General features: G+C 69.4%; 50 protein-coding genes and 1 pseudogene (1 of these 51 running past the window's edge). 17 read left to right on the plus strand and 34 right to left on the minus strand.

From position 1 onward, the window contains the following. The 13 genes and pseudogenes from AW272_RS20440 to AW272_RS44210 all read right to left on the minus strand — a co-directional run. A partial coding sequence (locus tag AW272_RS20440; RefSeq protein WP_174551839.1) for a cellulose-binding domain-containing protein occupies window positions 1-457 on the minus strand: 457 nt, incomplete at its 3' end. A 26-nt stretch (window positions 458-483) separates the two neighbouring features. Next, window positions 484-1,908, minus strand: a complete 1,425-nt coding sequence (locus AW272_RS20445; protein WP_066367480.1) for a glycoside hydrolase family 10 protein — start codon at window positions 1,906-1,908, stop codon at window positions 484-486. Between the two features lie 243 nt (window positions 1,909-2,151). Next, window positions 2,152-3,837: a glucuronoarabinoxylan endo-1,4-beta-xylanase XynC gene (gene xynC, locus AW272_RS20450; protein WP_066367481.1), complete on the minus strand. Its 1,686-nt coding sequence runs from the start codon at window positions 3,835-3,837 to the stop codon at window positions 2,152-2,154. 286 nt (window positions 3,838-4,123) lie between these two features. After that, window positions 4,124-7,366: an ATP-binding protein gene (locus AW272_RS20455; RefSeq protein WP_083958499.1), complete on the minus strand. Its 3,243-nt coding sequence runs from the start codon at window positions 7,364-7,366 to the stop codon at window positions 4,124-4,126. Window positions 7,367-7,501: 135 nt separating this feature from the next. Then, complete coding sequence (locus tag AW272_RS20460; RefSeq protein WP_083958500.1) at window positions 7,502-10,324, minus strand: ATP-binding protein; 2,823 nt, start codon at window positions 10,322-10,324, stop codon at window positions 7,502-7,504. A 53-nt stretch (window positions 10,325-10,377) separates the two neighbouring features. Continuing rightward, window positions 10,378-11,115, minus strand: coding sequence for an AAA family ATPase (locus AW272_RS20465; RefSeq protein WP_066367485.1), 738 nt, complete (start codon window positions 11,113-11,115; stop codon window positions 10,378-10,380). 175 nt (window positions 11,116-11,290) lie between these two features. Then, the gene (locus AW272_RS20470) at window positions 11,291-12,103 is read right to left on the minus strand and encodes an AAC(3) family N-acetyltransferase (RefSeq protein ID WP_066367492.1); all 813 of its coding nucleotides are present in this window, start codon (window positions 12,101-12,103) and stop codon (window positions 11,291-11,293) included. A 110-nt stretch (window positions 12,104-12,213) separates the two neighbouring features. After that, on the minus strand, window positions 12,214-12,492 hold the full coding sequence (locus tag AW272_RS20475; protein WP_066367493.1) for a hypothetical protein: 279 nt from the start codon (window positions 12,490-12,492) through the stop codon (window positions 12,214-12,216). 255 nt (window positions 12,493-12,747) lie between these two features. After that, window positions 12,748-13,485, minus strand: coding sequence for a class I SAM-dependent methyltransferase (locus tag AW272_RS20480; RefSeq protein ID WP_218010977.1), 738 nt, complete (start codon window positions 13,483-13,485; stop codon window positions 12,748-12,750). A gap of 152 nt (window positions 13,486-13,637) precedes the next feature. Then, window positions 13,638-15,089 (minus strand): hypothetical protein, encoded by a 1,452-nt coding sequence (locus tag AW272_RS20485; RefSeq protein WP_157518665.1) that lies wholly within the window; start codon window positions 15,087-15,089, stop codon window positions 13,638-13,640. A gap of 20 nt (window positions 15,090-15,109) precedes the next feature. Beyond that, window positions 15,110-15,379: a helix-turn-helix domain-containing protein gene (locus tag AW272_RS20490; protein ID WP_066367495.1), complete on the minus strand. Its 270-nt coding sequence runs from the start codon at window positions 15,377-15,379 to the stop codon at window positions 15,110-15,112. Further along, window positions 15,376-15,945 (minus strand): annotated as a pseudogene (locus AW272_RS44205) (tyrosine-type recombinase/integrase); the annotation flags it as partial. The pseudogene AW272_RS44205 and the gene AW272_RS20490, both read right to left, overlap by 4 nt. Before the next feature lie 24 nt (window positions 15,946-15,969). After that, complete coding sequence (locus tag AW272_RS44210; RefSeq protein WP_218010979.1) at window positions 15,970-16,452, minus strand: site-specific integrase; 483 nt, start codon at window positions 16,450-16,452, stop codon at window positions 15,970-15,972. Window positions 16,453-16,689: 237 nt separating this feature from the next. Between AW272_RS44210 and AW272_RS42165 the strand changes: the two genes are divergently transcribed. The 5 genes from AW272_RS42165 to AW272_RS45630 are packed head-to-tail and all read left to right on the plus strand — an operon-like array spanning window position 16,690 to window position 18,793. Then, a complete protein-coding gene (locus tag AW272_RS42165; RefSeq protein WP_157518666.1) occupies window positions 16,690-16,842 on the plus strand; it encodes a hypothetical protein in 153 nt (50 codons plus the stop codon). Then, window positions 16,823-17,680, plus strand: a complete 858-nt coding sequence (locus AW272_RS20500; RefSeq protein WP_066367498.1) for a LysR family transcriptional regulator — start codon at window positions 16,823-16,825, stop codon at window positions 17,678-17,680. Before AW272_RS42165 ends, AW272_RS20500 begins: the two co-directional genes overlap by 20 nt. 60 nt (window positions 17,681-17,740) lie before the next feature. Beyond that, the gene (locus AW272_RS20505) at window positions 17,741-18,202 is read left to right on the plus strand and encodes a nuclear transport factor 2 family protein (protein WP_083958503.1); all 462 of its coding nucleotides are present in this window, start codon (window positions 17,741-17,743) and stop codon (window positions 18,200-18,202) included. Window positions 18,203-18,215: 13 nt separating this feature from the next. Continuing rightward, on the plus strand, window positions 18,216-18,662 hold the full coding sequence (locus tag AW272_RS20510) for a TetR/AcrR family transcriptional regulator (RefSeq protein WP_066367502.1): 447 nt from the start codon (window positions 18,216-18,218) through the stop codon (window positions 18,660-18,662). Further along, window positions 18,659-18,793, plus strand: a complete 135-nt coding sequence (locus AW272_RS45630; protein WP_275527304.1) for a hypothetical protein — start codon at window positions 18,659-18,661, stop codon at window positions 18,791-18,793. Before AW272_RS20510 ends, AW272_RS45630 begins: the two co-directional genes overlap by 4 nt. A 71-nt stretch (window positions 18,794-18,864) precedes the next feature. Here the strand turns inward: AW272_RS45630 and AW272_RS20515 are convergent, their stop codons facing one another. From AW272_RS20515 to AW272_RS20535, 5 genes are all read right to left on the minus strand, one after another. Beyond that, window positions 18,865-19,368 carry a tyrosine-type recombinase/integrase gene (locus tag AW272_RS20515; RefSeq protein ID WP_218010980.1) on the minus strand — a complete coding sequence of 168 codons (504 nt, stop codon included), beginning with the start codon at window positions 19,366-19,368 and terminating at the stop codon, window positions 18,865-18,867. Further along, complete coding sequence (locus AW272_RS44215) at window positions 19,358-19,618, minus strand: hypothetical protein (RefSeq protein WP_218010981.1); 261 nt, start codon at window positions 19,616-19,618, stop codon at window positions 19,358-19,360. Before AW272_RS44215 ends, AW272_RS20515 begins: the two co-directional genes overlap by 11 nt. 666 nt (window positions 19,619-20,284) lie before the next feature. After that, window positions 20,285-21,901, minus strand: a complete 1,617-nt coding sequence (locus AW272_RS20525; RefSeq protein ID WP_066367504.1) for a thiamine pyrophosphate-dependent enzyme — start codon at window positions 21,899-21,901, stop codon at window positions 20,285-20,287. 39 nt (window positions 21,902-21,940) lie between these two features. Continuing rightward, window positions 21,941-23,209, minus strand: a complete 1,269-nt coding sequence (locus AW272_RS20530; protein ID WP_157518667.1) for an FAD-dependent oxidoreductase — start codon at window positions 23,207-23,209, stop codon at window positions 21,941-21,943. Between the two features lie 75 nt (window positions 23,210-23,284). Then, entirely contained in the window at window positions 23,285-23,479 is a 195-nt protein-coding gene (locus AW272_RS20535) for a DUF4158 domain-containing protein (protein ID WP_369408741.1), read from the minus strand. 245 nt (window positions 23,480-23,724) lie between these two features. On the opposite strand from AW272_RS20535, the gene AW272_RS20540 reads away from it, so the two are divergent. Further along, the gene (locus AW272_RS20540) at window positions 23,725-24,153 is read left to right on the plus strand and encodes a hypothetical protein (protein ID WP_157518668.1); all 429 of its coding nucleotides are present in this window, start codon (window positions 23,725-23,727) and stop codon (window positions 24,151-24,153) included. A gap of 602 nt (window positions 24,154-24,755) precedes the next feature. Here the strand turns inward: AW272_RS20540 and AW272_RS20545 are convergent. The 3 genes from AW272_RS20545 to AW272_RS20555 all read right to left on the minus strand — a co-directional run bounded on the left by AW272_RS20545 (window position 24,756) and on the right by AW272_RS20555 (window position 26,790). Continuing rightward, on the minus strand, window positions 24,756-25,478 hold the full coding sequence (locus AW272_RS20545; protein ID WP_066367518.1) for a GOLPH3/VPS74 family protein: 723 nt from the start codon (window positions 25,476-25,478) through the stop codon (window positions 24,756-24,758). An 87-nt stretch (window positions 25,479-25,565) separates the two neighbouring features. Then, on the minus strand, window positions 25,566-26,297 hold the full coding sequence (locus tag AW272_RS20550; RefSeq protein ID WP_066367520.1) for a MerR family transcriptional regulator: 732 nt from the start codon (window positions 26,295-26,297) through the stop codon (window positions 25,566-25,568). Window positions 26,298-26,409: 112 nt separating this feature from the next. Beyond that, complete coding sequence (locus AW272_RS20555; protein ID WP_066367522.1) at window positions 26,410-26,790, minus strand: winged helix-turn-helix transcriptional regulator; 381 nt, start codon at window positions 26,788-26,790, stop codon at window positions 26,410-26,412. A 119-nt stretch (window positions 26,791-26,909) separates the two neighbouring features. Between AW272_RS20555 and AW272_RS20560 the strand changes: the two genes are divergently transcribed. The 3 genes from AW272_RS20560 to AW272_RS20570 all read left to right on the plus strand — a co-directional run bounded on the left by AW272_RS20560 (window position 26,910) and on the right by AW272_RS20570 (window position 29,252). Further along, on the plus strand, window positions 26,910-27,314 hold the full coding sequence (locus AW272_RS20560; protein ID WP_066367523.1) for a RidA family protein: 405 nt from the start codon (window positions 26,910-26,912) through the stop codon (window positions 27,312-27,314). Window positions 27,315-27,621: 307 nt separating this feature from the next. After that, on the plus strand, window positions 27,622-28,554 hold the full coding sequence (locus AW272_RS20565; RefSeq protein ID WP_218010982.1) for a CPBP family intramembrane glutamic endopeptidase: 933 nt from the start codon (window positions 27,622-27,624) through the stop codon (window positions 28,552-28,554). Next, a complete protein-coding gene (locus AW272_RS20570) occupies window positions 28,551-29,252 on the plus strand; it encodes a helix-turn-helix domain-containing protein (RefSeq protein ID WP_066367524.1) in 702 nt (233 codons plus the stop codon). Before AW272_RS20565 ends, AW272_RS20570 begins: the two co-directional genes overlap by 4 nt. 5 nt (window positions 29,253-29,257) lie before the next feature. Here the strand turns inward: AW272_RS20570 and AW272_RS20575 are convergent, their stop codons facing one another. Next, window positions 29,258-29,962, minus strand: a complete 705-nt coding sequence (locus AW272_RS20575; RefSeq protein ID WP_066367527.1) for an AfsR/SARP family transcriptional regulator — start codon at window positions 29,960-29,962, stop codon at window positions 29,258-29,260. Window positions 29,963-30,102: 140 nt separating this feature from the next. Here AW272_RS20575 and AW272_RS20580 point away from each other — a divergent pair, with 140 nt between their 5' ends. After that, the gene (locus AW272_RS20580; RefSeq protein WP_066367533.1) at window positions 30,103-32,955 is read left to right on the plus strand and encodes an ATP-binding protein; all 2,853 of its coding nucleotides are present in this window, start codon (window positions 30,103-30,105) and stop codon (window positions 32,953-32,955) included. Here AW272_RS20580 and AW272_RS20585 read toward each other — a convergent pair. Next, on the minus strand, window positions 32,952-35,510 hold the full coding sequence (locus tag AW272_RS20585) for a 2Fe-2S iron-sulfur cluster-binding protein (protein ID WP_066367535.1): 2,559 nt from the start codon (window positions 35,508-35,510) through the stop codon (window positions 32,952-32,954). The two genes, AW272_RS20580 and AW272_RS20585, sit on opposite strands and share 4 nt — an antisense overlap. A gap of 113 nt (window positions 35,511-35,623) precedes the next feature. Here AW272_RS20585 and AW272_RS20590 point away from each other — a divergent pair, with 113 nt between their 5' ends. Continuing rightward, complete coding sequence (locus AW272_RS20590; RefSeq protein WP_066367538.1) at window positions 35,624-36,856, plus strand: NAD(P)/FAD-dependent oxidoreductase; 1,233 nt, start codon at window positions 35,624-35,626, stop codon at window positions 36,854-36,856. Between the two features lie 3 nt (window positions 36,857-36,859). Here AW272_RS20590 and AW272_RS20595 read toward each other — a convergent pair whose 3' ends face one another. Genes AW272_RS20595 through AW272_RS20610 form a run of 4 tightly spaced genes read right to left on the minus strand, consistent with a single transcriptional unit; the run spans window position 36,860 to window position 41,629 of the window. Then, window positions 36,860-38,551, minus strand: coding sequence for an amylo-alpha-1,6-glucosidase (locus AW272_RS20595; protein WP_066367547.1), 1,692 nt, complete (start codon window positions 38,549-38,551; stop codon window positions 36,860-36,862). A 36-nt stretch (window positions 38,552-38,587) separates the two neighbouring features. Beyond that, complete coding sequence (locus AW272_RS20600) at window positions 38,588-39,406, minus strand: carbohydrate ABC transporter permease (RefSeq protein WP_066367548.1); 819 nt, start codon at window positions 39,404-39,406, stop codon at window positions 38,588-38,590. Further along, window positions 39,403-40,359: a carbohydrate ABC transporter permease gene (locus AW272_RS20605; RefSeq protein ID WP_066367550.1), complete on the minus strand. Its 957-nt coding sequence runs from the start codon at window positions 40,357-40,359 to the stop codon at window positions 39,403-39,405. Before AW272_RS20605 ends, AW272_RS20600 begins: the two co-directional genes overlap by 4 nt. Window positions 40,360-40,369: 10 nt before the next feature. Next, on the minus strand, window positions 40,370-41,629 hold the full coding sequence (locus AW272_RS20610) for a sugar ABC transporter substrate-binding protein (RefSeq protein ID WP_066367552.1): 1,260 nt from the start codon (window positions 41,627-41,629) through the stop codon (window positions 40,370-40,372). A 211-nt stretch (window positions 41,630-41,840) separates the two neighbouring features. Here AW272_RS20610 and AW272_RS20615 point away from each other — a divergent pair, with 211 nt between their 5' ends. Beyond that, window positions 41,841-42,866: a LacI family DNA-binding transcriptional regulator gene (locus AW272_RS20615; protein WP_066367555.1), complete on the plus strand. Its 1,026-nt coding sequence runs from the start codon at window positions 41,841-41,843 to the stop codon at window positions 42,864-42,866. Between the two features lie 107 nt (window positions 42,867-42,973). Here AW272_RS20615 and AW272_RS20620 read toward each other — a convergent pair whose 3' ends face one another. Next, window positions 42,974-44,746 (minus strand): RICIN domain-containing protein, encoded by a 1,773-nt coding sequence (locus AW272_RS20620; protein ID WP_066367558.1) that lies wholly within the window; start codon window positions 44,744-44,746, stop codon window positions 42,974-42,976. Between the two features lie 888 nt (window positions 44,747-45,634). Between AW272_RS20620 and AW272_RS20625 the strand changes: the two genes are divergently transcribed. From AW272_RS20625 to AW272_RS20640, 4 genes are all read left to right on the plus strand, one after another. Further along, on the plus strand, window positions 45,635-47,125 hold the full coding sequence (locus AW272_RS20625; protein ID WP_066367561.1) for an arabinofuranosidase catalytic domain-containing protein: 1,491 nt from the start codon (window positions 45,635-45,637) through the stop codon (window positions 47,123-47,125). 562 nt (window positions 47,126-47,687) lie between these two features. Then, window positions 47,688-48,077: a hypothetical protein gene (locus AW272_RS20630; RefSeq protein WP_066367564.1), complete on the plus strand. Its 390-nt coding sequence runs from the start codon at window positions 47,688-47,690 to the stop codon at window positions 48,075-48,077. A gap of 432 nt (window positions 48,078-48,509) precedes the next feature. Continuing rightward, window positions 48,510-49,136, plus strand: a complete 627-nt coding sequence (locus AW272_RS20635) for a ClpP family protease (RefSeq protein ID WP_066367566.1) — start codon at window positions 48,510-48,512, stop codon at window positions 49,134-49,136. After that, window positions 49,133-49,729, plus strand: coding sequence for a ClpP family protease (locus AW272_RS20640; RefSeq protein WP_066367567.1), 597 nt, complete (start codon window positions 49,133-49,135; stop codon window positions 49,727-49,729). Before AW272_RS20635 ends, AW272_RS20640 begins: the two co-directional genes overlap by 4 nt. A gap of 42 nt (window positions 49,730-49,771) precedes the next feature. Here the strand turns inward: AW272_RS20640 and AW272_RS20645 are convergent, their stop codons facing one another. From AW272_RS20645 to AW272_RS20655, 3 genes are all read right to left on the minus strand, one after another. Then, window positions 49,772-50,107 (minus strand): helix-turn-helix domain-containing protein, encoded by a 336-nt coding sequence (locus AW272_RS20645; protein WP_066367574.1) that lies wholly within the window; start codon window positions 50,105-50,107, stop codon window positions 49,772-49,774. A gap of 226 nt (window positions 50,108-50,333) precedes the next feature. Beyond that, window positions 50,334-51,188 (minus strand): hypothetical protein, encoded by an 855-nt coding sequence (locus AW272_RS20650; protein ID WP_066367576.1) that lies wholly within the window; start codon window positions 51,186-51,188, stop codon window positions 50,334-50,336. 105 nt (window positions 51,189-51,293) lie between these two features. After that, on the minus strand, window positions 51,294-52,172 hold the full coding sequence (locus AW272_RS20655; protein WP_066367577.1) for a helix-turn-helix domain-containing protein: 879 nt from the start codon (window positions 52,170-52,172) through the stop codon (window positions 51,294-51,296). Between the two features lie 90 nt (window positions 52,173-52,262). On the opposite strand from AW272_RS20655, the gene AW272_RS20660 reads away from it, so the two are divergent. Next, on the plus strand, window positions 52,263-52,646 hold the full coding sequence (locus tag AW272_RS20660; RefSeq protein WP_066367579.1) for a nuclear transport factor 2 family protein: 384 nt from the start codon (window positions 52,263-52,265) through the stop codon (window positions 52,644-52,646). Window positions 52,647-52,809: 163 nt separating this feature from the next. Here the strand turns inward: AW272_RS20660 and AW272_RS20665 are convergent, their stop codons facing one another. The 3 genes from AW272_RS20665 to AW272_RS20675 form a co-directional block, all read right to left on the minus strand. Further along, window positions 52,810-54,234, minus strand: coding sequence for a glycosyl hydrolase (locus AW272_RS20665; protein ID WP_066367581.1), 1,425 nt, complete (start codon window positions 54,232-54,234; stop codon window positions 52,810-52,812). 121 nt (window positions 54,235-54,355) lie between these two features. Beyond that, entirely contained in the window at window positions 54,356-56,560 is a 2,205-nt protein-coding gene (locus AW272_RS20670; protein WP_439649152.1) for a rhamnogalacturonan lyase family protein, read from the minus strand. Between the two features lie 218 nt (window positions 56,561-56,778). Then, on the minus strand, window positions 56,779-56,997 hold the end of the coding sequence (locus AW272_RS20675) for a LacI family DNA-binding transcriptional regulator (RefSeq protein ID WP_083958506.1). 825 nt of this gene lie beyond the right edge of the window; the window shows 219 of its 1,044 coding nt (coding positions 826-1,044); its start codon lies off the right edge, out of view — the gene reads right to left on this strand; its stop codon occupies window positions 56,779-56,781.

The following is a 56,997-nucleotide window of genomic DNA, read 5'->3' on the forward strand; positions in this document are numbered from 1 at the left end:
GTGTCGGGGTGGGGGTGGGGGTGGGGGAGACGGGGCCGCCGCAGGTCACGCCGTTCAGGGCGAACGACGTGGGCACCGGGTTGCTGCCGTTCCACGAGGCGTTGAACCCGAAGTTGGTGTTGCCGCCGGACGGGATTGACCCGTTGTAGGACATGCTGGCGGCGGTCACCGACGAGCCCGACTGGGTGGGCGTGGCGTTCCACATCTGACTGATCTGCTGGCCGGCCCCGAAGGTCCAGGTCAGCTGCCAGCCGCTGACCGCGTCACCCAGGTTGTTGATGGTGACGCTGGCGCCGAAACCGCCCGGCCAGTTCGACGAGATGGCGTAGTCGACGCGGCAGGCGACGGCGGCCTGGGCGGGCTGGGTGGTCAGCAGGCCGGCTCCGGCCAGCAGGACCGAGACGGCCAGGATCACGCGGCCGCGGCGCGGTGATCGCGCTCGCCAGGGCAGACGCATCTGAATTCTCCTCATCATGCCGCTCGTCAGGAGCTGGTGCAGGTGGCGGTCGGGGTGGCTGCGGTGCCGTTGGCGGTGAAGCCGAAGCTCGTGGAGCCCTGGGCGGCGACGGAGCCGTTGTAGGGCGCGTTCACCACGGTGACGTTGGAGCCGGACACGCTCTGCTGGCCGCTCCACACGCTGCTGAAGGTCTGGCCGCCGGGCCAGGTCCACCGCACGGTCCATCCGCTGATCGCCGCGCTACCCGCCCGGACGGTCACCGCCGACTGGAATCCACCCGGCCAGGTGGTCGTCGTGGTGATCGTCGCCGTGCACCCGCCCGGAACCGGGCTGGGAGTCGGCGTCGGGGTTGGCGTCGGGGTCGGAGTCGGGGTGGGGGTCGGCGTGGGGGTGGGAGTGGGAGTCGGGGTCGGAGTTGGGGTGGGGCTCGGCGGGGCGGCGTTCAGGGCGTTGAGTACCGCGTCGTAGGCGGGCTTCTTGTTGGCGCCGCTGAACAGCAGCGGGGTGTCGCCCGACCGCCAGGAGTCCTGGTCGCGCACGCCCCACACGGTGATGCCGGCGCAACGGGCCACGGCGAGGCAGTCGTTCACCACGGCGGCGTAGGTCTGGGCGGAGGCGCCCTGGATGTCCAGCTCGGTGATCTGCACGTCGACGCCCAGCGCCGCGAAGCTGGAGATGGTGGTGCGGTAGTTGCTGTTGTACGCGCTGCCGCTGTTGAAGTGCGACTGGAGACCGACGCAGTCGATCGGCACGCCGCGCTGCTTGAAGTCGCGGACCATGTTGTAGACGGCCTGCGTCTTGGCCCACGTCCAGTTGTCGATGTTGTAGTCGTTGTAGCAGAGCTTGGCGGCCGGGTCGGCGGCCCGCGCGGTGCGGAAGGCGACTTCGATCCAGTCGTTGCCGGTCCGCTGGAAGTTGGAGTCGCGCCGGCCACCGGAGTTGCCGTCGGCGAAGGCCTCGTTGACGACGTCCCAGGCGTAGATCTTGCCTCGGTAGTGGGCCACCACGCCGTTGATGTGGTCGATCATCGCCTGGCGCAGGGTGGAACCGGAGAGTGACTGCATCCAGCTCGGCTGCTGGGCGTGCCAGGCCAGCGTGTGACCACGCACCCGCTTGCCGTTCTGCACCGCCCAGTTGTAGATCCGGTCCCCGGCGGTGAAGTTGAACTGCCCGCGGCCGGGTTCGGTGGCGTCGAGTTTCATCTCGTTCTCGGCGGTGATCATGTTGAACTCGCGGGCCGCGATCGTCGTGTATTGCGAGTCGCCGAGACGGCTCGCGCTGATGGCGGTGCCGAAGTAGCGGCCACTCTGCGCGGCGGCCGCGCCGAGCGTACTGGCGGCGGCTCCGGCCGCCGTGGTCGGCAACGTCACCGCGGTGGCCACGCCGATCACGCTGACGATGGCGGCGATGAGAACCCGTGGGTTCTTGAGAAGTAAGGCTTTTCTGCCCATGACTGAGTGCTCCAGAAAGAATCACGGAATAGCGGACAGACGGGGTCTCCCCGCACGATCGACGCCGCGTCCCGTGATCGGGGAACGCACACCAGTAGGGCGTCACGGCCGTCCTCGCCACGCACCACACATGGCGGGAAGCCGTCTCGGGGACACAGTGTGAAAATCTTGTCGAAATATGTCAAGTCCTCAGTGAAAGTTTCACCCTGTTCACGAGGACGTCGAGCGGGACGCGGTGGTGGGTCACACCACCGTGCAAGGAATGCCGTTCAGGGTGAAGGCGGCCGGTTCGGCGGTGTTGCCGGTGTGGGTGGCCTGGAAGCCGATGTCGATGGTTGCTCCCGGGGCGAGCACGGCGTTGTGGCTGACGTTGCCGGCGCTCACCTGGCCGCTGGAGGGCGAATAGGCGGCGTTCCAGCCGGAGCTGATCGACTGGCCGGAGGGCAGGGTGAAGACCAGCGTCCAGCCGTTGATCGTCGAGGTTCCGGTGTTGGTGATGCTGATGTTGGCGGTGAAGCCGTTGTTCCAGGGGTTCATCGTGTACGCGACCCGGAACTGCCCCGTGCCGCTGGGCGACGGGGAGGGCGTCGGGGTGGGGGTGGGCGTCGGGGTCGGCGAGGGCGTGGGGCCCGTGCTGGTCACGAAGGTCGTCACGCTCCGGGCGGGGAGCGAGACCGTGAGCGAGCCGCCCGACACGGCGACGGTCCCCTGGGGGGCGACGTTCCTGCTCGCGTCGGTCACCCAGTAGGCGGCGCTGGTCGCGCCGCCGCCGGACAGGGTGAACTGCTGGCTCACCGCGGAGGTGTTCTTGTTGACGGCGACGATGACGACCGTGTCCCCGTTCCGGTAGGCGGAGACGTAGACGTTCGACGCCGGGTTGGCCGTCGCGTCGATTCGCACGTAGCCGGGGCGCACGAATCTGGCGTAGTGCGCCATCATGGCGCCGCGCTTGCTGATCTGGCCGTCTTCCCGCATCGGGCCGTAGCCGCGCCGGATGTACCACCAGACGTAGGTCTGGAATTCGGCGTCCACCATGGAGCGGTGGATGTGCTCTCCCACGTCCAGCGCCTGCGGCCACAGGTCGGCCGAGTCGCTGCTGTTGGGGTAGTACACCTCGGTCATCCAGAGCTCTTTGCCCGCGCCCCGCTGCTTGAAGAGGGGGTAGGGGAAGTTGGAGTAGGACGTGCCGTAGAGGTGCGCGCCGAGGATGTCGACGTTGGCGAGCGCCGTGGAGTCGTTGAGGATGGGGTCGGAGACGCTCTTCACGTACTGGAAGGACTCGGGCGCGATGACCCGGGTGCTGATCGAGCCGGCGTTCTCCCGTAGAAATCGGAGCATCTCTGCGGAAGTCCACCAGGTCCAGTCGTGGGCGTAGTCGGGCTCGTTCTGCACCGATATGGCGTAGAGGTTCACCCCGTTGTTGCGCATGTGGGTGGTGAAGTCGTTCAGGTGCTGGGCGTAGGCGGCGTAGGCGTTGTACCTGAGTCGTTTGGCGTTGGTCTGGGTGCCGCGGGTGAAGGTCTCGATCATGGAGGCGGGCGGGTTCCAGGGCGAGGCGAAGACGATCGCCCCGAGTGCGACCGCACGCTGGGCCGTGGCCAGATCACGGCTCCAGTCGGCCTGGTTCTCCGGCACCGGGATCCTGAGCACCGAGAACCCCAGGCGCCCTTCGCCGGTTCCGAACGCCGTCTCCCGCTGGGCGGCGGTCAGGTCGCCGATCCACGCCGCGTGCGCCATGCCGCCGAAGCCCCGGATCGTCTGCCGCTGCGCCGAGGGATTGATGACCGCCGTGGCGGCGGCGGCCTCCGAGGCGCCCACGACCGAGGCCGCGACCGTGATGACAGGAAGGGCCCCCATCGTCGTCAGGACGTTTCTCCGGCTCAGCAGTCCTCGTTCGCCCTTTCCGGGCTCATTCTGATCTTGCGTCATGCCTTCTCCTCGTCGCTGCCGCAGCAGGTCACCGTCCGTCGACATGTTGGCGTTAACATTCAGGCCTCTGGAGCCGTTGCCGCGGAGGGGTGATGGTTCGGCCGAGTGTTGTCCGGCTCCCGCAGGGGGTCAACCACGAGGCGAACCTTGCGGGGGTGAACTTGGTTAAATTAAGTTGATCATTGAAAATTTCAGCACGACCTGCTGATTCAGCCCGGCCGCCGGGTGTCGCGAGTCGAACGGGGCGAGAGGCCCCCTATGCCTGGAGCCAGCCTTGAAACAGGCCCTATCCGTGATCCGCGTGCAGGCCCAGAACGCCGTTGTCACCGCTGCGGGGGAGTTCGGCGAGCAGGCCCTCGGCGCGTGCCGCGAAGAGGTGGGTTCCGCGTTCCCGCGAAAGGCCGAGCGCCCGATGGGCGGTGCGCACGGCGGAGGGGAGGTCGCCGCCCGCTCGGAACGCCTTGGCGCGGATGAGCAGGACCAGGCCCTCCGCGTATCGTTCGCCGTAGGTGTCGATGAACGTCTCGGCCTTGTCCAGCGCGGTCGTGGCTGCGGAGACGTCGCCGGCGCACAGCAGAACCTCGGCAAGAAGCGCGTACCAGGTGGCCAGGTTCGATCGGGGCGGGTCGACCAGGGTGGTCTGGATGATGCCCTCCATCTCAGCGGCCGACATCGTCGGATCACCGCCGGATATGGCGTTCGCCCAGTGCCGCGCGAGCCGCGGGTAGCTGCCGGAGAACTTGAAGGAGAAGTCCGGGTCGGCGTTGATCGTCTTTTCGGCCGCTCGCAGCGCCCAGGCGGAGTCGCCCGCGGCGGCTGCCGCGGTGACGGCGAAGGAGCCCCAGATGCTGAGGGCGTAAGGGTCCTCGCCTGCTTCGAACTCCACCACGTCGAACAACTGTCGGGCGGCGATCAGGTCGCCGTGCAGTGCGGTGTTCAGCGCGAGCATGACTGGTGTGGTCATCTGCAGCCGGTGCCGCAGCGGCTCGGCGTCCTTCTCGGCGCGGAGGAGCGCATCGGAATGGCTGAGGTTGCGGTAGGCCTCGCCGACGTTGCCCGAACTCCACTGGTGGACGCCCCACGCGTGGTGGCCGGAGGCCTGCACGACGGGATCGGCGGAGCGGCGGCCGTGGTCCAGCAGGCGGCGGGCGAGGCGTCCGGCGGCGTCGAGCCGGATGCCCTGGGAGTGGGCCAGGAACCGGGAGAACAGCAACCCGGTCGCCTCCCGTTCCCGGCCCAGAGAGCGCGCGATCTGCTCAGCGCGGTCCAGATGGTCCATGGCGGCCCCGACGAACCCGGCGTGGATGCCCGCGACGGCGGTCAGCTCGGTCAGCGCGGTCAGCTCGACCTCGGGAAGCCCCGCGCCGCGCGCGATCCGGGTCGCGGCGTCCAGGTGCTTCTCCGCGGTCTCGTAGGCGGATCGCCGGGCGGCGATGCGGGCCGCGACGATGAGGGATCGCGCCGTCTGCTCGGGTTCGGCGAGCGGACCCGCCGAGCACAGGTGGTGGGCGAGCGCCTCACCGTGACGCTCCGCCGATTCCCGGGTCTGGCCGAGCGCGGCCGCGATGCGCAGGTGGAAGTGGCTCGCGTTCGATCGGGTCATCGAGCGGGCCACCGACTCACGGACGAGATCGTGCACGAACCGCCACTCACCCGAAAAGCCGGAGGTCACCTCGACCAGACCGAGCGCCTCCAGAGATTCCAGACGCGTGAGGCACTGCGACACGTCGAGATCGGCTGCCTTGGCCAACAGGAGGGCGTCGATGTCGCGGCCCATCAGCGCCGCGATCTCGATCAATCGCCGGTCCCCGTCGTCGAGCCTGCTCGTCCGGTCGCGGACGATGTCACGAACCGTGGAAGGAACGGCGGTCTGGGCTGCCGCCTGGTCGGACAGGTGGTCTTCTTCGGCCAGGAATCTCGCGAGCTCACGTACGAACAGGGGGTTGCCTTCGGTGCGGGCCTGGATGTTCCGCGCGACACCCGCACTCGGCGGTTGCCCGGTCTCCTGGTGGATCAACGTGGCGACCTCAGAAGGCCCGAGGGGTCCGAGAGCGATGCGCCGGTGGCCGTCTTGGCGCGCGACCGCCGCCAGCATGCTCCGCACGTGTGGATTGGGCGTCGGCGCGTGGTCGCGCAGGGTGCCCATCAGCACGCTCCCGTCCGGGAGAGACTCGGCCAGCCGCGCGAACAGCTGAAGTGAGGCCTGGTCGGCCCAGTGCAGGTCGTCCACGACGACGACCAGGGGCCGGCGTGCGGCGGCCGCGCCGAACAGCGCGACGACGTTGCCGTACAACCGGAACTGCGCTCCGGCGTCCGGCCGCGCCTGGGCTTCGGCGTCGCGTGCGGGCTGCTGGAGCAGGTCGTCGAGTTCGGCGGTCCACCGCGCCCGCTCGTCTTCCGGCAGCGCCGCGATCAGGGCTTCGACGATCTGGATCCAGGGCCACATCGACGGAGCGCCTTCGCCGTCGTGGCATCGACCCCAGAAGGTGAAGGCGCCGTTCGCGGTGACCTCGGCGAGCAGCCGGCTCTTGCCCACTCCCGGCGGACCCTCGACCAGCACGATCCGCGCCCGGCCGAAGGCGGCCGACTCGACGGCGTCGCGCAGGAGGGCGAGCTCCTCTTGCCGGCCCACGAGACGATCGGACCGGTTACTCAGGGACTGCGCACCGGACACGACCCCCGGGAGAGAACCCGCGACGCGGGATGTGGAGACGGCCTCGGCCTGCCGAAGAACGTGCCGGTGCGCCTCGCGAAGCGCCGGGCCGGGATCGATGCCCAGGTCGTCGGCCAGCCGCGCCCGCACCGTGTCGAACACCGACAGGGCCTCCGCCTGCTGTCCCGCCGCAGCCAGCGTGGTCATCAGCGTCGCCTGCACGGTCTCGTCGATGGGCGCGATCCACGCGGCAAGCCGCAACGGTTGCAGGATGCGCTTGGCATGACCGCGCGGCACGATCACCCGAGCCGCCTCCACACAGGCGTCGAGCAGCTCCCGGTTGACCGAGGCGAACAGCGGACCGGCCGAGGCGCTGAGAGCCAGCCCGTCACCCGCGGACCCCCGCCACAACGACAGAGCCGCGTCGTAGGCATCGACTCCCTCCTCGAACCGCTGATCGTCCAGCGCGGCGCGGGCGAGAGCGAGGAGCCGGCGAGACTCCGTCAGGTCGAGTGCCACGAGGCTGTCGTCGAACTGGTAGCCGCTGCCGCGGCGATGGAGATAGGAGCCGGGCGCCCGGGCGGGCAGATCCGGTTCGAGCAGCCGCCGCAACGCCCCGACATATTTGTGGACGATGTTCAACGCCGACATCGGCATGCTCTCGTCCCAGACGAGATCGATGAGCTCAGAAGCGCTGACCGGCCGTCCTGGGGACATCAGCAACAGGGCCAGCAGGTAGGTCTGCTGCCGCGGTCCGGTGTCGACCTCCACGCCGTCACGCCACACCCGCAACGGACCGAGGACCTGGACGGTCAGCGAACCGGCGAGCATCGGTTCGCTCCCGGCGCTTCGTCGGGTGGGGGAGACGTCGGCCATCGAGCCCTTCCTCGAAGTGGGTGGATGTTGCCATTCAACTCTGCGCGTCAGACCTGCTTCGAATGTCGTGTCTCGCCGCACCACCAGTCAGCCTTCATGAGGGACAAAATAGGCTAAATAGCGTCATGTGATCGACTACCCGGGAAGACAGTCAGCGGAGTCGCTGGTTTCCTGGTCCAGCTCGGCGATCAGCTGTTCGGCACGGTGGGCGAACAGGTTCGCCTCACGTTCGAGGGCCAGCGTCCGGGTCCGTTCCGCGGCGGCCCGCACGTCGGCGAGGGGTGCGCCCTGCGCCCGCAGGAGCCGCGCCCGCAGCAGAAGCAGCAGGCCCTCGCCGTCGCGCTCCCCATAGGTGTCGAGCACCACGCGGGCCTGGTCGAGGGCTTGCGCGGCCTCGTCGAGCCGGTCGGCCGCCAGCCACATCTCACCGAGCAGCCCGCACCAGGTGCCCAGTACCGAGCGCGGCGGGTCGGACAGGGTGGCGTCGATGATCAGCTGTGCCTCCTCGGCGGCCCCGGCCGGGTCGTGGCTGGCCATCGCCCGCGCCCAGCATCGCGCCAGCCGCTGGTAGCTGCCGAAGAATCCGAAGGAGAACTGGGGGTCCAGCGCGATTCCGCGTTCGGCCGCGCCCAGCGCCCATTCCGGGTCGCCCGCCTGCGCCGCCAGGGTGACCGCGAAGGCGGACCAGACGGTGACCGCGTAGCGGTCGTCGCCGGCGGCTGTTTCCAGCCGGTCGAACATCGCGCGGGCGTGGACGACGTCACCGCGAAGCCCGGTCATCAGCGCGAGCATCAGGGGCGAGAGGCTCTGCAGGTCGTGCCGGAGTGGATCGTCGTCGCGGCGCACCAGGTCGTCTCGCATGGTCGAGGTCGACCGGATGAGGTAGCGGTAGGCCTGCCCGATGTCGCCGACGGCCCACTGGTGGATGCCCCAGGCGTGCAGGCCGTAGGCGCGCACGATCGGGTCGGCGGACGCCTCGCCCTGGACGAGCAGCCGTCGCGCCAACGGGCCCGACCGGTCGAGCCGGAGCCCTTGGCCGTGTGAGGCCCAGCGGGAGAACAGGAAGTCGGTGGCCTGTCGTTCGTGGCCGAGGTCACGGGCGAGGTTCTCGGCGCGTTCGAGCACCTCCGGCGCCGAGCCGACGTACCCGGCCCGCATTCCGTCGACCGCGGTGAGCATCGCCAGGGCGGTCAGCTCCCGTTCGGCCAGACCCGCCGTCCGGGCGATCTGGGCCGCCGAGCGCAGCTGCCGGGAGGCGGCGTCGAGCGCGGACTTGTTGCCCGCGGAGCGGCCCGCGCGGACCAGCGCGTCCACCGTCCGGGCGGGATCGGCCAGGGGACCGGCGGCCCGCAGGTGATGGGCCAGCCGTTCGGCCGTGGAGTCGTCGTCCGGGGACGTGCGCTCCAGCGCGTCGGCCACCCGCAGGTGCAGCCGGGTCAGCCGCCGCTGCGGCGTGAGGTCGGCGACCGACTCGCGGACCAGGTCATGCGAGAAACGGACCGCGCAGGGGTGACCGGGCAGGGGTTCGAGCAGGCCGAGCTCCTCCAGCGGTTCGAGACCCTCGATGCATTGCGGCATCTCCAGCCTCACGGCCTTCGCCAGCAGCACGAGGTCGATGTCGCGGCCGATGAGCGCGGCGACCTGCAGCAGGCCGAGAGCGTCACCGGCGAGGTCGGCGATCCGACCCCGGACGACGTCGCGAACCGAGGACGGCACCCCGTCCCCGAGCACACCGTTCGCGGCCACCAGCCGGGACAGTTCCCGGACGAAGAACACGTTCCCAGCGGTACGGGCGTGAATGGCCCTGACCACATCAGCATCGGGATCACGGCCGCTCTCCCGGCGTATCAGCTCAGCCACATCGTCCACACCGAACGGTCTCAGCCCGATCCTGCGATGGACGGCCGACCGGCTCGCCGAAGCCAGCGTCGTGGCCAGCTCCGAGCCGGGCGCCGGCGCGCGGTCACGCAGCGCGCCGACGACCACGGTGCCGCCCGGCAGCCGCTCGGTCAGATGCCTGAACAGCTCCAGCGAGGCGACGTCAGCCCATTGGAGGTCATCGACGACGAGCACCACCGGCCGCCCCGCCGCGACCCGCCCGATCAGGGCGACCGCCTGCTCGAACAGCCGGAACCGGGTCCCGCTGTCGGCCACTCCGGCCACTCCGGGGTCGGGTTCCACGAGACGGCCCAGTTCACCGGCCCGCCAGCCGGCCCGCGCCGCGGCAGGGAGACTCTCCAGGGCCGCACTGATCACCTGCAGCCAGGGCCACATCGACGGCGCGCCGTCCCCCTGCAGGCAGTGACCCCACAGGACCAGGGCACCCCGCTGCTCCGCCTCGGCGCAGGCCTCCACGAGCAGCCGCGTCTTGCCCACCCCCGGCTCGCCCTCCACGACGACCACCCCGGCGCCCGCCGCGAGCACCCGGCGCAGCACCGCGAGTTCCCGGTCGCGCCCCACCAGCGGGACCGGCCCGGGCCGGAGACGAACCTCCCGCTCGGGTACGGTCGCCAGCACCTCGCGGCGCGCGGCCAGCAACGCCGGTCCGGGATCGGCGCCGATCTCGTCGGCCAGACGGGCCCGGACCGTCCGGAACAGCGCGAGGGCCTCCGCCCGCTGCCCGGCGGCGGCCAGCGCGGACATGAGACTCGCCTGGACGTGTTCATCCAACGGCGCCATCCGGGCGGCCAGGTGCAGCGGAGGAAGCAGCTGCGCGACCCGGCCCTGCCGCACCGCGAGCCGCGTCGCGGCCACGCAGGCGCCGATGAACTCGTGGTCCAGCGCGGTGAACACGGAGACGGCACCGGACCCGGCGGCCGCCTCGTCACCAGCGGACCCCTGCCAGCTCGCCAGCGCCTCCACGTACCGTTCAAGCGCCACGTCAGGTCGCTGCTCCATGCGCGCCGCCCGAATCAGATCCCGGAACGTCACAACATCAAGAATCCCAGGATCAGCCATAAAGAGATAGCCGTTCACCTGCCGCCGAAGGCGGGAGCCCCGTCCCGGCCGGGTCAGCTCTCCCGATCGACGATGTGACGCATGTAGAGATCCGGCCTGGACAGGAATCGGCGCCAGTCGTCGACCAGGGGAAGATCCGCCCACTCGCTGACCTGCGCGCCGTGGTCGCCCAACTCGATGATCTGGGCGCCCGGCAGGCTCGTGAGGATCGGTGAGTGGGTGGCGCAGATGATCTGGCCGCCCTCACCCGCGACGCGGTGCATCAGCCCGGCGAGGCGCAGGCAGGAGTTGAAGGAGAGGGCGGCCTCCGGTTCGTCCAGGAGATAGAGCCCCGGTCCGTCGACCATGTAGTCGAGGACGGTGAAGAAGCCCTCGCCGTGGGACTGCGTGGTGAGGTCGTCCTCCCAGAAGCCCTTCCCCGCCTTGTCGGCGACGCCCCGGGCGAGATCGAAGAGCGTTTCGGCACGGAGGAAGAACGCGCGCCGTTTCAAGCGGGGGCCGTGGAGCAGGCGTCCGCCGGTGATGGTGAGTTCGGCGTCCAGCACCTCGCCGAGCGGGGTGGCGGGGCCGGTGCTGGCGTATTTCGTGCCAGCCTTGCCGCCTTCGGAGTTGATCCCGCCCACGTCCGCGATCGCCTCCATGATCGTCGACTTGCCTGATCCGTTCTCGCCGACGAGGAACGTCACGGGGGCGGTCAGCGGCAGACCGTGGTCGGCGAGATGGCGCACGGCGGGCAGGGCGGCGCACCAGGAGTCGGGGAGCCGGCGGGCGCTCAAGCGGGTGATCAGCACTGACGGACACCTTCCGGCGGTTTGTCGGTGGAGAGATCCATTGTCCCGGCCATCAGCCCGATGACGGCCATGACCCACATCACCCGGGCCATCGCGAAGCTCGACGTCCGGGACCGGGTGCAGCTGGTGATCCTGGCCTACGAGTGCGGCCCGGCGGCTGAGGGTCGGAGACAGGTCAGGGGGCCTGCGGGCCTCCTGCGATCGCGTCGCGGCAGAGCAGGCACCCGCTGTCGGCGCAGTGAGTGATGTCCTGGTCGGCGGCGATGGCGGCCGTCGCGGCGGCGAGGACCTGCCGGGCGGGGTAGGCGTGCCAGCGTGAGGCGCCCACGGTGGTGGTCCGGGCGATGGGGCGCAGGGCCGGTTCCAGGCGCGGGAACCCCTCGGAGCAGGAGCCGACCTCCACCATGCGGACCTCGCCGTCCTCGTCGCGCGCCCACCGGAGGAACAGGCGACGGCCCGACCGCTGTTCGGCCAGGTGCAGTGCCGTCAGGCGGTTGAGGCCCACGCCGACGAGCAGGATCGCGCCGTCGCGATCGGCCAGTTCGCGGATGGGACCGTACACGTCGTCCGGGCTCTGGGCCTCCATGAGCTCGGCCGCCTGCGGGCCGACGGCGGCGAAGGAGTTGAGCGGGTGCCTGCCGCGTACGGCGCCGGCCCGTCCGATGAGCACCGCCGGCAGCACGCCCAGATGAGGGTTGATCAGACCGCAGTCCACGCTGTAGGCGGGTCCCTCCGGGAACGCGGTCCCGGCGGGCACGGTCGTGTAGTCGACGCCGTTGCGGGCCGGGCCGGCGGAAGCGGGCAGGGCGAACTGGGGCTCGGTGAAGGCGGGCACCATCACCGTGCAGGCGCGCTTCAGCAGCACGTCCAGCAAGGTGTCGGCGTCGACGGTCGTCCCGAATGACCGCAGTGAGGTGTGCAGCATCACCGGGCGACCAGCCAGGTCCAGGTCGTGTACGGCGGTGTCGAGGTGTTCGGTGAGGATCATGTGGGCCTCCGTTTGGTCAGGCGAGGTGGTCGGCGTCGACGATGCGGCCCCGCAGGAGCGTGTTCAGCGCGCGCCGGGTGAGTTTCGGCCGGGGTTCGGAGGGCTCCATGTCATGTCTCCGACTGCCGTCCGCGCTGGTCCGGGTCGGCTCCCCAGACCAGATGGAAGGTCGGTTCCCGCGAGGGGTTCCGCCGGATCGTGATCAGCCCCTCGGGGGCCGTGCGAGTGAGGGCGAGGAGCGTTTGCCGTTCGGCGAGCAGGCGCATCACGGTCCAGGCCGTGAGTGAGCCCGCCATCATCAGTGCGGTCGACTGCCAGGTCAGGACGCCCGCGGTCAGAGCGGTCAACGCCGCCCATGTGTCGTGCTTGGGGGAAGTCAGCAGTATCACACTAGAAAGTCGATTGACCGGTCGTCTGCGTTTGGTCGTCCCGGCGAATTTCTCGGTGACGTGAGGGCCTCGCGGCACCGTCCATTCTCCCATTGCAGGTGGCGCGGTGTCTCCACACCTTCGGCACGACCGCCCACCCGACCGCGAATCGGGTCGAGACGCCAGGCTCACCTGAAAACGAGCCTGGCGGGGTCTCTCTCGTGCACTGCGTTCGATGACGGCCAGGTTGGTCCGCGACCCGGCACTGTGGCGGGATCAGGCGATGAGCAGGCGCAGGCCGAACTCTGCCGCGTCGAGGCCGGAGAGCTCGCGGTTGCGTTCGGCCCACCGGCCGGATGCGAGGTCGTCACGGAGGTTGTGCACTGCCCGCTGCTCGGCGTCCGGGCCGACCCTGGCCCAGATCGACATGCCGCGGCGGACGTGCTCGTCCAGGTATGCCTCGGGCCGGCGCCAGAAGGCGTGGTAGAAGCCATCAGCGCAGTCCCACGGAACGAGCACCGGCTCTGTCCGGGCTCCGATCGCCGCGGCCAGCTCGGTCAGGGAAGGCCGACCGGCCCAGAGGCCGGTGAACTCCGGCAGGTAGTCACGATTCAGCCAGAACAGATCGGTGGCACCGGCGTCGTAGGTGAACACGACCACGCGGCGAGCGACACGCCGCATCTCGCGCAGGCCCGCGATCGGGTCCTGCCAGTGATCGACGGTGGCGAAAGCCATCGCGGCGTCGAAGGACTGGTCCTCGAACGGGAGACTCTCCGCGGTGGCATCGACGCACGGCGCCGCGCCTGCGGGGCGCTGCGCCCGCATGACCGCCGACGGCTCCACAGCGGTCACCTCGAGGCCGGGAGGCTCGTAGGACCCGGTGCCGGCCCCGACGTTCAGCACGGTCCGCGCATCGCCGAGCGCTGTCCAGATCTGTTCGGCGATCCGCGGCTCGGTGCGCCGCGTCACGGTGTAGGTAGTGCCGATGGCGTCATATAACTGCGCGCCGGGCATCAGACCGCCTCCATTTCCAGTAGCAGACCCATGTGGCAGCCTGCCGGGTCCCCTATCGTTACTCGCCATTCGGTTGCTGCTCAAGCCCCGTGAAAACCCAGAGTTCAGGCGAACTGAAGGATCCTCAGGATGAACTGAAGGGTCTTCAGGCTCTATGTGGGTTGTGGACCCTTGAGTTCGTCCCGACTGGCAGGGTCCTGCTCCTCGACCAGGGTGACGAGGAGGGCGCGGGCATTCTCGGCATATCGGATGGCGGTTTTGGGGTCCAGGCCGAAGACGGCGGCGAGGTGGAGAGGGTCGGGACCGTGGGTGAGAGCCTCTTCGAGCTGCCGATCGACGCGTAAGCGTTCGAGCGTCGCGGCCTGGCCACGCAGCTGGGTCTTGGCGAAGTAGATCGTGCTCACCGGGCCAGTCCCATGGGCGCTCATCTGGTTGATCAGCAGGTGGGGGTTGGCGGTGCTGGGCCAGCGGGTGCGCCGGTAGTCGAGCCATTCCAGCAGGATCTGGTGGCTGAACTCGTCGATCGGACGGGCGCGGCCGGCGATCGTCAGCTGCCGGTTGCCGAGGTCGACGTCGTCGAGAAGGAGCTCGCGGATGGCGCCAGTGCGGGCGGCGTGGACGGCGTCGAGCATGAGAACCAGCCGCGCAGCAGGGGTGGTGGCTGCCTCGGCCGCCTGATGGACGGCAGCCTGGTCGAGTCGTTGGGCAAGTCCGTAGTGGTGCTGGCCGACGCGGATGCCTCGGGTGGGGTTGCGGAAGATCTTCCCGGTCTTCTTGGCGAAGGCGAACAGGGACCGCAGTGAGATCAGCAGGTTGGAGCGCCGGGAGCCGGTGAGTCCCTCCAGGGCGGCCAGGACGTCGTCGCGGGTGACTTCCCGCAGATGGTCATAGCACTGCGACCAGGCCAGAAGCGTTGGACGGGCGTAGCCCATATGGGTCCAGGCAGTCGCCGGGTCGCGTGGTCTTGTGCGGGGGCCGCCCTCGCGCATGGTCCGCAGCCAGGCCTCGGTGGGGTGGATCCCGTCGGCTAGGCCGTCGAGCTTGCGCTTCAGCCAGTTCTCGAACGAGGGGATCCGGCCGTCGCGCAAGAGGCCCATCTCTGTGAGGACTTCCGCGACGCGTTCGACGCTGATGTCTCGGGCCCGCATCGCGGGAAACAGCTCGGAGTATCGGATGACGTCGCCGATGTCGTGACCGGACAGCACGACGGTCAGGCCCCTGCGGACGCCGTACTGGGTGCCGCGGCGCCATCCGTGAGCCTCGCCGATCTGGTGGGCGAGGTAGATCCCCCAGATCAGCCAAGGGTTGGTGGGGTCGGCGTCGGTGTCTTCGTTGAACCGGGTGAAGTCGCGTGGCGGATCGAACAGCTTCGGCTGGATCCAGCGGCCTTGAGGTCGCTGGGCTGGGGTCGGCGGTGGCTTGCGCGGGGCTCCTCGCCGGTGGTGTCGGCGTTGGGGGGTCGTCTTCGCGCCGCTGGTGATGAGCATGCCCGCGAAGAACAGCTGGTGGAAGGCCCCGATCCGGTCGAGGAAGTTGGAGGCGATGGCCTTCTCCCGAGACTCACCACTGGCCTTGGCCTCGGTCCGCGCCTGGTTCCAGCACATCCTGCAATAACCCTTGCGGGTCAGCTCTGTCCGGCCGCGGCGGGCTGCTCCTGCTGCCCGGCCCGCTGGACCTTCCCGGGCTGGGGAATGAGGAGTTCCTCGACTCCGCAGCCGAGGACGGCGCAGATGATGTTGAGGTCGTCGAGTTTGACGCTGGCCGGTTCCCCGGACCACAGGCCGGACATCTTTCCGGCGCTGATGGCCAGGCCGTGGTCGGCGAGCATCCGCTGGAGCTCGCTGGCTTTCCAGATGCCGCGGTTGGCAGCGGCCAGCCGCAGGTTCCACTTCATCGCCGTAGTCCTTCCAGCCGGGTGGCGGCTCGCCGCTGGCCGGCGAGCCAGGCGTCTTCGACGTGGGTGCCGGTGACGTGCACGTAGTTCATGGTCGTGGCAATCCAGGCGTGACCCAGGAGCTGCCGGATCGCGATCAGGTCCATCCCGGAGGCATAGAGCTGAGAGGCGCAAAAGTGCCTCAGGACGTGCGGGGTGACGACATCGGGCCAGTCCGGCAGGTGTGTCGCGGCGGCCCTGGCCAGCGCAGCCCGGATCGTCTCGTCCCCGGCCCGCGCCGAGGTCCCATCGGCGTTCTTCCGTTCCGAGGGCAGCAGCGGAACGCCGGGCCGGGTGTGGTCGTCGCCGAACTGACCCCAGACGTCCTCCACGAACCAGCGCAGCGTTCCTTGCGCGTTATTGATCAGCGGGACCATCCGCTCCCTCGGGCCCGAACCGCGGGCGCCCTTGCCCAGGCGGACGTGGAGCTTGCCGAACCGCCCGAGACCCCACTTGATGTCGGGCAGGTCGAGCTTGCAGGTCTCGTTGACCCGCAGCCCGACCTCGGCCATCAGCCGGCAAGCCGTGTAGTTCCTCGCGGCCGGTGCGAACTACCGACACATCGCCAGTTCCTGCCGCCAACCGGCGAACAGCCGGCCGACCTGCTCGACGGTCGGTGCGATACGGAGCTTGGCCTGCTGGCGGCCGCGGGGCCGATTCATCTCGTCGATCGGGCATTCGACGACCCGGCCGGTCATCTGGTGAATCTCGACCTTGTGCCGTAGCTCCAGGAACAGGAAGAACGTCTTCAACGCCTGCGCCCGCGACAGCCGCGTGCCCTTCGCTGTGCTGCGCAACACCTTGCCGAAGTAGACGTCGGCGTCGGCCGGCTCCAACTCCCACAGCAGCCGGCCGAGCCATGCCCGGATCTGCTCCAGGTGCGTCACGTCCGAAGAGATCGTCCCGTCCGACAGACCCGCTGCCGCCCGCGCCAGCACGAAGCCCGCCAGCACGTCGGTCTCCAACGCCTCCAGGTCCTCCGCAGTGGCCGGGGCACGCGCCACTCGAAGATCCTTCACCACAGCCAGCGCCAACTCCGGGCACCTCGCCTTCACCCTCACAGCAAGACGAACGCCCAGGACGATAGGTCTTCAGAATCCCTGAAGTCTCATCAACTACTGAACAAGCCGGAGCGCCAGCACATACGCCCAGGTCCTGCGGTTAGAGCGGCTGAAGAGCCTCGGAGGAACTCAAGGGGATATTTCTTAGGAGGAGCAGTCCCGCTACCTGCGCGAGGTGCTGACGATCCTCGACGAAGAGGGGGCCGACGGGTGTTCTGGTACACCTTCGCCCGGTGGGACCTGCCGGAGGAGCTCGACGTCGCGAGTGCGGGCCTGGTGAAGGTGCTCGGCGACCGTCTACGGTGGGAGCCGAAGGCCGCCTGCACCGCCCTCGCCGAATTCTATGGACGCACACCTGCGTGACCTCCGCTATTTCGTCGCCGTCGCCGAAGACCTCCACTTCACCCGCGCGGCCGAACGCCTCTTCGTGTCCCAGCCCGCGCTGTCGAAGCAGATCCGCGCCCTCGAACGGCACCTCGGCTTCTCCTTGTTCGACCGCGAACCGGCCGGGGTGACCCTCACCCCGCAGGGCGCCGCGCTGCTTCCGGTGGCCCGCGACCTGCTGGCCCGGTGGACCGAAGGCATGGAGACCGCCCGAGCGGCGGCGCCGGCGGAGACGCTGGTGGTGGGCATGCACACGTCCGTGGGCCGCGACCTGCAACGCGACACGCTACGGCGCTTCCGCGACCGCATGCCCGGCTGGGCCGTCTCCCTGCGGCTGGTGAGCTGGGACGATCCCAGCGGCGGCCTCGCCGACGGGTCGAGCGACCTGGCCTACGTCTGGCTACCCGTACCCGCCGGGCTGGAGGTGCGCGTCCTGGCCACCGAACGCAAGTTCGCGGCGCTGCCGGAAGGTCATCGGCTGGCCGGCCGCGACGAGATCGACCTCGCCGAACTCGACGCCGAACCCTTCCTCGCCCTGCCCGCCTCCTCCGGGCCGCTCCGTGACTTCTGGCTCGGGCTCGACGTCCGGCCCCGGGCAATCGTCGGAGGTGAGGTGTCGTCGGCCGACGAGGTCTTCGAGGCGGTCGCCGGTGGGCTGGGCGTGGCCCTGCTGGCGGAGGGCAACACCGAGCTCTATCGGCGTCCGGGCGTGGTGTGCCGCCCGGTCACCGGCCTGACCCCGGCCGAACTGGCGATCGCCTGGCGGGCCGCCGACCGCCGTCCGGCGGTACGGGCCTTTCTGGCGGCACTCCCATAGCCATCGGTGATGACGGCAGGTCTTGGACGGCCGGTCACGTGCTTTTGAAGAATCGAGTGCATGAAGAGACTCGTGATCGGCTTAGTCGCGGCGGCCCTGGTGAGCGGATGTTCGGGAGATCCGGGAGATTCGGGAGCACAGGCGGTGGCCACTCCTCCGGCGGAGAGCGCCCCGGCGGCCGTCGCCACGGAACAGCGCGCCCTGGTCGACCGTTTCGTCAAGACGATCAACGCCGGCGACGCCCGAGGTGTCGGCGCGATGTTCGCGGAGTCGGCCCGGTTCGACAGCGTCGGGCGCATCTACTCCGGCCGTGCCGAGATCATGGACCGCTTCCTGGTTCCCGAGGTGATCGAGGCCGGCGGCACCTACACACTGCTCGACGTCACCCCCGGTGCGGGCGCCGACCGCGTGGTGGCCCGCTACGACTTCACGACCGGCTCCGGCGGCGGGGAACGTTTCACCTACGACTGCGCGGTCGCCGACGGCGCCTTCACCGACTGCGTCGGGCGCTACGTCGGCTGAATATGCTGCCTTCATGAACGACCTGCGGGCCCGCAACAAGAAGGCCACCCGCGAGGCCATCACGACCGCCGCCCTGCGCCTGGCCGTCGAATTCGGGCCGGGCGGGCTGGCGCTCGTCCGGGTCCACGACATCGCCTCGGCGGCGGGGGTGTCGGCTCGGACGTACAACAACTATTTCTCCAGCAGGGAAGAGGCCATCTGCGGCCACCACGCCGACCAGGCCAAACGCGCGGGCGACGCGCTGAGGGCCAGACCGGCCGACGAACCGCTCGACGTGGCGGTGACCGAGGCGATGGTCGGTCTGTTCACCGACCCGGAACCCGACAGGGCCGGGCTGCGCATGATCATGCTGACTCCCGAGCTGAGGGCGAGGCACTGCGGGCCTTCACCGTGGCCGAGGGGCCGCTGGCGGAGGCCATCGAGGAACGGACCGGCGGAGACGGCCTCTCCGCCGAGGTGACGGCGGCAGCGGTGGTCGCGGCGATCAGGGTGGCGGACATGGCCGCGCACGCCACAGCGCTGGGCGAGACGGTACGCGCGGAGAACGGCGTCGCCACCGCGATCAAGATCCTGGAGGCCGTCAGCGGATGAAACATGCGGGGACTCGTAACGTTCCGGCGTTTGCCAGTGGGAGTCGACGGGGTCCCCTGATTCCCGTGGAATCAGCGTCTCCGGGCGGCCGGATCGCGCCCCTCCTGCCAGCGGGCCAGCGCCTCGGGGGAGACCCGCGCGTAACGCGCAAGCGAGGCGACCGACGTGTGCCCCGAATACGCCAGCAGAGTAGAGGTGTTGGCACCCTCCTCCGCGGTATGGGTCAGCGCGCTGTGACGGAGCTGATGCAATGTCCACGGCCCGCCGGGCAGGCCCACGGTGGCCTGCTCGAAGCACTCGGCCGCCCGCCGGTAGGACAACCGGGCCCAGCCCGAGTCCGGATCCAGGTCCGCCGGCGGCAAAGCCAGGCGGGCCCGCCGCTCGGTGAGGAAGACCGGCCCCACCCGGCGTCCCGCCAGCAGGCGGGGCAGCAGCCGGGCGGTGGCGGTGCGCCAGACGACGACGTCGATCGCGCCGCCCTTGCGCCGTACCTTCGCTCGCCGGTTGCGCAGGTCGAGCTCGCCGGTGTCCAGGGCCAGGACCTCCTCGGCTCGGGCGGCGCTTTCATACAGCAACCGCCACAAGGGTGCGCTCGCGCAGGTCCAGCACCGGGCGGGTCAGCAGCGTCTCGACCTCCGCCCGAGCCAGCGCCCGCGTCCGGTCCGGCGTGCGCGAGCGGCGGCGGATCCGGCGCAGCGGGTCGCCGGCCAGCCAGCCCTGGTCACGCCACCACCCGCACGCTGAGCCGAGCGCGTCGTTCGACCGGCTGGAAGCTGAAGTGGCCGCGACTGCCGCCCAGCTGGCGGCGATGAAGCTCGTGGTCAACCACGCCTATGGCACTCAAGCAGTCACTGGGCGAGCGTCAAACCTTCACGTCGCGTCGCGCCCACATCTCAGCGCAAGTGCGTGCCTCAGCATGGATGCCCCTTCCGCGTGAATGTCCTGACCTGGGAAGAGTCGCTCGTTTGGGGCTGGTGACACATCCGTTAACGACACCCCTAGAAAGCCCAGAGTTCAGGCGAACTGAAGGATTCTCAGGATGAACTGGTGGTTCTTCATGCTCTATCTGGGCTGTGGGCCCTTGGGTTCGTCTCGACTGGTGGGTCTTGTTCCTCGGACCGGGAGATGATCAGGGCGCGGGCGTTCTCGGCGTAGCGGATGGCGGTCTTGGGATCAAGACCGAAGACGGCCGCAAGGTGGAGCGGATCAGGTCCAACGGCGAGTGCCTCATCAAGTTGTCGTTGGACGCGTAACCGCTCCAGAGTGGCAGCTTGGCCTAGGAAGGAATCGGTCAGATGGACCTTGCTGACCGGGCCGGTTTCCATCGCCGTCTGCTGGTTGATGAGCAGGTGCGGGTTGGCTGTGTTGGCCCGGCGTCGAACTGCCGGCCCTTGAGCACGCCCGCCAGGCCGACATCCTCCGAACCACGGCCATCGACGAGAGTGCCCCGAGATGAGCACCGACAATCCTGGGCCCGGCGACGACGCGGGGTCAGCCGAGTTCCGCGGGTAGGTCACGCGAGTTGACCTTCGTGACGATCAGAGCGGGCGCGTTGGACGCCTTCGCCGTGGCGAGCGCCTGGTCGAGGGCCGCCGCAGTGGTGACGGACTGGGCGGCCTGCACGCCGAGCCCGTTGGCGAACTTGACGAAGTCCCAGCGGTTGAGGACGACGTACGGCTTCGGCTGGGTGGCGGGATCGCTGAAGTAGTCGGCGTCGAGCAGGAACTGCTCGAAGGCGTAGATGCCGTTGTCGATCACGACCACGACCGGGTTGCGTGCGTAGCGGACCATGGTGGACAGCGCTTGGGCGGTCATGTGGAAGCCACCGTCGCCGCAGATGACCAGCGGGCGGCGGGTCGAGCCGAACGACGCCCCGACCGCTGCGGCCACCGAGTGTCCGATCGAGGCCCACACGGCCCCGCACAGGAAGCCGTCGCGGCCCTTGATCGGCAGGTTGGCGGCTGAATGGATGCCGAGGAAGGTGTCGGGAATCACCAGCCAGGACGGGTCCAGCGCGGCGCCGATGCGCTCGAACACCTGGCGATAGGTCAGCGGGCCCTCGGCTGCGGGCGTGACCGGGTCGACGGCGGCCGGTACCGGTCGCGGCGCCGCCTTCGCGGCCTCGGTGACCAGGGCGGTGACCAGGGCGTCGAGCTGCGCGCTCTGCTTGGCGGCATTCTTGATCTTCACCTTGCCGTCGTAGGCAGTGATGACGCGGTTCGTGCCGGTGCGGATGAGCGTGGCGTAGCTGCTCGGGAACACGCAGCCGAGCATCACGAGCAGGTCGGCCTGCGCGATGGCGTTCACGGCGGGCAGCGAGTGCGGCGGGGCGTAGACGCCGACCCAGCCGTCGCCCTGCTCGGGCAACACTCCCTTGGCCGGCAACTGGACCGACCAGCGCACACCGAGCCTGGCGATCAGGTCGGCGACCTTGTCGGCGAGCCCGTGGCGCTGGATCTCGATGCCGACCAGGACCAGCGGCAACGTCGCGGCGCGCACCAGGCCGACGATCGTGTCGGCGAGTTGCTCCTCGGTGCCCGCCGGCGGCTCGGTGACCGGCAGGGACCCGGATGGGGCCGGGCAGGGCGCCGTCCAGATGTCCCTGTTGATCTCGATGTAGACCGGCCGCTTGCGCTTGACGGCGGTGGCGATCGCGGCGTCGACCACGCCCGGCACCGCGGCGGCCGTTCCGGCGCGCGTCGCGCTCGCGGTGACCAGCCTGTACGTGCGCAGGTCGTGGTCGGGCTGCCCGGTCGAGTGCGAGAACAGGACGTCGAAGTCCCTGAGGTTGGCGAGATTGGTCGCGTTGGGGCCGCCGTTGACGATGACGACCGGGCTGCGCTCGACGAAGGCGCCGGCGATGGCGTTGACCATGCTGAGCATGCCCGCGCCGTTGGCGACCGCGACCGCGCCGAGACCCTTGGTCCGGGCGTAGCCGTCAGCCGCGTAGCCAGCCTCGAGGTCGCTCGCGGTGACGATCGGCTTGACGCCGTTTCGGCCGGCCGCGTCGAACAGCCCCGCGCAGTAGGCGGCGGGCACGCCGAACAGCGTGTCGACGCGCTGCTGGGTCAGCCTCTTGAGCACGTAGTCGGCGACAGTGAAGGCCACGATGACGCTCCAGTGCAGGCCCGCCGCGGCGGGGATCGGTCAGTCGGAGACAGAGAGCCTGGAGTCGACCAGCCGCCTGTTGCGAGGGTCATCGATGTGGTTCATGGGCATCGGCACGGGCGCCGCCTGACCGAACGCGGCGGCGATGACGTTCACCAGCTTCTTGCATTCGGCCGGGTTGAGGTCCTCGTCCTCCTTGTCCCAGTCGGTAGTGCCGCCGATGACGACGTGGTCGGAGCGCGGGAACATGTAGCCGTTGCGGCTGTAGAGGTATTGCAGGTTCGGCTGCGCCGGCAACATCGCGAGGTAGCCTCTGACCCCGACCAGCTTCGTGTCGTTCCACAGCTCCTTCGCGCCCATCCCGGTGCAGTTGATGATGATCTTTTGTGGCACCGTCGCGAAGATGTCGGCCTTGGTGGCGAAACACTTGTCCACGAAGGTGACGCCGCGCGCCTTCAGGTCGCACTCCAGCCGCGGGAGAAAGATGGGCGGCTCGATCAGCAGCGTCTGATACAGGAATCCCGGCTGGGCGTGGTTCTGGAACGGCAGGCGGTCCAGTCGCTGGCGGGCCGGCAGCAGGCCGGGCAGGAGGTCCAGCACCATGTCCAGACCGTCGGCCGGCTTGGGGGAGTAGTTGGGCCGCTCGGAGACACCGAAACCCTTGCCGATGCTGTCCTTGAAGGTCGTGTAGGACGTCTTGATGATCGCCTTCAGGTCCTGCTGGTTCATGGCGGTCTCGACGACGGACACGGCCCACTGGCCGCCGGCCTTGAACGACGTGGTGTCCACCGGCTTGCGATCCGCGAAGATCTTGACCTTGAGCCCCAGGTCGAGCAGCATCGTGGCGGCGGTCAGGCCCATGACGCCGGCGCCGAGCACCGCTACCTCTGTCTGGGGCGAGACGGCAAGGAACTGGCTGACCATGTCCTTCACCTTGGCTGCACAGCCCCAGCTCAACGAGATGCCGGCGCCACCGTGGCCGTAGTTGTGAACGATGAACCGGCCGGACACCCGCTCGGAGTTCAGCCGGAAGGTTCCCTCGCGATAAGGCCGCACCCCGGTGACGCACGCCCCGGGCACGTTCGGATCGAAGGCGAAGTCGGGTGTCGGCAGATTGGTGAGCTCCCGCAGGTGCATCGGGCCAGCCCCCTGACTCATCGTGTCTACTTGCGATTGGGGGCCGTCGGCACTCGTACCCGGCGTCGGCGACACCAGCCCCCGCCGCAACCAAGGCTTGACTCGGCGCAGGGCAGTTGTTTTCTGCGGCTGCGCGAGGGCGGCGCATCGCGGGGACACGGTGACCGCCACTGCGACACATAGGCCGAGCACTTGAGGAAGTGCAGGATGACCTACTTGGTCAGTTCAGGCACCGCGTAACCTGTCTCACGCTCGCACTGCTCCGACCAGCTCCCCGACGACGGTGGCAACGTGCGTGCATAACGCCACGGCCAAGCCGAGCCGGTCCGCCGGACCACGGCCCCGACCGGGATCGACGAACGCGACATCCGCCGGAGTCAGGGTGAAGAACCTCGCTGGCTCGTCCCTGCCAATCTCCGGGCACCTCGCCTTCACTTTCACAGCAAGACGAACGCCCAGAACGATAGGTCTTCAGAATCCCTGAAGTCTCATCAACTCCTGAACAAGCCGGAGCGCCAGCGCATAAGCCCAGTTCCTGGGGTTAGAGCGGCCGAAGAGGCTCCGAGGAACTCAAGGGATATTTCTTAGTGCCGCTCAAGAGACGCTGCCCGGCACCGTCCGCCCGGATCGGGCATGCCCCCGGCCGGGGGCTCGCCTTCCTCCTCGTGAGCACAATCATGGTCATCATGGTCGTCACCGGCCGGATCGTGATCCGGCTGCTGCCGATGCTCCACGCCGTCCAGGTGCTGGTTGAGCAGATCTTCGGCGTCCGGGTGACCTGGGGCTTCCTGCGCACGGCGTGGAGAAGGACCGGTTCGGCCGGGCGAACGCCGCCGCCGCGCTCCGATCGTTTCATCAGCATCGCTTTCAACGGCATGCTCAAGGGGCCTGTACGACTGGGCACGTCACCTGGGCCTGCTGTGCGGGCAGGGCAAACCTGTGCCGTCGAACGGGCGATCTGCGACATGCGCAACACCGCCGCGCATTCGATCGGCCACCTGACCACTCGGGTGGAGGCCGCCCAAACGCTCAACGATCTCGCCGCGATCATCAACCACGCGTCTCCATCCCCGGAGGACGGCTGTACCCCGCTCCGCAACGGCGCGGAGTCGTGACCGTGGCATGGAGCCACGACGAGACTCAGCTGATGGGGGACCTGGACAGGGCAGGCTCGCCGATCCCGGGCTGGGGGAGTTCGCCTCCAGGTGCGAGGGCACCCAGTGCTCGACCGGGCTGCGAGGGCCGGGATCACTTGCCGGCGCCTGGTACGCCGAATCGCCCGCCGACGAATCTAGGAGTCTCGCTTATAAATCTACTTTGTAAAGGCGCCAGGTTTTTTGCATACCCAACCAATTAAACCCACACACCCTCAACGACAAGGAAGCCGAGTTTGCCGGCAGGGGAGCCCTATAGGGAGGGAGTGGCCCACCAAGCAGGAGATCGAGAGAGGTCCTCTGGAGCTCTCCGTGCGCTTCCTGGGGTTCGTCCGGCATGTAGGCCGAACGGTGTAACTCCTGGTCAGGGAGACGCCTGTGACTAGTACGTTGAGCCAGGCATCTCCAGCGATTGGACCCGGAGTACGCACGCCGTGCCGTTGCCGCCTACCGGCCCCCGGCGGACCTCAGCGGCCGCACGGAGCCGCCCGGTCACCGCGGCGCCCATCCCCGACCCCGTCACTGCGTAAGTGCCCATGCGCGTCCCTCTCCCTGCTGAGATGTCACTCACCACTCGGCAGGACGGCCGCCGCGACGATGACATTGCTGACGATGGTCGCGGTGATGGTGCGTGTGACCGCTTCTGCGGCGGCTCCGGCGCCCCAGTCGCCTTGTTCGAGTTGCTTGGCGCGGGTGATCACGGAAGTGGTCCAGGGAATCTCACGATGGAACTGGGGGAGGGTCCCGCTTCCCGAGAGCAGTGCTCCGAGGGCTGCGATCCGGCGCTGCGGTTCCGCGCCGTCGACGAGCACGGCCCGTACGTCGGACAGGAGGTGCGCCCGGCGCCCGGTTCCGCCGTCTTCGAGGACCTTCGTGTTGAACAGGCCGAGGGTCTTGCGGCTGGCCCGCCGGATGTCGCCGCGTTCGACGAGCCGGTCGAGCAGCGGGCCGCGCAAGGTGGGCCCGATCGCCGCGAGCGCGGTCTGGACGCCTCGGGGTTTCTCGGCGAGGTAGTCCCACGCGGATCGCAGGATGGGGTCCGACGGCGGGTGGTCCGCGACGGCCTCCACCCGTGTCGATCCGCCCCGGCCGGGAACGGTTCGCACATGCTCGCCAAGCCCGAGATCGGCGAGCACCGCGCCCGCGAGAACGTAGAAGAGTGTGTTCTCACCTGCGATGATCCCGGTGCCTTGCGACCCGGCGTCCGGCTGGAACAGAAGCAGCAGGAGATCCTCCGCCAGGGTCGGGGCCCCGAGCGGCTCGGTCTCGGTTCTGTTGTCGGTCATCGGTCGTGCCTTTCGACGGAGGGCGGCTCAGGCCGTCCCGGCCGGGGAATCGTGTCCCCAAGGAGAAACCGTGTTCTGGGAACAGGGTCAACGGCGGTCGTTGCCCGCCTCGCGGGCGAGAACGCTTGCGCGGCGTAGCACGTCGATCTGAGCGGGGTTGTAAAGCTCGACGACCGCGTCGATGAAGGTCTGCCGCGGGAGGTGCTCGCTCTTGGACAGATGCGCTGCCGGGTCGCTCAGCCAGGGGTAGTCGGCGAGGTGCCGGGCGAGGGTCGGGGCGAGTTTCTCGGCGAGGCGCTGTCTGGTGGCTTCGTCCGCGTCGGGCGGCAGGGAATCGATGTCGTCGCCGATGGGGTCGGTGTCGGCCTCCACCATGCGTCGCAGATCGGTCATCGCGTCCTCGTCGTACAGCTGCCTGTAGATGTGGATGATCGAGCTGTCGGGGCCGGACAGGCGCCCGGCGACGGACTCGAACCCCGCGGGCGTGTCGGCCGGCGCGCCGTCGCGCAGGATGGCCGCGATGCCGGACCTGGCCCGCTGCAGGCGCTCGATGTCGGCCGCGAGTTCGGCGTCGACCTGGCGCAGGTCGTCGGGGGTGAGGTCCCCGTCCGCGCCGATCTCGCCGATCCGGGAGAGCGGCACGCCCAGTTCGGTGAGGCGTCGGATGCGCAGGAGGCGTACGAGATCTTGCACGCCGTACTGTTTGTAGCCGTTGTAGCGGCGTCTCGGTTCTTCGATCAGGCCGAGCCGGTGGTAGTGCCGGATGGTGTTCACCGTCGTGCCGGCGAGTTGCGCGAGTTCGCGTGTGCTCCAGGTCACATCGTCTCCCTCGCGCGTCGTGGTGACGTTGCGATGCCTATTTCTGTATCGATCGATACAGAAATCGATCGTAGCATGTTCCGCATCGATCACTTCGGAAAGGCGACTGCAGTCAGGCGTCGAAGCGCCGGCGGGCGGTCTCGATGTGGCCGAAGTGCTGGTGGGTCCAGCCGCAGATGAGATCGACCGTCGCGCGAAGGGCCTGGCCCGGCTCGGTGAGGGTGTATTCGACTCGGGGTGGCACGGTGGGGTGCACCTTCCGTGTGGCCAGGCCGTTGCGCTCCAGCATGCGCAGGTTCTGGGTGAGCATCTTGTGGCTGATGCCCTCGACCTCGTCGCGTAGCTCGCTGAAGCGCAGGGTGCGCTCACCGAGGGCCTCGATGATGAGCAGCGCCCACTTGTTGGCGACGTCCGAGAAGATCTCCCGCGCCAGGGAGTCCGCGCGTCTCAGGTCCGCTTCATCAGCCGTGCCGGCGAACTTCTTGGTCACCATGAGGTTCCCTAGTCTCTAAAAGGTGCGTTCTTCCACTTCAGCGAACACTCTCCTATGGTTCCTGAGTAACCGCAAGAGAGTAAAGGCGCCCTCCGGGCCTCGATCAATCAGGAGATCTCGTGGCTGTTTCGCTCATCAACCCTGACAGGCAGTTCCAAGTCCCGCTCTACCATCACGTCGCGGTGGCGACGGGGAGCAGGCAGGTCCACATCGCGGGACAGGTCGCCTGGGACGAGCGCGGCGAGCTCGTGGCGCCGGGTGACCTCGCCGGCCAGGTCACCCAGGTCTACCGCAACGTCGCCAAGGCGCTGGACGCGGCCGGAGCGACGTTTCACGACGTCGTCCGCGTCACGTGGTACGCCGCAGGCTGGAAGAGAGAGATGTACGACGCCTTCAACGCGGGCATCGAACAGGCCGCCCGCGAGTTCGACATCGCCACGCCACCGGCCGCACTGATCGGGGTGGACGTGCTTTTCGAGCCCGGCATCCTCATCGAGGCCGAAGTCACCGCGATCATCGACTGAAGCTGACACCGGTTTGGACGGCTGCGATCGCAGCCGCTGCCGTGCGGTCGGCATGGAGAGCGGGTTGGCCGCTGCCCTGACCCCGCCACACCAGCTGCGCTGTCGGTCGGGCTGCACCTGCCGACGTAGATCCAAGCGGGCGGTAGAGCCCCTGGTCGCGCCAGCGATGGAGCACGCGCCCGGCTTCGACGCGCTTGACCCCGTTCCGAGAACAGCGTGTTCGCTCTGGACGACTTGAGTGTGCCCCCAGGGCATGGTGTTCGCTCACTAGCGCAGCAACCGGCCCGAACCTGAGAGGAACTTCCTGATGGATGCACCACGAGACGCGGCGGGTCGCCCGCACCCCGTGTCAAGTCCCTCGGTGCAGGGGCGCGCCCGGCCGTTCGGCGCGCACCTCCGCATGAGCTGGTGGAAACCGCTCGTGGTCATCATCGTGCCCTCGCTGGTGATGGTGGTCCTGCAGGTCGCTCTCTACCAGATCGTCGGCGTCATCGAGGGCAGCGACGACCCGCTGGCAGCCGGCTTCACGCCGTTGAAGTTCCTGGCCGTCAACCTGAGCGTGGGCGCCGCGGGTGTGCTGGCGATCGTGCTCCTGGCGTGGATGGCGGAGGTGCCGTGGCGCAGCCTGATCAGCGCGCCGCGAGCGTTCGACGCGCGCCGCTTGGCGGAGTATCTGCTCGGCGCGGCGCTGCTGGTGGGCGCCGGGATCGGTGTCGTGGCGCTGGTCGCCCCCGACGCGCCGGGCTGGACCGCCTTCGGTGTGAGCGCCACGACGGTCGCCATGCTGGTGATCATCCTTTTGACCACCCCGATACAGGCCGCCGGGGAGGAGTTGATGTTCCGGAGCGCCGTGCTGCCCGCCGCCGCGTCCTGGGTGCGTGCGGTCCGCCCGGCTCTGGTCGTCGGGCTCGTGGTCTCCAGCCTGGCCTTCGCTGTGGTTCACGGGTCGACCGACCCCTGGCTGTTCGGCTACTACGTCGTGATCGGTGTCTGCACCGGGCTGATGGCGATCATCAGCGGGGGCGTCGAGGCGCCGATCGCGTTCCACGTCGCCAACAACGTCCTGGCGACGACCGTCAACACGCTGATGGCCGACGGCGAGGCGTTCCCCCTCGACCGATCCACCGACACCGGCGACGCGTCCCTGCTGATCCTGGCCGCTGTCGACGTCGGCATGGTCGTCCTGGTCTGGGTGCGCGAGCGGCGAGCACGAGCCGCGGGCCGGGCGGGCGACTCATGACCTGGAGTACTCGCGAGATAGCCGAGCTCGCGGAGACCACGGTGAAGACGGTGCGCTACTACCACGAGATCGGCCTGCTCGACGAACCTGACCGCGAACCCAACGGTTACAAGCGATACGAGGTCCGCCACCTGACGAGGCTTCTGCGGATCAAGCGACTGACCGGGCTGGGCGTGCCGCTCGCCCAGGTGGCCGCGATGGGAGCGGACCCCGACCGTCAGGCCTCGGTCTTCCGCACCATCGACGCCGAGCTCGAGGCGACGGTGGAGCGGCTCCAGGACATCCGGCGGGTGCTGGCCACGCTGTCCGAGCCGGGCGCGTCAGCGGACGTGCCGACCGGGTTCAGCGGCGTCGCGGAGGACCTGCGCGACAACGACCGCGCGCTCCTCACGATCTACGCCCAGCTGTTCTCGGATGAGTCGATGGACGCCGTACGGCGGACCCTTGAGGCACGCCCCAACGTCGCCCTGGACGAGGAGTTCCGCGACCTGCCCGAGGACGCCGACGACATCACGCGGCAGAGCCTCGCCGAGCAGCTCGCGCCGTTCATCGATCACCCGGTCACTCTGGAACTCAAGGACTCCGCGCCGCGGCAGGCCCGGGTTGCCCTCGGCCGTGCTCTCGAAGCCCTCTACAACCGCGCCCAGATCGACGTGCTTCGCCGGGCACAGGTGATCAGTACAACCAGCCGCGGCTGACGCGATCACCCCGTTCGGACCGACCCGTAGGCGGCGGGCGCGACCAGCACGCGCAGGTTCGCCGGGGCGTCGACGCCGAGTTCCAGGCGGTGCGCGCGCTCGTACAGGCCGATCTGGCGCAGGGCCGCCGCGTGGTCGCCGGACGTGGCCAGGCCACGGATCAGGAGTTCCTGGTTGGCCTGGGCCAGGGGGTTGCGGGCCACGGCGCGGCCGGCGTACACGACGGCTTCGCGGGCGTGGCCGTCCCGGAGCAGGGTGGCGGCCGTACGGCGCAGGCGCTGTTCGACGATCGAGGCGAGGCGGTGGCGTTCGAGCAGCAGCCAGTGGTCGAACTCCGTGCTGGCCACCGGTTCCGCGCCTTCCAGCAGTTCGCCGCCGAGCCGCAGCAGCGACACCGTATCGGTGGGACCCTTGGTGAGCGTGTGGACGTCGACCTCCACGTCCGCGCCCAGCGCGAGGGTCAGCGGGTCGCCGTTCAGCATCCCCGGCAGGCCGACGGCGCGGCGCAGTTCGGTGAGTGTCCACCGCAGCGCGCCCAGCGGGTCGGCGGCGTTGTCGAACAGCAGCCTGGCCAGGTGCGTGCGGCTCGGCGCGCACTCGGCGAGCAGGAGGTAGCCGAGCAGCGCCCAGGTCTTACGTCCACGCGGTGGGCGGAGTCGCTCGCCGTCGCGTTCCAGGACCGGTCGGCCGAGCAGCCGGATCGTCAGCATGTGCCGCTCCTCAGGGGATCAATTCCGGTCAGTCAATCCCGGGGCCCGCACCGGCCGCATCCGTGGCGGGTACGGAAAACGACTCAGTGAAAACCGCCCGGTACGCTGGCCGTCAACAAGGATCTCGATGAAGGCTGCGGATGACGGGTTCCGGGTCGGACGTGTCGGCACGCGAGGCCGAGGTGCTGGCCGCGCTCGGGGAGCGCCTGACGAACGCCGAGATCGCCGCCCGGCTGTTCATCTCGGTCCGCACCGTGGAAAGCCACGTCTCCTCCCTGATGCGCAAACTTCAGGTGGACGGCCGCAGGGCACTGGCGGCCGCCGGGAAGACGGCGAACCCGGTGACACCGCGGCTGCCCGCGGCGCTGACCTCGTTCATCGGCCGGGAGGCTGAACGGGCCGTCCTGGCCCGTGCGCTCGGCGCGCACCGTCTGGTGACCGCGGTGGGGCCGGGCGGGGTCGGCAAGACACGCTTGGCGCTGAACGTCATCATCGATGTCGCCGGCCGGTACGCCGACGGCGCCTGGTACGTCGATCTGGTGCCCGTGACGGATCCGGCGATGGTGGCGCCGGCGATAGCGGCGGCCCTCGGCCTCGGGGAGCGCCAGGGCCGGTCGAGCGAGGACACCGTCCTGGGCTGGCTGGGGTCCCGGCAGGCGCTGCTGGTGCTCGACAACTGTGAGCACCTGCTCGACGGGATGCCGGCGCTGGCCGAGCGGCTGCTCACCGGCAGTCCCGGGCTGTCGATGCTGCTCACCAGCCGCGCCCGGCTGCTGGTGCCCTTCGAGCAGGTGGTTGCGGTGCCCGGTCTGTCCGTCGAGGCGGGTGACGCGGTGGAGTTGTTCCTGGCACGCGCGGCCGCGGCCGGCAGTCCGGTGGCGGCGACGGACACCGGCCGGGTCGCCGAGATCTGCCGCGCGCTCGACGGCATGGCGCTGGCCATCGAGCTCACCGCCGCCCGCGTGCCGTCGCTCGGCCTGGACGGCATCGAAGCCGGCCTGACCGACCAGATGGACCTCCTGGCCGGTGGCCCGCGCGCGAACGACCGGCACCGTTCGATGCGGTCGGCGCTCGACTGGAGTTACACCCTGCTCGACGCGGCGGATCAGGCGTTGCTGCGCAGGCTCTCCGTGTTCGCGGCGGCGTTCTCCCCGGTCGCGGCGCGGGCCGTGTGCGCGGGCCGGCCGCCGGTGTCCGGTGATGCCGTCACGGCGGCGCTGGCCCGGCTCACCGATCAGAGCCTCCTGGTCGCGGTCGTGGACGAGGCCGGGACCCGCTACCGGGCGCTGGAGACGATCCGGCAGTACGGCGCCGCGCGTTTGGCCGATGAGGGCGAGCTGGATCGGGCTCATTCCGGTCACCTGGCCTGGTGCCTGGACACCGCCGTCGCCGCCGGGCTGCCCTCCGGCGACGACCCGGCCTGGCGGCGCCGGTTCGATGAGGTGGCGGACGAGCTGCGCGCCGCGCTGCGCCGGGCGGCGGCCGGCGGCTCGCATCGGGCGCGGGGGTACCGGCTGGCGATCAGGCTGGCCGAGATGGCGTTCGCGCGTGGACTGCCCGGCGAGGCCCAGGCGCGGTACGAGCAGGCGGCGGACCTGGCGGCGGACGCGGGCGAAGCCGCGGCCGCCTTGCGCAGCGCCGCGGGCGCGGCCCTGTCGCGGCACCTCGGCGACGACGCGCTCCGGCTGCACGTGGCCGCGGCCGATGCGGCCGTCGAAGCGGGCGACCGGGCCGGCGCGGCCGCTGACCTCGCCCAGGCCGCCGAGCTGTGCCACCGTGCGGTGGGGCTGATGGCGACGGCGCCGCAGGACGGTTGGGCGGCCGAGTTGCTCGCCCGCGGGCGGGCGCTCACCGACGGCAGCACGGTGGCCGAGTCCCGGCTGCTGACCGCTGCGGCCTGCGCCGGCGACTACACCGATCCGGCCACCACCGAAGTGGCCGAGTCCCGGCTGCTGACCGCTGCGGCCTGCGCCGGCGACTACACCGATCCGGCCACCACCGAAGTGGCCGGGCGGGCCATTGCGCTGGCGCGCCAGGCGGGCGACCCGCTGGCCGAGAGTGCCGCGCTGGACGCGCTGACAGCGATCCAGCTGGCCCGTGGCGAGCTACGCGCCGCGCTGGCCAGCGCGGTTCGGCGCACCGAGATTCTGGATCGGCTGCGCATGACGGCCATATCCGGGCTCGAGGTCTTCGATTCGCTCTACATGGCCGCCGAGTGCGCCACCGCCGTCGGCGACCTGCCAACCGCCAGGGCGATGGCCGAACGGATCCGCGATCTGCCCTTTCATCGCGAGGAAGGCCATCTGGCCACGTCCCGGCTGGTCGTCGTCACCGCCCTGGCCGGCGACTGGGACGAGACCCTCGTGCTGGCCGAGCGGTTCCGGGAGGGATGGGAGCAGGCCGGGCGGCCGCGCGCCGGGAACCTCACCCGTGCCGCCTACGCGGCGGCGACGGTGCACGGCCTGTGCGGGGACGATGGCGCCAGGGCCGCCTGGCTGGACATCGTCGACGCACTGGCGACCCCGGGCCAGCCGCTGTCGGCGATCCACTTCAACGAGTTCTTCGACGCGCTCCTGTTGCTGCACCGGGGCCGGGGCGAGGCCGCGCTCGACCTGCTCCACACGCCTCCGGAGCACTTTCGGACCTGGTCCAGCGGGATGTGGCGGCCGTGGTACGCGGCGCTGTGGGCCGAGGCGGCCGTGGTCACCGGCCATCCCGACGCCCGTGACCGCATCCGCCGCGCGGGCCTGGCCACCGCGGACAACCCCATCGCCGCCGCCATCGTGACCCGGGCCGAGGCCCTGACCGGCGACAGGGCCGACGACCGGGCCGGACTGGGCCTGGCGGCCGCCGCGTTGGAAGCCGCCGGATGCCGTTACCAGTGGGCTCGCACGCTCGTCGCCATCGGCGGGGCCGACCGCGCCCGGGGCGAGGCCGCGCTCGTCGCGATGGGCGCGACCGTCACGGCCTGGCCTCCGAACGCGGAGGACTAGCGGCCGATCGTCAGATCCTCGGTGGGCAGTGTCTGGCAAGCCAGCCGCCACCCCTCGGACAGTTCCGCGGCGGAGAACATCCCGCGGGTGTCGGTCTCGTAGGCGCCGGACAGCACCCGTACCCGGCAGGTGCCGCACGCGCCCTCGCCGCACGACTGCGGCAACGCGACATCGGCGGCGTTGGCCCCGTCGAGGACCGACTGACCGGGTGAGCAGAGGAACGCCGGTTCGCCGTCGGCCATGCCGATCTTGTACGCGGTGACGCCTGCCGCCGCGGCGGCGAGGGCGATGACGTGCGCCCGCTCCCTGCGGGTCTCCTTGCTGCGGCCCGACACGAAGGCCTCGGTGAGGATCGCCTCCCGGGGCAGCTCCAGTTCCGTCAGGTAGCCGATCACGTCCTGCATCATCGCCGCCGGCCCGCAGAGATGGACGCGGCTCACCCCGGCGAAGGCCCGGAGCGCGTTCGCGTCGATCCGCCCGTCCCGCCCGGTCACGAAGATCGACACCTCGAGGCCCGGCAGCCGCTCCCGCAAGGCGTCCAGTTCCCGCCGGAACAGCACGTCGGCCTCGGTCCGGAAGCTGGCGAGCAGCACGATCCGGCCGGTGTGACCCGCTTCCGTGGCTGCGACCAGCACGCTCATGAGGGGGGTGATCCCGACGCCACCGCCAATCAGCAGCAACGCGCCGGGGTGCGGTTCCCAGGTGAATTCCCCATGCGGGCCGCTCACCCTCAGCGCGTCGCCGACCGCCAGTTCCTCGTGCAGGAACGTGGAGCCGAGACCGTCCGGTTCGAGCTTCACGGAGATCTCGGCGAAGCGGCGTTCGCCGGGTCCGCTGCAGATCGAGTACGACCGTTCGATCGGCTCCGCCGCGACCGGGAGATCGACCTTGACGTACTGCCCGGCCGTGAACGTGAACGGCAGGGAGCGGCCGGTCAGCGGTTCCAGGCGGATCCGCCGCACGGTCGGCGACAATGCCTCGATCGAGGCCACCCGCAGGTAGCCCTGCCACGGGACGGCCGGGTTCCGGGCCGCCCCGCGGGACAGGATGGTGCGCCACATGGTCCCGAGCTGCCGTTGCCTGAGCACCGCGTTCGCCGCCAGCAGCCCGCCGGCCAGCGCTCCGACCACTCCGGGCCCCCAGGCGTCCTGCCCGGCCACGAACAGGCCCTTGATCGGTGTACGGGATCCGGCCCGCGGTGACCGCATCCGCTGGGGCGTCGCCGAGAGCCCGTAGAAGGAGCCGAGAACGCTGCGCTGATAGGTCTCGAAGGACAGCGGCGTGGCGAGTTCGGCGAACGCGATCGCGTCACGGAATCCGGGCCATTGTCCTTCCAGGCGGTCGATCAGCCGTTCGGTCAGCTCCTCCTTGAGCCGCCGGTAGCTGTCCGGCCGTTCGCCCTCGGGTATCCCACGCCACTGGTCGACCATCCCCGGATCGACGAGTTCCACGACCTCGACCGTGTGGGAGCGGGCGGCCGGGTTGTTGAGCGACGCGAACGAGACGTACAGCACCCCTTCTCCGGGCGGACGGCGGAACCCTTCGTGGTCGTCGAGGTCGGGCATGAACCAGTGGTTCTCGCCGCGTAGCCCGAACGCGGCCGGTGAGCGGTCCAGCCCGAGGAACAGCATGATCGCCGACGGTTCCGCCGGCAGGTCGGCCAGTTCCTCACTCTTCCCGATCAGTTTGTACGTGTTGCGCACCCCCGCCGCCGAGACGACGGTGCCCGTCCGCACGTGGTAGCGGCGGCCGGTGGCGGTGTCCTGGACGTCGACCCCGGTCACCCTGCCGCGATCGAGGACGAGCCGGTCGACGCGCTGCCGGGGGCGCAGCTCCACGTCGTACCGCTGAAGGATCTCCAGCACGATCCGGCCCAGCTCCTTCGGCCCGCCCACGGGGTGCGCGGTGCCTGCCATGAAGAAGGTCAGCGGGACCGCGGCGTGATAGCCGAAGGCGCTCGACGCCGGCGGCGTACCGTAAAGACCCCACCTCGCGGCCAGAACCGCCCGCAGACGCGGATCGTCGAAGCTGCGGACGACCTGATCCCGCAACGACCGGTACGCCTCCGGGAAGAGCCGCTCGACGACGGGTGCACCCACCTTGCGCAGGCCTGCGGGCATCGACGCCAGGACATTGCGCGCCGCCAGCCCGGACCACGCGCGACGTGTCGTCCGGAGAAAGCCGTCGACGGCACTAGTCTCGGCCGGGAACCGTTCGGCCAGACGCGCCCGGAACCGTTCCCGCGTGGCGGGGACGGCGAAATCGAATCCCGGGAAGTGCAGGACGTCGTAGTCGTCCGGCAGGGGAGACAGCTGCACCCGGCCGTCGGTCATGAACTCGAGGAAAGGCCCGGCGTCCGTGCTCATGTAGTGCAGCCCGGTGCCGAACTGGAATCGTCCGGCGCGGGAGAACTCGTGTGTCATCCCGCCGAGCGTGTAGTGCTGTTCGAGGACGAGAACCCGCTTCCCGCCGAACTGCGCGATCGCGCGCGCCGCCGCGAGACCGCCCATCCCCGACCCGATCACCACGACGTCGGCTTCCTCATCCGTACCCATGCTGAGAGGTTGCCGGAGCCGACTTTATAAGGACTGAAGGAGTTGTGAAGTCGGGGGTGAGGGCGGCAGGTCGGGTACGACCAGGTCATGGCACACCAACATCAGCAGGCGTCATGAATCGGCGATCCGTGATCGTGGTCGGCGCGGGGCTGGCCGGGCTGGCCTGCGCGGTGCGGCTGCGCCGGTCGGGCGTGCCCGTCACCGTGCTGGAGGCCGCGGACGGGGTGGGCGGCAGGATGCGCACCGACATGGTGGACGGCTTCCGGCTCGATCGCGGCTTCCAGGTGCTGAACACCGGTTATCCCGAGGTGCCCCGCGTGCTGGACGTCGGGGCGCTGCGGCTGCGCGCCTTCAACTCGGGCATGCTGGTCTTCCGCACCGGCGGCGGCAGGGAAAGGGTCATGCTGCCGTGGAAGCACCCGCGCCACGCCCTCACCGGCCTGACCGCCGATCTCGGCACCCCGGTCGACAAGGCGGTCCTGGCCGCCATGACCGCGCGCGATCTGGCCTTCCCCGCCCGGATGCTGCGCGCGGGCGCCGAGCGCACCATCCTCGACGAGCTCCGTCACTGGGGCATGTCGCCGGTGATGGCCGAGCGGCTGATCCGGCCGTTCCTGGCCGGTGTGCTGCTGGAACGGGAACTGGAGACCTCCAGCCGGGTCTTCCACCTGATCTGGCGGTCGTTCGCGCGCGGCACCATCGCCGTGCCGGCGCTGGGCATGGGCGAGATCCCGGCGCAGCTGGCGAGCCGTCTGCCCGCGCGGGCCGTGCGTCTGGAGTGCCCGGTGCGGGCGGTCAGCGGCACGGGCGTGATCCTGGACGACGGCGAGGAGCTGCCCGCCGCGGCCGTGGTGGTGGCCACCGACCCGCGCGCCGCCGCGGCGTTGCTGCCCGGCCTGCGCACCCCCGCCATGCGGGCCGTCACCACCTTCTACCACGCCGCACCCGAGTCTCCGCTCGCGGAGGCCATCCTGGTGATCGACGCCGACGGCGTCATCGCCGACACGCTGGTCATGACCGACGCGGCTCCCGAGTACAGCGCCACAGGTGAGGCGCTCATCGCCACGTCGGTGCTGGGAACGGCCGGTGACGACGCCGAGCCGCGCGTGCGGGGCCGCCTGGAGGAGATCTACGGTACGGACGTCCAGGAGTGGCGCCACCTCGCCACCTACGCGATCGCCGAGGCGTTGCCGTCGATGCCGCCGCCCATGCCCTTGCGCCGTCGCGTCCGCCTGGGGGCTGGGCTCTACGTCTGCGGCGACCACCGGGACACGGGGTCCATCCAGGGGGCGCTGGTGTCGGGGCGGCGGGCGGCCGACGCGGTCCTGAACGACCTGAGACCATGATCGTCAAGTCCGGCGTATGTGGGCGGCGGCCAGGATGAGATAGGCGCTGGCGGTCCAGGTGTAGGCGCGGTCGCGGAGTCCTGCCCCGGTGCGGGCGTCGAAGTTCTCCGCGAATCCCGATTTCTCACACAGGGCGCGGAAGCGGGCGCTGACCTCGTCGGCGAGGACGGTCTGGCCGGCGCGGCGCAGGCCGTCCTCGATGAGGATCGTGGAGGGGGCCCAGATGGGGCCGCGCCAGTAGCCGTCGTCCTGGTAGTGGGGTGAGGTCGGCAGTTCGGTGGCGAGGCCGTATTCGGTCAGGTGGGTTTTGATCCTGGCGGCGAGGGCCGTCTGGATGTGGTGGGGCAGTTCTTCGCCCAGCACGATCGGCATGAGGTCCAGGAGGCTGCTGCTGGTCCAGGTCTCGCCGGAGCTCGCGCTGCGGGTGGTGAAGCGGTCGTCGTGCCACAGGTGGGTGAGCATGGCGTCACGCATCCGGTCGGCGGCCTGGGTCCAGTGCGTCGCTTCGCCGGGGAGGGAGAGTTCGGTGGCGAGGCGGGCGAGCGTGCGCATCTGGAGGATCAGGAAGGAGGCCAGGTCGGCGGTTTCGACGACGCGTCCGGGGGTGAAGGTGGTGGCGTTGTCCCATCCGCTGTCGTTGCCGTGCTGGTAGTGGGCCAGTTCGTGGCCGGGGACGCGGCGGGCGTCGAGCCAGAACGTGGTCCAGCGTTCGAGCAGGCGGTAGGTGTCGGATCGTTCCCGCGCGGGTGGCGGGGGGAGGTGGCGCAGGGCCCAGCCGTGGATGGGTGGTTTGACGAAGTTGTAGAGGATCTCGGAGTGGGTGACCGAGTCAGGGAGCGCTCCGGTGGCTTCCTGGTGGTCGAAGGGCAGCCGGAACTGGTCCCAGGCGAGGGCGGGGAGGCCTTCGGCCAGGGCGATGGCGTTGAAGCAGTGGTCCCAGCTCCACACCTTGTCCATCCAGTGTTTGGACATGAGGACGGCGGGGCGGGTGACGAATCCGGCGGCGCCCACGGTGGCCGACCAGAGCACGTAGACGGCGAGTTCGGCAGCGGGGGTGCGGTCGTCACGCCAGGGGGCGACGGTGTCGAGGTAGTGCCGGTAGTCGTCCCGGGCGGCGGCGGCGACCTGGTCGAAGTCGTGCGGGCTGGTGTAGGGGGTGCGGGCGGTCTCGAACTCCTCGATGGCGATCTCCCACTCGTCCCAGTCGCCGGTGACCACGATGCCGCGTTCGGTGGTGCCGAGTTCCTGGGTGCCCAGGTGTTCGGTGATCCGTCCGGCGAGCAGGGTGATGCGGTAGCGGCGGCCGGTCTGGTAGACGGTGAAGATCGCGGATCCGTCGCGGGGGTCCCGGAAGAAGTAGGGGCCGCTGAAGGGTGTCAGGACGAGGTCGGCGGCCAGGAGCCGCAGGTCGACGCCGCGCCCGCGGACGCGGACGGTGTCGGTGGTCTCATAAGCGAGGTCGATGCGGCCGGGGTCGCAGTCCCAGGTGAGCTGGTGGGGGGTGGCGGTGACGACGCTGTCGGTGGTGGGGGCCAGCCGGAGGATGGGGTGCATGCCGGTCTGGTGGGAGACGAGGTGGATGTCCTGGGCGTAGGTGTTCTCGCCGATGACCGGTGAGAAGCCGAACCAGGACCCGCGGAAGCTGAACGGGATTTCCCGCAGGGAGAACTCCGGGCCGGTGACGGCGGCGGTCATGGGGAAGTGGTCCTTTCGTGGGGGTGGGGAGCCCGGTCAGTCCTTGACGGCGCCGGCGGTGACGCCGGCCGTGACGTAGCGCTGTGCGATGACGAGCAGGACGGCTGCGGGGATGGAGGCGACGACGGCGGTGGCCATGATCGCGTTCCACTGCTGGTTGTTGTTGCCGATGTAGTGGTAGATGCCGAGAGTGATCGGCTGGTGGTCGCCGCCGCTGTCGAGCGTGCTGGCGAAGATGAAGTCCGACCACGCCCACAGGAACGCGAACAGCGACACCGTGATGATCGCGTTGCGGCTGACCGGCAGGACGATCGACCGGAAGGTCCGCACGGCGCCGGCGCCGTCCACCCTGGCCGCCTGGAGGAGTTCCTGCGGGATGCCGGACATGAACGTGGTGAGGATGAGCACCGCGAAGGGGACCGCGAGGGTGGTGTCGGCCACGATCAGCCCGGGGAGCGTGTTGAGCACGCCGAGGTTGAGGTACATGGCGTAGAAGCCCATCGCCATGATGATCCCGGGGACCATCTGGGCGATCAGCAGCGCGAAACTCAGCGCGCCGCCGCCGCGCGGGCGCAGCTTGGCCAGCGAGTAGGCCGCCGGGGCGGCGATCACCAGCGTCAGCACGACCGTCCCCAGCCCGACCACCAGGCTGATGCCCAGATAGGGAAGCTGCTGGTCGAGGACGGCGCGATAACCGTCCAAAGTGCCGTCGACGGGGAACCACGACGGCGGGCTCCTGCGCATGTCCCGGTCGCGGGTGAACGACACGTTGATCATCCAGTAGACCGGGAAGAGCATCACGCCGGTCAGGGCGAGCCCGATGAGGGTCTTCCACCAGCGGCGCGGAGTGCTCATGACAGGTCCTGCCTTCGCTGGAGGCGGATGTAGAGCAGTCCGAAGGCCAGGGCTGTCGCGATCAGGATGTTGCCGACGGCGGCGCCGGGCCCGAAGGAGGGCACCAGGTTGCCGAATCCCAGCCGGTAGGACCAGGTGGACAGGGTGGTGGAGGAGCCGCTCGGCCCGCCCTTGGTCATGATCCAGATGAGGTCGAAGACCTTGAGCGTGTAGACGAGCCCGAGGAGCAGGGTGATGGCCGAGACCGGTCGCAGCAGGGGGAAGGTCACGTGCCGGAAGCGCTGCCAGCCCGTCGCGCCGTCCAGGGCGGCGGCCTCGTACACCGATGGGCTGATCGCCTGGAGGCCGGAGTAGAGAACCACCAGGTTGAACGGGACGCCGATCCAGATGTTGGCGGCGATCACCGACCACAGGGACCAGTCGGGCGAGGTCAGCCAGTGGACCGGGCCGGCCCCGAGCACGCCGAGGACGGCGTTGACCACGCCGGAGTCGCTGTTGAGCATCCAGGCCCAGGTGGAGGACGACACGATCAGCGGCAGCAGCCACGGCACCAGGAACAGGGCGCGCAGGGTCGCCGACAGTGGGAAGTTCCGGACGAAGAACAGGGCGAGGGCGAGGCCGAGGGTGAACTGGAAGGCCAGGGACACCACGGTGAACACGACGGTGTGCCACAGCGCGGGGCCGAAGGTGGCGTCGGTGAGGACGTCGAGGTAGTTGGCGAACCCGGTGAAGGGCGCGTCGCCCTGGACGAAGGAGCGCACCGTGTAGTGGCGCAGGCTCAGCTCCAGGTTGCGGTACATCGGGTAGGCGTAGAACGCCAGGAGGTAGACGACGATCGGCGCCAGGAATCCCCATGCCGCCCACGCCGCCTTCCGGTGGCCCGGTCCTTGGCGGACGGGGCCACCGGCGGCGACGGCCGGGCGCCGGGTGGGTGCCGGGGCGGTTCGAGTCATGGTGGCGGGCCTACTGGGTGGCGCTCGCCGCCGCGGTCTGCGCGTCGGTCATCGCCTGCTGCGGGCTCTTGGCCCCGCTCAGCGCCGCCTGCACCGCGCCCCACATCGGCTCGGAGATCTTCGGGTACTTGGTGCCGAGGTCGTCGCCGGTACGGCCCTTGGCCGCCTTGACCGCCTCGACCCACACGGCGAGTTCGGGGTTCTCGGTGCTCTGCCGGGTCTGGACCGCCTCGGTCGGCGCGATGTACGACAGCGCCGTGACGGTGGCGAAGGAGTTGTCGGTGCTGGTCAGGCAGGCGACCAGCTTCTGGGAGGTGGCGTAGCGCGCGGTGTCCTGCTGGACGGGGATGCTGACGAACTCGCCGCCGGTGGGCGCCGCGGCGGTGCCGCCGTCCTTGGCCGGGACCGGGATGATGCCGTACTCGAACCCGGCGTCCTTGGCGTTGCCGAGCTGCCAGGTGCCGTTCTCGGCGAAGGCGTAGTCACCGCCGGCGAACTCCTGCCAGCTGGTGGTCTGGGTGTTGTTGATGACCGAGTTCGGGGCGAGCCCCTTCTTCAGCCAGTCGCTCCACAGCGCCACCGCCGACACGCCTTGGGGCGAGTCGAGCTGGGTGAGCCGGGCGCCGGATCCCCAGAACCAGGGCAGGAACTGGAAGCTGCCCTCCTCGGTGCCGATGGCGGAGAAGGTGATGCCCTTCTTGCCGGCCGCTTTGGCCTTCTCCAGGGCGGCGGTCAGCGACGCCCAGTCCTTGACGGAGGCGATGTCGACCCCGGCTTCGTCCAGGACGGCCTTGTTGTAGTAGAGCGCCAGGGTGTTGGCCCCGATGGGGACGCCGTAGGTGTTCCCGCCGCTCTGTCCGGCCGCGATGAGGTTGGGTGAGATCGCGGTGGTGTCGAGCTTGTTCTCCGCGGTGGTGGTCAGCACACCGGCTTCGGCGAGCGTCGAGACCACGGGGTTGTCGACGATGAGCACGTCGGGCGCGTTGCCCTGCTGCGCGGCGAGCAGCGCCTTGTTGGTCAGGTCGCTGGTGTCGTATCCGGTCCGCTCCACCGTCACACCCGCCTGGGTGCCGCAGGTGTCCAGCAGCTTCACCCAGTCGGACGCCTTGTCGTACTGCGGGTAGGGGTCCCAGATGGTGTACGTTCCGCCGCCCGCCGCCTGGCCCGAAGCCGTCTCGGTGCCCTCGGGGGAGGAGGTGCCGGAACAGCCGGCCAGGCAACCGGCGGCCAGGAGAGCCAGGCCCAATCCCGCTGATCTCGATGCTGACATGGGTCAGGCCGTCCTTTCGAGGGCGTGGGGTCGAATCGATTGCTCGAATCGGTTCGACTGAACTTAAAACGGTGCCGTGGGCGCGTCAATGGGTCAACCCTGGCCTCCTTGCCGGCAGGCGGTTCGTCCTGGCCGGATCGTGACTCCTCGGGGTGAACCGATTCGACCTACTATGGGAGCGGGTTGGAGCCGAGTCAGCTGAGGAGTGCCGGTGAACATCGGGGAGATCGCCAGACGATCGGGCGTGTCGCGCAGCACGGTGTCGTACGCGCTGAGCGGCAAACGGCCGGTGGCGGAGGAGACCCGGCGGCGCATCCAGGCGGTCATCGACGAACTGGACTACCGTCCCAACGCGGCCGCGCGGGCCCTCAAGGAGGGCAGGACCCGCACGATCGGGCTGGTCATCCCCCCGGCCAGCCAGCGCCTGACCGACGTCCAGCTGGGTTTCGTGGCCAGCGTGGTCGACGCCGCCGCGCGCGCCGACCTCGACATCCTGCTCTCACCGTCCGGCGGGGAGCACGACCGCTCGTTCGAACGCGTCGTCACCGGCAGCCGCGTCGACGGCGTCATCCTCATGGAGATCCGGCTGGAGGACGACCGGGTCGCCCGCCTGCGGCGCAGCGGGCTGCCGTTCGTCGGCATAGGCCACACCAGCCGCTCCGACGAGATGACCTGGGTCGACATCGACTACGAGACCCTGATGGCCCGTTGCGTGCGCCACCTCGCCGACCTGGGCCATCGTCACATCGCCCTGGTCAACCGCTCGGCCGAGCTCGTCGCCGCCGGATACGGCCCCAGCCACCGGGCGCAGCTCGGCTTCACCGGTGCCCTCGCCGAGCGCGGCCTGCAGGGCGTGCAGGTCTGCTGCGCCGACGACGCCCAGGCGGGCAGGTCGTGCGTCGAACGGCTGCTGGCCGCCCACCCCGAGCTGACCGCCATCGCCACGATCAACGAGGCCGCCATCCCCGGGATGTACCGCGCGCTGACCCACGCCCGCCTGGCCGTGCCCGGCGACTTCTCCATCACCGGGGTCGCCGCCCGGCACTGGGCGGAGAACCTGCACCCGCCGCTCACCGCCGCCGACATCCTGGCCGACGAACTCGGAGCGCGCGCCGTCGAACTGCTGATCCAGCGCATCTCCGACCCCGACGCCCCCTTCCGTCACCTGCTGGTCGCGCCGCCCATCTCGCTGCGCGAGACCACCGGGCCGGCCCGGTCCCGAGCCGACCGCCCCTGAACTGTGGCAGGCGAATCGATGCGCGGCCTTCGCCTGCTCTCGTGGCCGTCTCGGAACCCGGCGTGGCCCGGTCCGCATGGAGCGCGGGCCCTCCGAGGGCGGGCGGATCAGCTCCTGGTCCATTTCTGGCTGCTCGTGCCGGTGCAGGACCACAGCTGAACCTTGGTTCCGTTCGCTGTCCCGAAGTTGCTCGCCTCCAGGCACTTGCCGGAGTGCACGCCGGTGACGGTGCCGTCGGAGTTGAGGTTCCACTGCTGGTTGGTCTGGCCGTTGCAGTCCCAGATGATCGCCTGGGTGCCGTTGGCGGTGCCCTGGCCGGAGGCGTCCAGGCACTTGTTGCCGTACACCTGCAGCTGCTTGGAGGAGGTCAGGGTCCACTGCTGGTTGGCGGCGGTTCCGCAGTCCCACAAGTTGAGCTGGGTGCCGTTGGCGGTGGTCGCGTTCGGTACGTCCAGGCACCGGCCGGCGTTGACGTTGCGCAGCACCGACGTCGACCCGTTGCCGGGATCGGTGGACGGGGGCAGCAGGGTGATCGTGTAGGTGTCGTCGATGGCGGTGTGCGGGAGGTTGACCGTGGTGGCGTTGCCGGACAGCGTCACGACGGAGTTCTGGACGGTGACCGGGGCCGTGACGGCGCCGCCGCCGTTGGAGGGGATGCGCTCGGCCAGGACCCGCACCTGGTTGTTCTGCACGATGCCGCTGGTGGTGTCCAGGCGCTGCAGGTTGACGGCGACGTTGCCGGTCGTGGTTCCGCCGCCGACCAGGATCTTGGCCGTCCCGGACGCCTTGGTGGCGAAGGCGTCGTAGTTGGCGCTGGGCGTGACGGAGACGATCTGGCCGGTCTGCGAGCCGTAGAAGCGGTAGGCCCACCATTCGCCCTTGGGCTGGTATTGGCCCGAGGAGTTGCGGACGAGCAGGTTGCCGAGGTCGTTGTGCAGGTTTCCGCCGCCCGCCCAGTTGGCGCGCAGGCCGTCGGCGCCGGCCCGCTCCAGGCGGGCGATGTACCAGGCCCCGTCGGCGGGGTTCTGTTCGTTGGAGGCCCCGTACTCGTTGATCTGGTACGGCCGCGGGTGGGCGATGCCGCGGGAGTTCAACGTGGTGTTGGCCGCCGCCACGTTGGCCACCGGGTCACCCGGCAGGGAGTGCCAGCTGATGATGTCGGGCACCACGTTGTTGGCCTTGGCGTAGTCGAGGTAGGCGTTCCAGAAGGCGTGGCCGGTGGACGGCACGCACGCGCAGCTCGGCCCGACGATGAGCTGCGAGGGGAACGCGGCCCGGACACGCTGGTAGGTGCGCCGCCACAGCTCGAAGTACTGGGACTGGGGGCGGTTCCAGAACAGCGTGATGTTGGGCTCGTTCCACAGGTCCCACTGCACCGGGGCGCCCGTGGCCTGCACGTCGCTGATCAGGCGGGTGAGGAAGTTGTCGTAGTCGGTCCAGTCGCCGTTGTCGCCGGGGAAGCGGGAGATCGGGTAGCCGTCGGCGCCCCACAGGTCGTGGACGAGCAGGATGAACTCCCCGCCCAGCGAGCGGGTGCGCAGTAACTGGGCGCGGGTGGCGTTCCAGCGGCGGTCGTACTTGCCCGACACCCAGCCGCCCGGACTGTCGAGCTGTGCCCCACCGGCCCGCATGTACCGGAACTTCACGTCGGTGAAGTACTGGCTGGGCGGGCCCGACGCGTTCTCGGTCATACCGTAGATCCAGCCGGAGGCCCGGTAGGTGGGAGTGCCGCCACCGGCGGAGAAGTCGACGCTGATGGACTGGTCGGCCGCCTGGGCGGGCGTGGCGGACGTCATGACGGGGACCGCGACGAGTGCGCCGACTGTGAGGAAGGCCGCCAGCGCGCGGCGGCTCCGGCGGGCGATGTCGCCAACGTTCATCTCGGATTCTCCTCATTCAGGGGGTGCTGAGCACAGGTGAGGGGAGTGGCTTCACGGGGAGTCGCGACACCCGGAACATCCAGATCGAATCGATTCGACCGCAGACTAGATCTCGCCTCCAGCGCTGTCAACAACGTGTGTTAGGGAGATGAACGCCTTGTTTCGTGCGGCGCTCCATCCCGCCACGGCGGCAGGGGGCCGGTGACAGAGGCTCTTCCATCCGGGATTCAGCGGGCCACGCAGCTAGGATAAGCACGCTTATCTATGAGGCGCTTCTGCCCCTTCTGGGATATCTGCCGTCCCGCGAGCTCGAAATCGCCTCATGGGCGATGGGCTCATACCGATTCGGCCGGGTTCGGTCGGACCATCCAGACGGGTCTGACATCAGATGAGTATGAAACTTTCATCCTGGCGTTGAGGATCCGCGCCCGCCGGAGAGCTCTCCCCGTCTCCCTGTCGAGACGCCGCGTCTTCGGCACCGCCCGGCCGGATGCGGTTCCTCGGCCCCGGCTGATCAACTCGGTCGGTCGTCCTCTCACGGGCGGCTGCCTTCGCCGAAACGGTTCGATTTCAGGTGTTCAGAAGGGCCGTGATCAGGCGAGCGGGACCAGCATGAGGGTCCTGACACGGCCTCCCGCATGAGACCGCGGGCTGAGGGTTTAGGCAGGCGATCGGGCATGAAGGAGTCTTGACAAGGAGTCCGGACCTCGTATGTGCTTCGCTGTACACCAGCGCCCCTCTCCCTCAGCAAGGCTCGACCTGTGAGTCGAATCGATTCGTAATGGTGAGGGCGACCGGCTCCGCCCGACCCCTCCTTCAAGGAGCACGACAATGCAGCCTCCCCCCGTCCCCTTACCAGGCCATGCGGCTCGAGGGCCGCGCTCCCGAATGGCCGTCATCACGTCATTCGTGGCGGTGCTGACGGCCCTGCTGGCCACCACCCTGACCTGGTGGGCGCCGGCGACCGCGGCGACCACGCCCCTGGTGGGAACGGCGTCAGGACGATGCCTGGACGTGCCCGGGATCTCGCAGGTCAACGGCACGCAGGTGCAGATCTGGGACTGCAACGGGCAGTCCAACCAGCAGTGGACCACCACCAGCGCGAGCGAAGTGCGGGTGTACGGCAACAAGTGCCTGGACGTGAACGCCGGCGGCACGGCCGACGGCACCACGGTGATCATCTGGGACTGCAACGGCCAGAACAACCAGAAGTGGCGGCTGAACTCCGACGGCAGCATCACCGCCATCGGCGCGAACAAGTGCCTGGACGTGGCCGCCTACGGCACCGCCAACGGCACCAAGGTCCACCTCTGGACCTGCCACGGCGGCGCCAACCAGAAATGGACGACCGGCGCCCAGCCCAGCCCGACCCCGACGCCCACCCCGAGCACGTCGCCGAGCCCACCGCCGAGCGGCGCCCGCGCGTGTGACATCTACAGCTCCGGCGGCACGCCGTGCGTAGCCGCGCACAGCACGACCCGCGCGCTCTACAACGCCTACAGCGGCAACCTCTACCAGGTCAGGCGCTCCTCCGACAGCACGACCCGGAACATCGGCGTGCTGACCACGGGCGGCGTCGCCAACGCCGCCGCGCAGGACTCCTTCTGCGCCGGCACCACGTGCGTAATCACCGTGCTCTACGACCAGTCCGGGCGGGGCAACGACCTGTGGTACCAGGGATCCAGCGTGGTCCCCGGCTCTCCCCAGAGCAGGCCGGCGGTCGCGACCACCGAGTCCCTCACCGTCGGCGGTAACAAGGCCTACTCCCTCTACATCAACCCCGGCAACAGCTACTGGAGGGACGGCCACCTGACCGGCGTCCCCACGGGCAGCGCACCCGAGGGCATGTACATGGTCACCAGCGGCACCCACGTCAACGGCGGCTGCTGCTTCGACTACGGCAACAGCGAGACCACCAGGAAGGCCGACGCCGCCGGAGCGATGGACGCCATCAACTTCAGCACCCAGTGCTGGTTCGGCGGATGCTCCGGGAGCGGCCCCTGGGTCCAGGCCGACCTGGAATGGGGCCTGTTCCCCGGCGGCAGCCAGTCGTGGAACACCAACCAGCGCGCCTTCACCAGCAAGTTCGTGACCGCCACCCTGAAGAACAACGGCACGACCCGGTTCGCCATCAAGGGCAGCAACGCCCAGTCGGGCAGCCTGTACACCCTGTACGACGGCGCGCTTCCCAACGGCTACAGCCCGATGAAGAAGCAGGGAGCCATCATCCTGGGCAGCGGCGGCGACTGCTGCAAACCCGACGGGGGCGCCAACCTCAGCGCGGGCACCTTCTACGAGGGAGCCATGGTCGCCGGATACCCCTCTGACGCCACCGAGAACGCCGTCCAGGCCGACGTGATCGCCGCGGGCTACCGCTGATCTCCCGGACGCCGGCCACCACTCCAGTGGGGGAGGGGTGGCCGGCGTTCATCCCGCTATCGCGGCCGACGTCGGCGATGGTCTGTCATCGATGCCGCATCCGCTGGGTGCATGGCTGACTACGACACAGTCGAATACGACAAATTGCCGTGCCGACCGCACGCAGAAGCCGGTGCGCGTCATCCGGGAACGGCATCAACGCGCGGGGCAGTCGGCGCGCCCGTAGGCGGTGACCAGATACGCCGGCCACGCATGGTGGGTCCCGAACACATCCCCGGACACGGCACGCAACGCGACGGTCCGCACGAGATTCAGGCCGACGGCGGCGACAGGCTCTCGACCTGCGCGTGTCATGCGACTTGCGGGCGACCTGTCGGCGCTCAGAACCCAGGCCTTGCGGCCCCGGCAGTGCGCGAGGGCTCGGCTGAGGGTATGAAACCCCCGTTTGAAAAGCGTGTGATGTGTGGGCCGTCTGGAAAACGCCTGCAAAAGTCTCCCGCAAGGCCCCGATGTCAGTCTCCTGGGTGTACGGAGAACACCACTAATTCACAGGAGACTAACCATGAAACGTCTTACCGCCGCCTTCGCGGCCGCCATCACGCTTGTCGTGGTCCCCGTTCCGGCCGAAGCCGCGACGGCGAGATGCGTCCTCAACGCCGAGCGGATTCAAGGCGTGAAGATGTGGCTGGTACGCAACAACTGCACGCCTGCGGATCCCAGCGACAGGATCGCCCAGACGATCTTCTGGGGAGCCGACTGGCCAGACCTCGACGACTACTTGGGGGCTGAGAACTACCCGACGATGAACAACCGGCTCGAAGTCTCCTGGGCATCTCTGAACGAGGACGCCCTGACCGGCGACGAGGTCTACACCGAGAACAGATTCGTCCGCACCAACGGCTCGATCTACACCGTCAAATCGAATGAGGTGAAGAAGGAATTCTTGTTGTAGGGGGCCACGGTTCCTGATTGACGTCGCGACCACCGGCCCGTCCTGACGGCATCAGGCGCTGTTCAGAGTGAGAAGGTCACGCACCCACCAGCTCCGCCGCTGCGCCCTGCAGCACCTGGCCGCCGACGGCCGCATCGCGCCCGAACTCCAGACCAGTTCCCGCTACCAGCACCTGGCCGGCCTCGGTCGCTACGGGCCCTCGCGCTCGCCGGTAGGGGGCGGATCTGTCCGACGCTTTCGCCAGTGGCGCGGCGGCGCGGCACGGTGTGGAACATGTGGTCGGTGATGACAGGCGGGCGGCCGCGCTCGTAGTGGGGCGGCGTCACCCGTCATGGTCACCCACCCGTTCGAAACAGGTCACGCTGCTCTGAGCGGATCCGCCGCAGGCGGATCGGGTCGATATCGCACCAGGCGGCCTCACATGATGGACGCATGAGCGAAGAATCGAAAGCCCCTCTGTTCGACGGGCATTTGCGGCGGCGGCTTTACGAGCAGCGAACGCTCGTTCTCGACGGACCTCTCGACGACGACAACGGCACCCTTCTCACCACGCAGCTGATAACCCTCGCCACGCAGGATCCCGTGGCCGACATCGCATTGTGGATCCATTCCCCGGGTGGTTCCGTTCCGTCGATGCTGGCGATCCGCGACATCATGCGGCTGATTCCGTGTGATGTGTCGACGCTGGTGCTGGGCATCGCCTACAGCGCCGGCCAGTTTCTGCTCTCCTCGGGCACCCGGGGCAAACGCCGCGCCCTGCCCCATGCGCGGGTGCTGATGCACCAGGGGTCGGCCGGGATCGGCGGCACCGCCGTCGACATCGAACTGCAGGCCAGCGACCTGCGCCACACCCGCGACACGGTGCTCGGCCTCATCGCCGCAGACACCGGCCAGCCCGTGGAGCGCATCTTCGACGACTCCCTGCACGACCGTTGGTACACCGCGCAGGAGGCGCTCGACTACGGCTTCATCGATTCGATCGTCAGCGATTTCGGAGAGATCGCGCCGCTCGCCCACCATCAGCTTGGTTTCGGCGTCACCGAAGGAGCGGCCCGATGAGCACTTATACGATCCCCAACGTCATTGCCCGCGATTCGCGTGGCGAGCGTATTCTCGACGTTTATTCGCATCTGCTCACCGAGCGAATCGTCTACCTGGGCACGGCGATCGAAGCGGGTGTCGCGAACGCGCTCATCGCGCAGTTGATTTTCCTGGAGTCCGAGAATCCCGACGCCGATATCCAGTTCTACATCAACTGCGAGGGCGGCGATCCGAGCGCGATGCTCGCGATCTACGACACGATGCGCTACATCCGCCCGAAGGTCGCCACGACCTGCGTCGGCCAGGCCATCGCGGTGGGCGCGGTGCTTCTCGCGGCGGGCGCCGAGGGGAAACGGTCCGCCCTGCCCCACGCACGGGTGGTCCTGCACCAGCCGGCCGCCTCGGGGCGCGGCGCGATCCCCGACCTCATCCTGCAGGCCGACGAGGTCGTGCGTGTCCGGGCCGACATCGAGCGCATCCTGTCGCGTCACACGGGCCAGACCGTCGAGACGCTGCGCGCCGACACCGACCGTGACCGGGTGTTCACCGCGACGGCGGCGCTGGAATACGGGCTCCTCGACCAGATCATCGAGGAGCACACACGCACCTGATCGCAGGAAACGCGCTGCGAACTCCGGGGCCGCCGGGCCGCGCTAGGCGGCCAGCAGCATGGCCCCAGCCGACGTGCCACCCTGCGCTGCCCGCAGGTTCTCGGTCACGGCGGAGGTCAGATCGATCAAAGTGACCTCCAGCGCCCCGGCGACCGCGGCGATCATCTCGCTCGACGGCTCTTTGACGCCCCGTTCCATCTCGGAGAGGTACTGCGGTGAGACCCCGGCGCGGCGGGCCGTCTCCGCCAGCTTCTCACCACGCTCGTAGCGGATCCCCCGCAGGCACTCACCGAGCGCCTCCCGCCACAGCGGCTCACGCGCGGGTTCCGGCTCGCTTCGATCGCTCACCCGCCGCAGCGGCGTAACAGAGGAGGCCATGCCTCACCATAAACAGCCACTGCGCCGCCGTCGCGGCGTCTTCGCGCACAGCACAACCGGAACTGCCGCCGTGACAAGAGACAGGTGGGTCATGGCCGTAAATGGCCGAAGCTGTCTGCCGATCCGGTGACGTGACTCGGTGGCGATCTGGAGGTCGACGGATACTGCCGCGCCTCACCCGGTTCAAGTCCGTAGGGCACCCCCGCTCGGGAGGGTGCCCTGCGGATTACTCGGACGCGCAGGTCGCATATGCGACGACGCTCCACTCCCTGGTGGTGGAGCTCAGCTCGTTCGCAGTGGCCGACACCGCACGGCTGGTGGGAACGAATTCGATGAGCGCGGTCTCACCGGCGGCACCCGGGATGGAGAACCCGGCACCGAGCGCCAGTTTTCCTTCGGGACAGCTCACGAGCGTGCCCTTGTTGCTCGAGTTCTCCTCGGTTTCCTCCTGGACGACCTGGAGACCCGCCGGTCGTTCCTCGGCGCAGATCGCGAAAAGCCGGAGGGAGTAGTTACCGCCGTAACCTCGGTGGTTCTCCTTGGTCTGAACCCAGACGGAGTCCAGCGTGGGGACCAGGTCGGTGACGCTCACGTTGCCGCGCGCGCCCTCCATCTGGTAGCCGGAGCCGAGCAGCCAGTCGCCGTCCCGGCAGTCGAGATTCAGCTCTTTGGGATTGGGATGTGAACTGGTGACCACCGAGCGGACCGAGGTGGTTCCGTGCGGATACCCGCACACGGCCCACACGCGGATCCTCCATGGGGAACTCGTTCCCGACAGGGTCTCGACGCCGTACGCGCTGACGGTGGTGCCGGTCGGGATCACCTCGTCGATGACGACGTCACCGCCCACGCCGCCGGCCACGTCTCCGATGATCTCGGCTCCGGTGCCGATCACGCGCTTGGCGTCGGGGCAGGCGACCTCGGCGCCCTTGTCGTTGGAGTTGCTGTCGCTGGTGTCGCTGACCACCACTCGGCCGGGGACGTCCGCCGACGCCGGGGAGGCCGTCGTCACGAAGCCGGTGACCAGTGCGACGATGAGCGGCGCAGCCGCCGCTCGCGTGCGTAATACGGGGATGTTCAACTGAACCCCTCCTGAGCAGGGAGCCGGGACCGGTTCCCCGCTTGTCGGAGAGGGCGCCCCCATCCCCGCAATGTGGTCCCGGGCACGCCCCGGCACCGCGCCCTTTTACCCGCTGGAACAGGGTTCTTGTGCCTGGACCGCGGGGTGCCCGGACTCGCACGGATACGGAGCGGCCGTGGCCTCAAGGGGCGTTCCGGCGGCTGGACCTCGGCGCCGTGCCTCGTCAGACCTAGTGAAGTAGGCAGCGGTTTCGGCGTCCGTCGGGTAATACGACTCGATCGCGATCTCGTCCAGAGTGATGTCCATGGGGGTGCCGAACGTGGTGGTGGTCGAGAACAGTCGCAGTTCCCGTCCGCCGAAATGGAAGACCATCGGAATGGCGATCTCGGACTCGATCGGGTCATCCACCCCCTCCGAGCCGAGTGCCAGCAGTTCCTCGTACAGTGCGGTGAGCCCCGGTTCGGGAGCGGCGGCGAGCTGACGCCCGATCCGGATCCGCAGCCGCGAGCGCACCTGCGCGAGATTGACGATGTGCGGGGCGAGCCCCCGTGGGTGCAGTCCGAGCCGCACCATGTTGATCGGTGGGACCAGCAGGTCGGGGGAGACCTCGGCGAGGAACGGGTCGATGGCGCGATTGGTCATCAGGATGTTCCATCCGCGATCGATGACCAGCGCCGGGTATGGCTCATGGGCGTGCAGCACCCTTTCGATCGCCTCCCAGGCCGCCGCCAGCGCTTCCCGGTTGAGCGGCCGCTCGGCGTAGCGGGGGGCGAAACCCGCGGCGAGCAGCAGGCGGTTGCGCTCGCGCAGCGGTACATCGAGCTGATCGGCGAGCCGCAGGATCATGTCGGCGCTCGGGGTGGACTTGCCGGTCTCCACCAGGCTGACGTGACGGGCCGAGACGTCCGCGGCGATGGCGAGGTCGAGCTGGCTGAGCCCGCGCCGGTGCCGCCAGTGCCGTAACAGTTCCCCGACCGAGTCCATGGGCGCCGATGCTAGGTCCGTCAGGCACCAGACGCCATGAAATGCCACTTCATCGACAATCCTCGCAAGCGGCGAGAACACTGCTGAGCCATGACGACCGACAACAAGAGCATCGTCCAGCAGGCCCTGACGGCCCTGGTCGCGACCGGTGAGGTCGACGCGCTCGCGCCGCTGCTGAGCGAGGGCTTCGTCCATCGCCGGCCTGATTCGACCTCGAAGACCAAGGCCGAATGGCTGGCCGCCGTTGAGGCCGCGCTCGTCCCTCTCGCCGGCATGCACGTCGAGATCCAGCACCTGCTCGCGGACGGCGATCACGTCGTGATGCACTCGCGACGCCGGCTGCCTGATGCCGGGCCCGAGATCGTGGTCGTCGACATCTGGCGGCTCGACGACGGGCTGATCGCCGAGGCCTGGGAGATCATCGAGCCGGTGACCCAAGCGCCCGCCCACCTGACGTGGTGGGAAATCCGCTGATGACCGGACCGCCTCCCCGGCCCGGTCACCGCTGAGAAAGGCTCGTCTCCCGCTTGCTGCGACGGCCATCGGAGCGCGAGGTGAACGCGGCGTGCCGGCACCGGTGTTTCGCGTCCGGCCAGTCTGGGGCGGCTGCTCACGCCGGCAGCCGCCCCAGGGTCGGTCACCGGAAGTTGGGCAGTTCGTCCCGGGTGACGACGTAGGAGTGGTTGTAGACCTTGTTCAGGTGGGAGACGGAGTTGCTGACGGTCAGATGGTTGCCGTGCCAGGTGCCGAACAGCACCCAGCGCGCGCCGGTGGACTGCAGCCGGTCGGGGTCGGGGATGGGGCCGTTCTCGTGCAGCGCGATCGGCACCGTGGTGCCGACGATGGTGCGCACGTTGTCGTACATCGCCTTCTGCGGGTCGTAGTTGCCGTCACCGGCGTAGGTGTCGGCGCCGCCGACGTCGACGTACTGCTTGCCCGGGTAGAAGGCGGACTGGGGCTGGCCGTTGTAGCCGTGCAGCCAGATCAGGTTGTTCAGGCCCTTGGTGGTGGTGAAGTAGTCGTACATGTAGCGCCACAGCCGGTTGTACTGGGCGCCACCCTCCTTGCTCCACCAGAACCAGGTGCCGCCGGCCTCGTGGAACGGGCGCCAGATCACGCTGACCCCGTTGCTCTGCAGCTGCTGCAGCATGGCGGCGGCCTGGTCGAGGCGCTGGCGGAAGACGGTGTTCTCCGAGGTGCCCGCGGTCAGCGTGTTGTTGATCGAGGCCGTGCCCTGGCTGCCCGCGTAGGTGTCCGGCTGGGTCGGGGCGCCCATGTGGTAGCCGATCATCACCAGGCCACCGGCGTTCCAGTACGCGACAGCCCGGGGTGCCAGGTCTTTGGAGTCGCCGAAGTCCAGGGCGCGGATGGCCGGGTACTTGCCGGTGTTGGTGCGGATGTAGTTGATCTCGTAGTCCGGGCCGCCGATCCAGGTCGACTCCTGCTGGCCGGACAGGATGTGGTTGCCGTACTGGCTGTAGAGGTAGCACAGCACCCTGCGCGTGGCCGCGTTGGCATTGGGGTTCACCGGCGCCGCCGAGCAGCTGTTGCCGCTGGGGGAGGGCGAGGGAGTCGGCGAGGGGCTGGGGGAGCGGCTGGGGGAGGCCGACGGGCTGGGTGAGCCGGTGACCGAACCGGTGCAGGCCACCCCGTTGAGGGTGAAGGATCCGGGGGTGGGGTTGGAGCCGTTCCAGTTGCCGTTGAAGCCGATGCCGACGCTGGCGCCGGAGGCGAGTTCGGCGTTGTAGGGGGCGTTGGCGGCGGTCACGGCCGAGCCGCTTTGGGAGAAGGCGGCGTTCCACCCCTGAACGATGGTCTGGCCGGCGGTGAAGGACCACCGCAGCTGCCATCCGGACAACGGGTCGCCGAGGTTGGTGACGGTGATGTTCGTCCCGAAACCGCCGGGCCACTGGTTGGTCACCGCGTACTGGACCCGGCAGCCGGCGGACGCGACGGCGGGAGCCGCCGCTGCGGCGGCCACGGTGGTGGCGGTCAGGGCCACGGCCACGGCGGCGAAGATGTTCCGCCGCCGGAGGCGGGCGGGTAAGCGTGCGAATCGCATGATGGGTCTCCTCGTGGAGGGCTGTTCTGCTGCCGGCGGCACGATTCGCGGCGGCAGAAACGCAGGTCTTGTCACAGGGGCGTCCCGCCCGGGACAGGGCCCCGGGCGGGACGGCGGCGGACTACCTGAGGTAGACCTTGGGCTGGGGCGGGGTGGCCATGCCGTTGCCGATGAAGAAGCTGGGGTGCGGCGGCTGGTTGTAGGCGGTGTTCTGCCACGCGAGCGCCACCCGGTACTGCGGGTCGTGCAGCAGAGTGTGGATCTTGGTGGTGGTGACACTCGTGGTCGAGTAGATCCGCAGCGCCGTGTTGTTCGAGGTCGGCCAGATGGCCTCCTCGCGCCAGTCGCCCAGGATGTCGCCCGACAACGACGGGGTGGACTTCGTGCCGTTGTTGGAGTGCACGCCGGAGGCGGTCAGCAGGCGGGTCTCCCCGCCGGTGCCGTACTTGTCGATCCGGGTGCCGTCCAGGAGTTCACGCACCGGGTCGCCGTCCCACCACGCCAGGAAGTTCATCGAGGACGGCTCGCGACCCAGGGAGGCGCCGCTGGGGCTGCGCAGCGTGGTGTCGGTGGCCGACCAGGACTCCGCACCCGGGCTGCCGGCGTGGATGTCGGCGGACACGCCGCGGCCGTTGTCGCCGCCGGTGGCGGTCTGCCACAGCACCTGGCCGGTGCGGGCGTCGGCGAACCAGGAGCCGGGCCTGGAGCTCTCCTCCGACACCTTGAAGATCTCCAGGCCGGGGCGGGAGGGGTTGAGGTCGCCGACGTGCAGCGCGTCGCCGTGGCCCAGGCCCGTGGTGTACAGGCCACGCCCGTTGTCGTCGATCACCGCGGCGCCGAACACGATCTCGTCCCTGCCGTCGGCGTCCACGTCGGCGACCGAGAGCTGGTGGTTGCCCTGTCCGGCGTAGCCGCCGTTGCCCGAGGAGCTCGAGTCGAACGTCCACCGCTTGGTGAGGGAGCCGTTGCGGAAGTCCCAGGCCGCGATCACGGCGCGGGTGTAGTAGCCGCGCGACATGATCAGGCTCGGCCGCTGCCCGTCCAGGTACGCGGTTCCGGCCAGGAAGCGGTCCACGCGATTGCCGTAGCCGTCGCCCCAGGAGGAGACCGTGCCGCGCGGCGGGTCGTAGGTGACCGTGGACATCGCGGCGCCGGTCTGGCCGTTGAACATGGTCAGGTATTCGGGCCCGGACAGGATGTAGCCGTCGGAGTTGCGGTGGTCGGCGCCGGCGTTGCCGATGGTGGTGCCGCGCCCGTCGACGGTGCCGTCAGCGGTCTTCATCGCGACCTCGGCACGCCCGTCGCCGTCGTAGTCGTACACCTGGAACTGCGTGTAGTGCGCCCCGGCGCGGATGTTGCGGCCCAGGTTGATCCGCCACAACCGGGTGCCGTCGAGCTTGATGCCGTCGACGTGGACCAGGCCGGTGGCGCCGGCCTGGGAGTTGTCCTTGGCGTCGGAGGGCTCCCATTTGAGCACCAGGTCCATCCGCCCGTCACCGTCCAGATCGCCGACCGAGGCGTCGTTGGCGACGTGGCCGGAGGAGGGCGGGCTGATCGGCACGTCGAGGTAGGAGCCGCCGGCGAAGCGCAGTGAGGTCTCCGAGGCCGCGCCCTCGCTGCCGCCGTTCACCGGGCGCACGGTGTAGGAGGCGCCGGCGTCGGCACCCGAATCCAGGTAGTTGGTGGAGTTGGTGACGCTGGCGACGCGGCTGCCGCCCCGGTAGACGTTGAACGAGGTGTCACGCGATTCGGTGCCCAGCAGACGCCAGGAGACCAGGTTGCCTGATCCGGAGCGGACGCTGATCAGGCCGCGGTCCAGGTCCTCGGCCTGCTTGGCGTCTCCGGGAACCGGCGGTGGGCTGGTGCTGGGCGACGGGCTGGGAGAAGCGCTGGGACTGGGGCTGGCCGAAGGGCTGGGGGAGGAGGTGCCGCCGTCGCAGAGCACGCCGTTGAGCGAGAAGGAGGACGGCACCGGGTTGGAGCCGTTCCAGGAACTGTTGAAGCCGAAGGAGACGGTGCCGCCGGACGCGACGGAGGCGTTGTGGCCGGCGTCGGTGACCGTGACGTTCGCGCCGCTTTGGCTGTGGACGCCGTTCCACAACTGGGTGATCTGCTGACCTGCGCTGAAGGCCCAGGTCAGCCGCCATCCGTTGACGGCGTCTCCCCGGTTGTTGATCGTGACGTTGGCACCGAACCCGCCCTGCCACTGGTTGGTGACCGCGTAGTCCACCCTGCACGCCACCGCTGCGGCAGCGGGGGCCTGCACGGCGACCGCCCCTGCCAGGGCGACGCATGCCGCGGCCCCGATCGCGGCCAGGCGTGACACCGACCCACCTAAACTGTTCATTGAACGTCCAATCTGGGCATGATCCCTTGGGAGCAAGAGAAGCCCAGACGATAAGAATCTGCTGGAAGGGACGTCAACCATCAGGCCGTACAGTCGAACGGCTGGCCTGATCGTTAATTGTTACGTTTCAGGTCAGAAGCCGAAAGCAGGCATGCTGATCACCAGCGCGCGATGAAACGTTCTCGTTTACCCGGCGGTCAGCGGCAGGGCGGCGCGGTCGATTCGCGGACCACCAGGCGGGGCCGGTAGACCAGGTTCTGATGCCGGTGCCCGGGTCGGGCCTCGTCCAGGACCATGCCCGCGGCCGTGCGCCCCAGCTCCTGGCGGGGCTGGCGGATCGTGGTGAGCGGCGGAGACAACCGGGAGGCGAAGGCCACGTCGTCGTAGCCCACCACCGACATCTCCCGGGGGACGGC

This window comes from Herbidospora mongoliensis, assembly GCF_001570545.1.
Taxonomy (GTDB): domain Bacteria; phylum Actinomycetota; class Actinomycetes; order Streptosporangiales; family Streptosporangiaceae; genus Herbidospora; species Herbidospora mongoliensis.

What these genes read in the sequence shown, in the direction of transcription:
- AW272_RS20445 (WP_066367480.1), bottom strand. Translation starts at nt 1,908, where the DNA reads ATGGGCAGAAAAGCCTTACTTCTCAAGAACCCACGGGTTCTCATCGCC.
- xynC (WP_066367481.1), bottom strand. Translation starts at nt 3,837, where the DNA reads ATGACGCAAGATCAGAATGAGCCCGGAAAGGGCGAACGAGGACTGCTG.
- AW272_RS20455 (WP_083958499.1), bottom strand. Translation starts at nt 7,366, where the DNA reads ATGGCCGACGTCTCCCCCACCCGACGAAGCGCCGGGAGCGAACCGATG.
- AW272_RS20460 (WP_083958500.1), bottom strand. Translation starts at nt 10,324, where the DNA reads ATGGCTGATCCTGGGATTCTTGATGTTGTGACGTTCCGGGATCTGATT.
- AW272_RS20470 (WP_066367492.1), bottom strand. Translation starts at nt 12,103, where the DNA reads ATGATCCTCACCGAACACCTCGACACCGCCGTACACGACCTGGACCTG.
- AW272_RS20480 (WP_218010977.1), bottom strand. Translation starts at nt 13,485, where the DNA reads ATGCCCGGCGCGCAGTTATATGACGCCATCGGCACTACCTACACCGTG.
- AW272_RS20485 (WP_157518665.1), bottom strand. Translation starts at nt 15,089, where the DNA reads ATGTGCTGGAACCAGGCGCGGACCGAGGCCAAGGCCAGTGGTGAGTCT.
- AW272_RS20490 (WP_066367495.1), bottom strand. Translation starts at nt 15,379, where the DNA reads ATGAAGTGGAACCTGCGGCTGGCCGCTGCCAACCGCGGCATCTGGAAA.
- AW272_RS20500 (WP_066367498.1), top strand. Translation starts at nt 16,823, where the DNA reads ATGGACGCACACCTGCGTGACCTCCGCTATTTCGTCGCCGTCGCCGAA.
- AW272_RS20505 (WP_083958503.1), top strand. Translation starts at nt 17,741, where the DNA reads ATGAAGAGACTCGTGATCGGCTTAGTCGCGGCGGCCCTGGTGAGCGGA.
- AW272_RS20510 (WP_066367502.1), top strand. Translation starts at nt 18,216, where the DNA reads ATGAACGACCTGCGGGCCCGCAACAAGAAGGCCACCCGCGAGGCCATC.
- AW272_RS20540 (WP_157518668.1), top strand. Translation starts at nt 23,725, where the DNA reads ATGGTCGTCACCGGCCGGATCGTGATCCGGCTGCTGCCGATGCTCCAC.
- AW272_RS20545 (WP_066367518.1), bottom strand. Translation starts at nt 25,478, where the DNA reads ATGACCGACAACAGAACCGAGACCGAGCCGCTCGGGGCCCCGACCCTG.
- AW272_RS20555 (WP_066367522.1), bottom strand. Translation starts at nt 26,790, where the DNA reads ATGGTGACCAAGAAGTTCGCCGGCACGGCTGATGAAGCGGACCTGAGA.
- AW272_RS20565 (WP_218010982.1), top strand. Translation starts at nt 27,622, where the DNA reads ATGGATGCACCACGAGACGCGGCGGGTCGCCCGCACCCCGTGTCAAGT.
- AW272_RS20570 (WP_066367524.1), top strand. Translation starts at nt 28,551, where the DNA reads ATGACCTGGAGTACTCGCGAGATAGCCGAGCTCGCGGAGACCACGGTG.
- AW272_RS20575 (WP_066367527.1), bottom strand. Translation starts at nt 29,962, where the DNA reads ATGCTGACGATCCGGCTGCTCGGCCGACCGGTCCTGGAACGCGACGGC.
- AW272_RS20580 (WP_066367533.1), top strand. Translation starts at nt 30,103, where the DNA reads ATGACGGGTTCCGGGTCGGACGTGTCGGCACGCGAGGCCGAGGTGCTG.
- AW272_RS20585 (WP_066367535.1), bottom strand. Translation starts at nt 35,510, where the DNA reads ATGGGTACGGATGAGGAAGCCGACGTCGTGGTGATCGGGTCGGGGATG.
- AW272_RS20590 (WP_066367538.1), top strand. Translation starts at nt 35,624, where the DNA reads ATGAATCGGCGATCCGTGATCGTGGTCGGCGCGGGGCTGGCCGGGCTG.
- AW272_RS20595 (WP_066367547.1), bottom strand. Translation starts at nt 38,551, where the DNA reads ATGACCGCCGCCGTCACCGGCCCGGAGTTCTCCCTGCGGGAAATCCCG.
- AW272_RS20600 (WP_066367548.1), bottom strand. Translation starts at nt 39,406, where the DNA reads ATGAGCACTCCGCGCCGCTGGTGGAAGACCCTCATCGGGCTCGCCCTG.
- AW272_RS20605 (WP_066367550.1), bottom strand. Translation starts at nt 40,359, where the DNA reads ATGACTCGAACCGCCCCGGCACCCACCCGGCGCCCGGCCGTCGCCGCC.
- AW272_RS20610 (WP_066367552.1), bottom strand. Translation starts at nt 41,629, where the DNA reads ATGTCAGCATCGAGATCAGCGGGATTGGGCCTGGCTCTCCTGGCCGCC.
- AW272_RS20620 (WP_066367558.1), bottom strand. Translation starts at nt 44,746, where the DNA reads ATGAACGTTGGCGACATCGCCCGCCGGAGCCGCCGCGCGCTGGCGGCC.
- AW272_RS20625 (WP_066367561.1), top strand. Translation starts at nt 45,635, where the DNA reads ATGGCCGTCATCACGTCATTCGTGGCGGTGCTGACGGCCCTGCTGGCC.
- AW272_RS20630 (WP_066367564.1), top strand. Translation starts at nt 47,688, where the DNA reads ATGAAACGTCTTACCGCCGCCTTCGCGGCCGCCATCACGCTTGTCGTG.
- AW272_RS20635 (WP_066367566.1), top strand. Translation starts at nt 48,510, where the DNA reads ATGAGCGAAGAATCGAAAGCCCCTCTGTTCGACGGGCATTTGCGGCGG.
- AW272_RS20640 (WP_066367567.1), top strand. Translation starts at nt 49,133, where the DNA reads ATGAGCACTTATACGATCCCCAACGTCATTGCCCGCGATTCGCGTGGC.
- AW272_RS20645 (WP_066367574.1), bottom strand. Translation starts at nt 50,107, where the DNA reads ATGGCCTCCTCTGTTACGCCGCTGCGGCGGGTGAGCGATCGAAGCGAG.
- AW272_RS20655 (WP_066367577.1), bottom strand. Translation starts at nt 52,172, where the DNA reads ATGGACTCGGTCGGGGAACTGTTACGGCACTGGCGGCACCGGCGCGGG.
- AW272_RS20660 (WP_066367579.1), top strand. Translation starts at nt 52,263, where the DNA reads ATGACGACCGACAACAAGAGCATCGTCCAGCAGGCCCTGACGGCCCTG.
- AW272_RS20665 (WP_066367581.1), bottom strand. Translation starts at nt 54,234, where the DNA reads ATGCGATTCGCACGCTTACCCGCCCGCCTCCGGCGGCGGAACATCTTC.